The 54,035-nt window shown below is 72.0% G+C and carries 56 protein-coding genes (2 of these 56 cut by a window edge); 28 read left to right on the plus strand and 28 right to left on the minus strand.

Features of this window, described 5'->3' with window-relative positions; all coding sequences use genetic code 11:
* The 6 genes in view from lsrF to V6R91_RS11265 are tightly spaced (at most 57 nt apart) and all read left to right on the plus strand, a layout consistent with a single transcriptional unit that may run on beyond the window.
* Window positions 1-641: the 3' portion of a 3-hydroxy-5-phosphonooxypentane-2,4-dione thiolase gene (lsrF, locus tag V6R91_RS11240; protein ID WP_336395475.1), read on the plus strand. Its footprint begins 250 nt before the window's first position; the window shows 641 of its 891 coding nt (coding positions 251-891); the start codon falls outside the window, past its left edge; it ends in the stop codon at window positions 639-641.
* Window positions 638-1,009 (plus strand): cupin domain-containing protein, encoded by a 372-nt coding sequence (locus V6R91_RS11245; protein ID WP_067242614.1) that lies wholly within the window; start codon window positions 638-640, stop codon window positions 1,007-1,009. Before lsrF ends, V6R91_RS11245 begins: the two co-directional genes overlap by 4 nt.
* Window positions 1,006-2,016, plus strand: coding sequence for an ABC transporter permease (locus V6R91_RS11250; RefSeq protein ID WP_219086718.1), 1,011 nt, complete (start codon window positions 1,006-1,008; stop codon window positions 2,014-2,016). Before V6R91_RS11245 ends, V6R91_RS11250 begins: the two co-directional genes overlap by 4 nt.
* Before the next feature lie 57 nt (window positions 2,017-2,073).
* The gene (locus V6R91_RS11255; RefSeq protein ID WP_271059544.1) at window positions 2,074-3,375 is read left to right on the plus strand and encodes a sugar ABC transporter substrate-binding protein; all 1,302 of its coding nucleotides are present in this window, start codon (window positions 2,074-2,076) and stop codon (window positions 3,373-3,375) included.
* A 10-nt stretch (window positions 3,376-3,385) separates the two neighbouring features.
* Entirely contained in the window at window positions 3,386-4,921 is a 1,536-nt protein-coding gene (locus tag V6R91_RS11260; RefSeq protein WP_336395476.1) for a sugar ABC transporter ATP-binding protein, read from the plus strand.
* A 50-nt stretch (window positions 4,922-4,971) separates the two neighbouring features.
* Complete coding sequence (locus V6R91_RS11265; protein WP_271059542.1) at window positions 4,972-5,466, plus strand: VOC family protein; 495 nt, start codon at window positions 4,972-4,974, stop codon at window positions 5,464-5,466.
* Between the two features lie 211 nt (window positions 5,467-5,677).
* Here the strand turns inward: V6R91_RS11265 and V6R91_RS11270 are convergent, their stop codons facing one another.
* The 3 genes from V6R91_RS11270 to V6R91_RS11280 all read right to left on the minus strand — a co-directional run bounded on the left by V6R91_RS11270 (window position 5,678) and on the right by V6R91_RS11280 (window position 8,297).
* A complete protein-coding gene (locus V6R91_RS11270; protein WP_271059541.1) occupies window positions 5,678-6,187 on the minus strand; it encodes a glycine cleavage system protein R in 510 nt (169 codons plus the stop codon).
* Window positions 6,188-6,258: 71 nt separating this feature from the next.
* A complete protein-coding gene (locus V6R91_RS11275) occupies window positions 6,259-7,323 on the minus strand; it encodes a PLP-dependent cysteine synthase family protein (RefSeq protein ID WP_271059540.1) in 1,065 nt (354 codons plus the stop codon).
* Window positions 7,324-7,397: 74 nt separating this feature from the next.
* Window positions 7,398-8,297: an amidohydrolase family protein gene (locus tag V6R91_RS11280; RefSeq protein WP_336395477.1), complete on the minus strand. Its 900-nt coding sequence runs from the start codon at window positions 8,295-8,297 to the stop codon at window positions 7,398-7,400.
* Window positions 8,298-8,366: 69 nt separating this feature from the next.
* Here V6R91_RS11280 and V6R91_RS11285 point away from each other — a divergent pair, with 69 nt between their 5' ends.
* On the plus strand, window positions 8,367-9,044 hold the full coding sequence (locus V6R91_RS11285; protein ID WP_231819762.1) for a FadR/GntR family transcriptional regulator: 678 nt from the start codon (window positions 8,367-8,369) through the stop codon (window positions 9,042-9,044).
* Window positions 9,045-9,169: 125 nt separating this feature from the next.
* On the opposite strand, the gene V6R91_RS11290 is transcribed toward V6R91_RS11285, so the two are convergent.
* Window positions 9,170-9,937 (minus strand): SDR family NAD(P)-dependent oxidoreductase, encoded by a 768-nt coding sequence (locus tag V6R91_RS11290; protein ID WP_336395478.1) that lies wholly within the window; start codon window positions 9,935-9,937, stop codon window positions 9,170-9,172.
* Window positions 9,919-10,779 (minus strand): fumarylacetoacetate hydrolase family protein, encoded by an 861-nt coding sequence (locus tag V6R91_RS11295; protein ID WP_336395479.1) that lies wholly within the window; start codon window positions 10,777-10,779, stop codon window positions 9,919-9,921. Before V6R91_RS11295 ends, V6R91_RS11290 begins: the two co-directional genes overlap by 19 nt.
* Before the next feature lie 141 nt (window positions 10,780-10,920).
* On the opposite strand from V6R91_RS11295, the gene V6R91_RS11300 reads away from it, so the two are divergent.
* The 4 genes from V6R91_RS11300 to V6R91_RS11315 all read left to right on the plus strand — a co-directional run bounded on the left by V6R91_RS11300 (window position 10,921) and on the right by V6R91_RS11315 (window position 14,103).
* Complete coding sequence (locus tag V6R91_RS11300) at window positions 10,921-12,249, plus strand: L-fuconate dehydratase (RefSeq protein WP_336395480.1); 1,329 nt, start codon at window positions 10,921-10,923, stop codon at window positions 12,247-12,249.
* Window positions 12,236-13,216, plus strand: a complete 981-nt coding sequence (locus tag V6R91_RS11305; RefSeq protein WP_336395481.1) for an aldo/keto reductase — start codon at window positions 12,236-12,238, stop codon at window positions 13,214-13,216. Before V6R91_RS11300 ends, V6R91_RS11305 begins: the two co-directional genes overlap by 14 nt.
* A gap of 25 nt (window positions 13,217-13,241) precedes the next feature.
* A complete protein-coding gene (locus V6R91_RS11310) occupies window positions 13,242-13,661 on the plus strand; it encodes an RbsD/FucU family protein (RefSeq protein ID WP_271059534.1) in 420 nt (139 codons plus the stop codon).
* A gap of 79 nt (window positions 13,662-13,740) precedes the next feature.
* On the plus strand, window positions 13,741-14,103 hold the full coding sequence (locus tag V6R91_RS11315) for a VOC family protein (protein WP_219086734.1): 363 nt from the start codon (window positions 13,741-13,743) through the stop codon (window positions 14,101-14,103).
* An 18-nt stretch (window positions 14,104-14,121) separates the two neighbouring features.
* On the opposite strand, the gene V6R91_RS11320 is transcribed toward V6R91_RS11315, so the two are convergent.
* Complete coding sequence (locus V6R91_RS11320; protein ID WP_336395482.1) at window positions 14,122-14,658, minus strand: CGNR zinc finger domain-containing protein; 537 nt, start codon at window positions 14,656-14,658, stop codon at window positions 14,122-14,124.
* Window positions 14,659-14,697: 39 nt separating this feature from the next.
* Between V6R91_RS11320 and V6R91_RS11325 the strand changes: the two genes are divergently transcribed.
* Window positions 14,698-15,690 carry an EamA family transporter gene (locus V6R91_RS11325; RefSeq protein ID WP_336395483.1) on the plus strand — a complete coding sequence of 331 codons (993 nt, stop codon included), beginning with the start codon at window positions 14,698-14,700 and terminating at the stop codon, window positions 15,688-15,690.
* A gap of 3 nt (window positions 15,691-15,693) precedes the next feature.
* Here the strand turns inward: V6R91_RS11325 and V6R91_RS11330 are convergent, their stop codons facing one another.
* Both V6R91_RS11330 and V6R91_RS11335 read right to left on the minus strand, forming a co-directional pair.
* On the minus strand, window positions 15,694-16,701 hold the full coding sequence (locus V6R91_RS11330) for an acetylesterase (RefSeq protein WP_336395484.1): 1,008 nt from the start codon (window positions 16,699-16,701) through the stop codon (window positions 15,694-15,696).
* 47 nt (window positions 16,702-16,748) lie between these two features.
* Complete coding sequence (locus tag V6R91_RS11335; RefSeq protein WP_336395485.1) at window positions 16,749-17,324, minus strand: hypothetical protein; 576 nt, start codon at window positions 17,322-17,324, stop codon at window positions 16,749-16,751.
* Between the two features lie 526 nt (window positions 17,325-17,850).
* On the opposite strand from V6R91_RS11335, the gene V6R91_RS11340 reads away from it, so the two are divergent.
* From V6R91_RS11340 to V6R91_RS11355, 4 genes are all read left to right on the plus strand, one after another.
* Entirely contained in the window at window positions 17,851-18,576 is a 726-nt protein-coding gene (locus V6R91_RS11340) for a GntR family transcriptional regulator (protein WP_336395486.1), read from the plus strand.
* Window positions 18,577-18,578: 2 nt separating this feature from the next.
* A complete protein-coding gene (locus V6R91_RS11345) occupies window positions 18,579-20,105 on the plus strand; it encodes an MmgE/PrpD family protein (RefSeq protein ID WP_336395487.1) in 1,527 nt (508 codons plus the stop codon).
* Window positions 20,105-21,010, plus strand: coding sequence for a methylisocitrate lyase (gene prpB, locus V6R91_RS11350; RefSeq protein WP_336395488.1), 906 nt, complete (start codon window positions 20,105-20,107; stop codon window positions 21,008-21,010). The genes V6R91_RS11345 and prpB overlap by 1 nt, the downstream gene beginning before the upstream one ends.
* 94 nt (window positions 21,011-21,104) lie before the next feature.
* The gene (locus tag V6R91_RS11355) at window positions 21,105-22,244 is read left to right on the plus strand and encodes a bifunctional 2-methylcitrate synthase/citrate synthase (protein ID WP_271059526.1); all 1,140 of its coding nucleotides are present in this window, start codon (window positions 21,105-21,107) and stop codon (window positions 22,242-22,244) included.
* 466 nt (window positions 22,245-22,710) lie between these two features.
* Here the strand turns inward: V6R91_RS11355 and V6R91_RS11360 are convergent, their stop codons facing one another.
* A complete protein-coding gene (locus V6R91_RS11360; protein ID WP_067242527.1) occupies window positions 22,711-23,301 on the minus strand; it encodes an antibiotic biosynthesis monooxygenase in 591 nt (196 codons plus the stop codon).
* A gap of 108 nt (window positions 23,302-23,409) precedes the next feature.
* On the opposite strand from V6R91_RS11360, the gene V6R91_RS11365 reads away from it, so the two are divergent.
* The 6 genes from V6R91_RS11365 (at window position 23,410) to V6R91_RS11390 (ending at window position 30,505) form a co-directional block, all read left to right on the plus strand.
* The gene (locus V6R91_RS11365) at window positions 23,410-24,588 is read left to right on the plus strand and encodes a thiolase family protein (protein WP_336395489.1); all 1,179 of its coding nucleotides are present in this window, start codon (window positions 23,410-23,412) and stop codon (window positions 24,586-24,588) included.
* Window positions 24,589-25,110: 522 nt separating this feature from the next.
* Window positions 25,111-26,613, plus strand: coding sequence for a CoA-acylating methylmalonate-semialdehyde dehydrogenase (locus V6R91_RS11370; protein ID WP_336395490.1), 1,503 nt, complete (start codon window positions 25,111-25,113; stop codon window positions 26,611-26,613).
* A gap of 45 nt (window positions 26,614-26,658) precedes the next feature.
* Window positions 26,659-27,810: an acyl-CoA dehydrogenase family protein gene (locus V6R91_RS11375; protein ID WP_336395491.1), complete on the plus strand. Its 1,152-nt coding sequence runs from the start codon at window positions 26,659-26,661 to the stop codon at window positions 27,808-27,810.
* Window positions 27,807-28,745, plus strand: coding sequence for a 3-hydroxyisobutyrate dehydrogenase (gene mmsB, locus V6R91_RS11380; protein WP_378820599.1), 939 nt, complete (start codon window positions 27,807-27,809; stop codon window positions 28,743-28,745). The genes V6R91_RS11375 and mmsB overlap by 4 nt, the downstream gene beginning before the upstream one ends.
* Before the next feature lie 477 nt (window positions 28,746-29,222).
* Window positions 29,223-29,999: an enoyl-CoA hydratase-related protein gene (locus V6R91_RS11385; protein ID WP_271059520.1), complete on the plus strand. Its 777-nt coding sequence runs from the start codon at window positions 29,223-29,225 to the stop codon at window positions 29,997-29,999.
* The gene (locus tag V6R91_RS11390) at window positions 29,996-30,505 is read left to right on the plus strand and encodes a putative immunity protein (RefSeq protein ID WP_067242513.1); all 510 of its coding nucleotides are present in this window, start codon (window positions 29,996-29,998) and stop codon (window positions 30,503-30,505) included. The genes V6R91_RS11385 and V6R91_RS11390 overlap by 4 nt, the downstream gene beginning before the upstream one ends.
* A 46-nt stretch (window positions 30,506-30,551) precedes the next feature.
* Here V6R91_RS11390 and V6R91_RS11395 read toward each other — a convergent pair whose 3' ends face one another.
* From V6R91_RS11395 to V6R91_RS11410, 4 genes are read right to left on the minus strand one after another with little or no spacing between them, the layout of a single operon-like run.
* Window positions 30,552-30,995, minus strand: coding sequence for a YdeI/OmpD-associated family protein (locus V6R91_RS11395; protein ID WP_067242509.1), 444 nt, complete (start codon window positions 30,993-30,995; stop codon window positions 30,552-30,554).
* Between the two features lie 10 nt (window positions 30,996-31,005).
* The gene (locus V6R91_RS11400) at window positions 31,006-31,479 is read right to left on the minus strand and encodes an SRPBCC family protein (protein WP_067242506.1); all 474 of its coding nucleotides are present in this window, start codon (window positions 31,477-31,479) and stop codon (window positions 31,006-31,008) included.
* On the minus strand, window positions 31,479-32,012 hold the full coding sequence (locus tag V6R91_RS11405) for a MarR family winged helix-turn-helix transcriptional regulator (RefSeq protein ID WP_336395493.1): 534 nt from the start codon (window positions 32,010-32,012) through the stop codon (window positions 31,479-31,481). Before V6R91_RS11405 ends, V6R91_RS11400 begins: the two co-directional genes overlap by 1 nt.
* A gap of 10 nt (window positions 32,013-32,022) precedes the next feature.
* Window positions 32,023-33,426, minus strand: a complete 1,404-nt coding sequence (locus V6R91_RS11410) for an MFS transporter (protein WP_336395494.1) — start codon at window positions 33,424-33,426, stop codon at window positions 32,023-32,025.
* A 73-nt stretch (window positions 33,427-33,499) separates the two neighbouring features.
* Between V6R91_RS11410 and V6R91_RS11415 the strand changes: the two genes are divergently transcribed.
* Window positions 33,500-34,564 carry an MBL fold metallo-hydrolase gene (locus V6R91_RS11415; RefSeq protein WP_336395495.1) on the plus strand — a complete coding sequence of 355 codons (1,065 nt, stop codon included), beginning with the start codon at window positions 33,500-33,502 and terminating at the stop codon, window positions 34,562-34,564.
* Here the strand turns inward: V6R91_RS11415 and V6R91_RS11420 are convergent.
* From V6R91_RS11420 to V6R91_RS11440, 5 genes are all read right to left on the minus strand, one after another.
* Window positions 34,548-34,991: a nuclear transport factor 2 family protein gene (locus tag V6R91_RS11420; protein WP_157517845.1), complete on the minus strand. Its 444-nt coding sequence runs from the start codon at window positions 34,989-34,991 to the stop codon at window positions 34,548-34,550. The two genes, V6R91_RS11415 and V6R91_RS11420, sit on opposite strands and share 17 nt — an antisense overlap.
* Window positions 34,988-35,452 carry an acyl-CoA thioesterase gene (locus tag V6R91_RS11425; protein WP_336395496.1) on the minus strand — a complete coding sequence of 155 codons (465 nt, stop codon included), beginning with the start codon at window positions 35,450-35,452 and terminating at the stop codon, window positions 34,988-34,990. The genes V6R91_RS11420 and V6R91_RS11425 overlap by 4 nt, the downstream gene beginning before the upstream one ends.
* The gene (locus V6R91_RS11430) at window positions 35,449-36,198 is read right to left on the minus strand and encodes an SDR family NAD(P)-dependent oxidoreductase (RefSeq protein ID WP_067242486.1); all 750 of its coding nucleotides are present in this window, start codon (window positions 36,196-36,198) and stop codon (window positions 35,449-35,451) included. Before V6R91_RS11430 ends, V6R91_RS11425 begins: the two co-directional genes overlap by 4 nt.
* Window positions 36,199-36,279: 81 nt before the next feature.
* Window positions 36,280-37,878, minus strand: a complete 1,599-nt coding sequence (locus V6R91_RS11435) for a flavin-containing monooxygenase (protein WP_231819801.1) — start codon at window positions 37,876-37,878, stop codon at window positions 36,280-36,282.
* The gene (locus tag V6R91_RS11440; RefSeq protein WP_336395497.1) at window positions 37,875-38,828 is read right to left on the minus strand and encodes an alpha/beta hydrolase; all 954 of its coding nucleotides are present in this window, start codon (window positions 38,826-38,828) and stop codon (window positions 37,875-37,877) included. Before V6R91_RS11440 ends, V6R91_RS11435 begins: the two co-directional genes overlap by 4 nt.
* A 98-nt stretch (window positions 38,829-38,926) precedes the next feature.
* On the opposite strand from V6R91_RS11440, the gene V6R91_RS11445 reads away from it, so the two are divergent.
* Window positions 38,927-39,490, plus strand: a complete 564-nt coding sequence (locus tag V6R91_RS11445; RefSeq protein WP_219086952.1) for a PadR family transcriptional regulator — start codon at window positions 38,927-38,929, stop codon at window positions 39,488-39,490.
* Between the two features lie 137 nt (window positions 39,491-39,627).
* Here V6R91_RS11445 and V6R91_RS11450 read toward each other — a convergent pair whose 3' ends face one another.
* Window positions 39,628-40,404 (minus strand): SDR family NAD(P)-dependent oxidoreductase, encoded by a 777-nt coding sequence (locus V6R91_RS11450; RefSeq protein ID WP_336395498.1) that lies wholly within the window; start codon window positions 40,402-40,404, stop codon window positions 39,628-39,630.
* A gap of 137 nt (window positions 40,405-40,541) precedes the next feature.
* On the opposite strand from V6R91_RS11450, the gene V6R91_RS11455 reads away from it, so the two are divergent.
* The 4 genes from V6R91_RS11455 to V6R91_RS11470 all read left to right on the plus strand — a co-directional run bounded on the left by V6R91_RS11455 (window position 40,542) and on the right by V6R91_RS11470 (window position 45,244).
* Window positions 40,542-41,756 carry an ABC transporter substrate-binding protein gene (locus V6R91_RS11455; protein WP_336395499.1) on the plus strand — a complete coding sequence of 405 codons (1,215 nt, stop codon included), beginning with the start codon at window positions 40,542-40,544 and terminating at the stop codon, window positions 41,754-41,756.
* Between the two features lie 90 nt (window positions 41,757-41,846).
* The gene (locus V6R91_RS11460; RefSeq protein ID WP_336395500.1) at window positions 41,847-42,704 is read left to right on the plus strand and encodes a branched-chain amino acid ABC transporter permease; all 858 of its coding nucleotides are present in this window, start codon (window positions 41,847-41,849) and stop codon (window positions 42,702-42,704) included.
* A 1-nt stretch (window position 42,705) separates the two neighbouring features.
* A complete protein-coding gene (locus V6R91_RS11465; protein WP_336395501.1) occupies window positions 42,706-44,529 on the plus strand; it encodes a branched-chain amino acid ABC transporter ATP-binding protein/permease in 1,824 nt (607 codons plus the stop codon).
* Window positions 44,522-45,244 carry an ABC transporter ATP-binding protein gene (locus V6R91_RS11470; RefSeq protein WP_271059503.1) on the plus strand — a complete coding sequence of 241 codons (723 nt, stop codon included), beginning with the start codon at window positions 44,522-44,524 and terminating at the stop codon, window positions 45,242-45,244. The genes V6R91_RS11465 and V6R91_RS11470 overlap by 8 nt, the downstream gene beginning before the upstream one ends.
* A 407-nt stretch (window positions 45,245-45,651) precedes the next feature.
* Here the strand turns inward: V6R91_RS11470 and V6R91_RS11475 are convergent, their stop codons facing one another.
* The 9 genes from V6R91_RS11475 to V6R91_RS11515 form a co-directional block, all read right to left on the minus strand.
* Window positions 45,652-46,515 carry an SMP-30/gluconolactonase/LRE family protein gene (locus V6R91_RS11475; RefSeq protein ID WP_219086406.1) on the minus strand — a complete coding sequence of 288 codons (864 nt, stop codon included), beginning with the start codon at window positions 46,513-46,515 and terminating at the stop codon, window positions 45,652-45,654.
* Window positions 46,512-48,173, minus strand: a complete 1,662-nt coding sequence (locus V6R91_RS11480) for a class I adenylate-forming enzyme family protein (RefSeq protein ID WP_336395502.1) — start codon at window positions 48,171-48,173, stop codon at window positions 46,512-46,514. The genes V6R91_RS11475 and V6R91_RS11480 overlap by 4 nt, the downstream gene beginning before the upstream one ends.
* A complete protein-coding gene (locus V6R91_RS11485; RefSeq protein ID WP_336395503.1) occupies window positions 48,170-48,889 on the minus strand; it encodes an ATP-binding cassette domain-containing protein in 720 nt (239 codons plus the stop codon). Before V6R91_RS11485 ends, V6R91_RS11480 begins: the two co-directional genes overlap by 4 nt.
* Entirely contained in the window at window positions 48,886-49,665 is a 780-nt protein-coding gene (locus V6R91_RS11490; protein WP_231819808.1) for an ABC transporter ATP-binding protein, read from the minus strand. The genes V6R91_RS11485 and V6R91_RS11490 overlap by 4 nt, the downstream gene beginning before the upstream one ends.
* The gene (locus tag V6R91_RS11495; RefSeq protein WP_219086398.1) at window positions 49,655-50,686 is read right to left on the minus strand and encodes a branched-chain amino acid ABC transporter permease; all 1,032 of its coding nucleotides are present in this window, start codon (window positions 50,684-50,686) and stop codon (window positions 49,655-49,657) included. The genes V6R91_RS11490 and V6R91_RS11495 overlap by 11 nt, the downstream gene beginning before the upstream one ends.
* The gene (locus tag V6R91_RS11500; RefSeq protein ID WP_336395504.1) at window positions 50,683-51,558 is read right to left on the minus strand and encodes a branched-chain amino acid ABC transporter permease; all 876 of its coding nucleotides are present in this window, start codon (window positions 51,556-51,558) and stop codon (window positions 50,683-50,685) included. The genes V6R91_RS11495 and V6R91_RS11500 overlap by 4 nt, the downstream gene beginning before the upstream one ends.
* Window positions 51,559-51,568: 10 nt before the next feature.
* Window positions 51,569-52,798, minus strand: a complete 1,230-nt coding sequence (locus V6R91_RS11505; protein WP_219086397.1) for an ABC transporter substrate-binding protein — start codon at window positions 52,796-52,798, stop codon at window positions 51,569-51,571.
* Between the two features lie 98 nt (window positions 52,799-52,896).
* Window positions 52,897-53,439 carry a nuclear transport factor 2 family protein gene (locus V6R91_RS11510; protein WP_336395505.1) on the minus strand — a complete coding sequence of 181 codons (543 nt, stop codon included), beginning with the start codon at window positions 53,437-53,439 and terminating at the stop codon, window positions 52,897-52,899.
* Window positions 53,439-54,035, minus strand: partial view of an SDR family NAD(P)-dependent oxidoreductase gene (locus V6R91_RS11515; RefSeq protein WP_336395506.1) — the 3' portion only. It continues 225 nt past the right edge of the window; the window shows 597 of its 822 coding nt (coding positions 226-822); the start codon falls outside the window, past its right edge; its stop codon occupies window positions 53,439-53,441. The genes V6R91_RS11510 and V6R91_RS11515 overlap by 1 nt, the downstream gene beginning before the upstream one ends.

Raw genomic sequence — 54,035 nt, forward strand, 5'->3', positions numbered from 1 at the left:
CGCTCATGGGAACCCGCGGCGCCTTCCGGACCTCGATCCCCGCCGGCACCTCGGCCGGACTGGTCGTCCGCGCCTCCGGCGGGCCTTCCATCCTCAAGGACCTCTCGGACGAGCACGTCGCCCTCGCGATGGACGACGCCGTGCGCCTGAACGCCTCCGCGGTCGCGGTGCAGGTGTTCGTCGGCGGCGAGCACGAGTCGCGCAGCATCCGGAACCTGACGACGCTCGTGGACGACGGCTACCGGGCCGGGATCCCGGTGCTCGGCGTCACCGCCGTCGGCAAGGAGCTGACCCGTGACGCCCGGTACCTCGGGCTCGCGGTGCGCATCATCGCCGAGCTGGGGGCGCAGATGGTGAAGACCTACTACTGCGAGGACGGATTCGAGGACGTCGTGGCGGCCTGCCCGGTCCCGGTGATCATGGCCGGCGGCAAGAAGCTCAGCGAGCTGGACGCGCTGCGGATGGCCTCGGCGGCCGTGCGCGCCGGGGCGGCCGGCGTCGACATGGGTCGCAACATCTTCCAGAGCGAGGCCCCCGAGGCGATGATCGCGGCGGTGCGTGCCGTCGTCCACAGCGACCTCGATCCCGTCGACGCGCACGAGCTGTACCGGGAGCGTGCCCAGGGCGGTGCGTCCGCATGACCGACGCGCGCATCCTGTCCGTCGAGGACGCGGATCTCCGTTTCGGGGACTGGGGACCGGGCTACCTGTCCACGGACGACGACGCCGCGTTCGGTGTGGTCGTGCTGCGGCCGGGAGACGTCTTCGCCAACCACCTCCACGAGCACCACACCGAGAGCTTCCTGGCGCTGGAGGGCGCCGCGGAGATCTGGCTGGACCGCACCGAGCGCATCGTGCTGTCGGCGGGCCAGCTCCTGCACGCCCGGCCGGGCGTCGAGCATCTCGTCCGGAACCCGTTCGACGCGCCGTTCCGCGCGGTGTTCGTGAAGACCCCCTGGGCGGACGGCGACAAGATCGACCGTCCCTGGGAGCCGGGAGCGACGGGATGAGCGCCGCGTCGGGCTCCACCCTCACCGAGACGGTGACGGCCCAGCGCCGCGGGGCGGCCTTCCGCAACGGTTCGCTGCGGTCCCGGCTCATCCTCTTCGCCCCTCTCATCGCGCTGCTGGTGCTCGTCGTGTTCTTCGCGATCGTGAGCCCCGTCTTCCTCACCGGCAGCAACCTCGTCAACCTCGTGCGGCAGATGGCGGTGCTGCTGGTCGTGGCCCTCGGATCCACCTTCGTGGTGCTGATCGGCAGCATCGACCTGTCCATCGGATCCATCGTCACGCTGACCGGGGTGTCGTCCGCGATGCTCGTCGGCGTCATCGGTCCCGGCGGCGCGCTCGTCGGCTTCGCGGTCGGGGTCGCGTGCGGCCTCGTCAACGGCCTCGTGCACGTCTACCTCAAGGTGCCGAGCTTCATCGTCACCCTGGGCACGATGTTCGTCTTCGCCGGGATCGCGCTCATCATCACGGGAGGCAGGCCCCAGGGGCTGCGCTCGCCGGAGCTGTCCGCGCTGTTCGGCGGAACGGTGCTGTTCGGCATCCCGACGATCTCCCTGTGGGCGCTGCTGGCGCTCGTCGTGGCGGTGCTCGTCGAGCGCAAGCTCGTCTTCGGGTACCGCGCGAAGGCGGTCGGCGACGCGGAGACCGTCGCCAAGCTCTCCGGGATCGACGTGGACCGGGTCAAGGTGCTCGCGTTCGTCCTCTCGGGGGTCTTCGCCGCGTTCGCGGGCCTGCTCCTCATGACGAGGACCAACTCCGCGTCCGGCGCGATGGGGGAGCCCTTCCTCATGGAGGCGCTCGCCGCGATCCTGCTCGGCGGGACGTCGCTCATGGGCGGCGTCGGCGGCCCGACGCGGACGATCCTCGGCGTGCTGGTCATCTCGGTGCTCAGCAACGGGATGAACCTCGCCAGCGTCGACCCGTTCACCCAGCAGACCGTCAAGGGCGTCGTGCTGATCGCCGCGGTCGCCCTCACGCTCAACCGCAAGGAGCTCTCCAGCGTCAAATGACCGGCGGCCGCGCCGCCACCACCCCGCAATCGAACCGAACACGAAGGAGTGTGCACGATGAACACCTCGAAGAGAAGGTGGCCGGCCCGCGCCGCCGCCCTCGCCAGCGCCGTGGGCCTGGCGGCCGTCGTCTCCGGATGCGCGAGCCCGCAGGGCGATGCCGCCGAAGCCGCCGATCCCGATGCGCCGATCGTCATGGTCCAGGTCCCGACCATGGACAACTCGTACTGGGCCGACGTCATCAAGGGCGCCGAGCAGGCCGGCGCGGCTCTCGGGCTGACCGTGGACGTGCAGGTCTACGGAGACTCGACCGACACCCAGCTCAGTCAGGTGCAGCAGGCTGGATCCAAGGGCGTCGACATGGCGCTGCTGTTCGCGCAGGATCAGGCCTCCTCCCCGACGCTCATCTCGGCGGCGACGGAGCAGGGCATCTACGTCACGAACATCTTCTCCAACCAGGCCTGGTCCACGCCGGCCGACGCCGAGTTCGACGACCACTACGTCGGCTACTTCCTGCCGGACAACGTGCAGGACTCGTACAACATGGCCACGTCCGTGCTCACCCAGATCGGGGGCAAGGGCAAGGTGCTCCACATCACCGGGCTTCCGGGCAACACCACGGCGGAAGAGCGGCGCCTCGGGGTCGAGAACGCGCTGAAGGACTTCCCCGACGTCGAGCTCGTCGGGCAGGAGAGCGGGGGCGAGAACCGCGTGGCCACCCAGCCGGTCATCGAGGACCTGCTGACCGCGCACCCGGACGTCGCCGCCGTCATCTGCCACAACGACGACGAGGCGATCGCCGTCATCAACGCCCTGCGCGACCGAGGGATGACCGACGTCAAGGTGGGCGGCATCGACGCCATCGACGAGTTCCTGGACGACATGAAGAGCGGGGGCAACGCCGCCGCCACCGTCGCGATCCACGGCTCGTGGTTCGGCGGATACAACGTCGTGCGGCTGTACGACGCGTTCAAGGGCGAGGAGTACACGCCGGCGGAGTCGATGATGTTCCAGGACTCCCTGACGGTCGACACGGCCGAGGCCGCCGAGGAGTACCAGAAGGTCGTCTACCAGGCCGACCCGCTGCCGTTCGACTGGAAGGCCATGTCGCGGGCCGAGGCCGGCGAGGACTGGGACACCCAGGTGCCGCTGCGCCCGATCGACCCGGACGACTACTGGGGCCGCATCGGCGAGGCCGCACCGAGCGGGTACTCGCTGCCGGAGGCCTTCCGGAAGGACCTCGACGGCGGTGCCGTGCAGAGCGTCGCCGAGCTGTACCTGTCCCACGCGGTCTCGAACCCGTTGGGCGGAGTGATCGAGCTGACCCGTTCCGGCTCGTCCTCGTTCGGGCAGAAGTAGGAGGGCGACGATGACGATCGAACCGGGGAGCACATCCGTCGCTGCGGCACGCATCGAGGCGTCGGGGGTCGGGATGGTCTTCGACACCAACCGCGTGCTCGACGACGTCTCCCTGCGCGTGCTCCCCGGTGAGATCGTGGGTCTCATCGGGGAGAACGGGGCGGGCAAGTCGACGGTCATGGACATCCTGTGCGGCACGCTGCGACCCACCGAGGGCGAGGTGCGGATCGGCGGGGAGCCCGTCGTCCTGTCCTCCCTGATGGAGGGGGCCGGGCACGGTGTGTTCCGGGTGTTCCAGGAGCAGAGCCTCGTGGCGAGGCTGCCTGTGTACGTCAACCTCTGCCTCGGCGCCGAGCAGCGTTTCAGCCGGGCCGGCGTCTTCCAGCAGCGCCGCGCGCGGGAGCACGCCCGCCGTGTCCTGGTCGACCTGGGACTCGACATCGACGTGGACCGCACGGTCGCCTCGTACACGTTCGGCGAACGGCAGCTGCTCGAGATCGCGCGCGCGGTCTCGCTGTCGCGGATCTTCGGCGCGTCGTCGCCGGTGATCCTGCTGGACGAGCCGACCGCCGCGCTCGCGGGGCATGAGCTGGAGCTGTTCTTCCGTCTCCTGACCGCCCTCCGCGACGCCGGGACGTCCTTCGTCTTCGTCTCGCACCGGCTTCCCGAGCTGCTGCGCTTCTCGGACCGCCTCTACGTCCTGAAGGACGGCGCCGTGGTGGCGGAGGTGGGCCCGGAGACGTCGGAGGCGGAGCTGCACCGGCTGATGGTGGGCCGGGAGCGCGCCGACGACATGTATCGGAAGGACCGCCAGTGCGGCCCGGGTGGCGACGTGCGCCTGTCAGCGCGTCGCCTGTCCGCGGCGGGGCTGGAGCCGATCGACCTCGACATCCGGGCCGGGGAGATCGTCGGCGTCGGCGGGCTGCTCGGATCCGGGAAGAGCCAGCTGGCGGCCGCCCTCTTCGGAGCGACCGCCGCCTCCGGCGAGGTGGAGGTCGACGGCCGCCCGCTCCGCCGCGGCGTGCGCGCGCGGGTCCGGGCGGGATTGGCGTACATTCCGCTGCACCGGCACGCCGAGGGCGCGAGCCTCGGGATGTCGATCGTCGAGAACATCAACGAGGTCGACCTCGGGCGCGGTCCCGTGCTCCGGGTGCGACGTGCGGGGGAGGAGCGAGCGGCCGCGCAGACGTGGTCCGAGCGGCTCCGCATCCGGCGGCGGGGACTCGACCAGCCCGTCCGCACCCTGTCGGGCGGGAACCAGCAGAAGGTCGTCTTCGCGAAGTGGCTGCGGGAGGGGGCGGACGTCATCATCGCGGACAACCCGACCCGCGGCGTGGACGCGGGCGCCAAGGAGGAGATCTACGAGCTCCTCCGGGACCTGACCGATCAGGGCGCCGCGGTGCTTCTGGTCAGCGACGATCTGCTGGAGCTGATCGGGCTTTCGGATCGCATCCTGGTCCTCCACGACGGCGAGGTCGTCGGCGAGGTGGACTCCACGCCGGAGTCTCCGGCGCGCGAGGAGGAGGTCGTGGCATTGATGGTGTGACGGACGGACCAGCGGCAGGAATCAGCGAGAACGTGAGAGAGAAGGAAGAGATGACCGAGAACACGGGCACCGCCCCGAAGCACGAGATCACCCAGATCTGCATCGTGGTCCGCGACATCGAGCGGTCCATGAAGGAGTACACCGAGCGCCTCGGGTGGGGGCCGTGGAAGGTGTTCGAGTACGGCCCGCCGCTGCTGCACGACACGCACCTGCGCGGCGAGCCGGCCGAGTTCACCATGATCGGCGCCGAGACGATGGTGGGCGGGATCGGCTTCGAGCTGATCCAGCCGACGGGCGGGGACAGCATCTACCAGGAGTTCCTCGACCGGCACGGCGAGGGCGTTCAGCACATCGCGATCATGAAGCACTCCAAGGAGGAGTCGGACGAGCTCATCGCCGACGTCGGCGCCGCGTCGATCATGGGTGGGAGCACCGGCGCGGACATCGAGTTCTACTACCTCGACACGCAGGACACGCTCGGGGTGACGATCGAGAGCGGCACCGGCCACGCGATCGACATCCAGCCCACGAGGGTCGTGGGCTGACCGCGGCGCGAGCCGGCGGCGTCTCGTCTCGTCGCTGCGCTCCTCGCTCAACGACCGGGGGTGGTCCCTTTCGGTCGTTGAGCGAGCGGAGCGAGTCGAAACGCGGTGACCCGGGGCTGGCGCCGTTTCGTCTCGGTGCTGCGCTCCTCGCTCAACGACCGGGTGTGTTCGCTCGCTCAGTGCGGGTCTCCGCGAGTCGAGACGCGGTGGGTCAGTCGAGGGCGATGTCGACCTGGATCTCGCTCGCGAGCCGCTCCAGGTCCGCGCGCAGGGCGTCCGCATCGGCGTCGGCCGGCACCGTCGCCTCGACCGTGGCCTCGAACAGCCGGCCGCCGGCCATGGCGGCGTCCCGCGTCTGGCTCGTCATGCTCTCGATGCTCAGGGCGTGTACGGACAGCACCCCGGAGACCTCGCGCACGATCCCCGGGCGGTCGTTCCCGAGCACCTGGATCGAGATGCGCCGCTCGCCGCCGGCCGCGGTCGGAGCGGCGCCGTCGTGCACCGTGACCGTCAGCATCCCGTCCAGCTCTCCGAGGGCGTGGCGCAGCTCTCCTGCCCGCTCGGTGGCGACGGACACCTCGATGACGCCGGCGAAGGTGCCGGCGAGGTCGGCCAGGCGGCTGTTCTCCCAGTTGCCGCCGTGCGCGTCGACGACGTCGGCGACGGCGGCGACGAGGCCCGGGCGATCGGTTCCGACGACAGTGAGGATGAGCGTGGTCATGCCGCCAGCGTAGGCGAGGCCCGCCTCCGCGTCATCCGCGGATCCGCGCCCGTGTCCGACGCCGTGCCGGCCTACGCGGCGGACCACCGCCCGGTGGCGAGGAACTCCTCCAGCCGCGCACGGTGCGGTGCGAGGTCCCAGCCCTTGGCCGCGACCCATTCGTCGGAATAGTAGGTGTCGACGTAGCGGGCGCCGCCGTCGCAGATGAGCGTCACCACGCTTCCCTGCACCCCCTCGCTGCGCATCCGGGCGATCAGCTCGAACGCGCCGACGAGGTTCGTCCCGGTCGATCCGCCGGCCCAGTGCAGCGTGCGCTCCTTGAGCAGTCGGATCGCTGCGATCGAGGCGGCGTCCGGCACCTGGATCATCTCGTCGATCACGCTCGGCACGAACGACGGCTCCACGCGCGGTCGGCCGATCCCCTCGATACGGCTCGGCGTGCCGGTGGTGTAGTCCGCGGCGCCGGTGCTCCAGCCGCCGTAGAAAGCCGAGCCCTCAGGGTCCACCACGGCGATCCTGGTCTCGTGGCGGCGGTATCGGACGTACCGGCCGAACGTGGCGCTGGTGCCTCCGGTCCCCGCGCCGACGACGATCCAGGCGGGGATCGGGTGACGCTCGTGCGAGAGCTGGCCGAAGACGCTCTCGGCGATGTTGTTGTTCCCGCGCCAGTCCGTGGCGCGCTCGGCGTACGTGAACTGGTCGAGGTAATAGCCGCCGCACTCGGACGCCAGGCGCTCCGCCTCCGGGTACATGTCGGGGGCGCGGTCGACGAAGTGGCACCGCCCGCCGTAGAACTCGATGAGGTCGATCTTCTCCTGGCTCGTCGAGCGCGGGACGACCGTGACGAACGGCAGGCCGAGCATCCGTGCGAAGTACGCCTCGGACACGGCGGTGGAGCCGCTGGACGCCTCCACGAGCGTGGTGTCCTCGTGGATCCGCCCGTTGACCAGGCCGTAGAGCAGGAGCGAGCGCGCCAGCCGGTGCTTCAGGGATCCGGTGGGGTGCACCGACTCGTCCTTGAGGTACAGGTCGATGCCCCAGTCGGCGGGCAGGGGGAACAGATGCAGGTGCGTGTCGGCGCTCCGGTTGGAGTCCGCTTCGAGCTTCCGGATCGCCTCGCCCGCCCAATCGGTCATGCGATCGAGGCTACCGGGTGCCCGGCCGGCGCCCGCGGGGTCCCGTGCGCGTGCTCGGGAGTCGAGTGCGCGGCTCAGCCGAGACCGTAGAGGCGTTCGGCGTTGCGCCAGAGGACGGCGTCGACGTCGAGGCCGCGGTCGCCGGCCCACGTCGCCACGGTCCGCGCCCACGCCTCCCGCGCGCCCGCAGCCACGATCGCATCCGTGTCATCCCGCCCTGCGGCTCCGGCGGGCACGGGCCGAACGGCGGACACGGGCCAGTCGCTTCCCCACATCAGCCGGTCCGGTCCGAAGGCCTCCAGCGCGGCGTCGAGGAACGGGACGACTTGGGCGGCATCCCATCGGCCGCCCGCCTCCGCCGGCAGTCCGGACAGCTTGCAGCTCACCCGCGGGTGGGCGGCGAGCGCGTCCAGGTCGCGGAGCCAGGCGGCCCCCGGCGATCGCGGGGCGTCGGCGGTGCCCACCTCGGGCTTGCCGAGGTGGTCCAGCACGATCAGCAGCTCCGGGACGGCTGCCGCGAGTCCGGCCACGTCCGGGAGCTGGGAGGCGCGCACGCACGCGTCGAACGTCCAGCCCCGCTCGGCGACGAGCGCGGCGCCGTCGAGGAAAGCGGGGGAGGTCGCCAGGCCGTCGGGCTCGCCCTGGAGCAGATGCCGGACGCCGACGACCAGGGGGACGTCGGCGAGCACCGCCAGCTGCGTGGCCGTCTCGTCGCCCCGGTCCAGGCGAGCCGCGGCGACGATCCCGCGGACTCCGGTCTCCGCGGCGATCCCCGCGACCCACCACGCCTCATCGACCCACTGCGTGGGCGCGCACTCGGCCTGGACGAACACCGCCGCCTGCTCCTCGAAGCCCCGGATCGCGGAGGCGCGCAGCTCGTGGACGGCGAAGCGCGCGCGCAGCGGCCCCTCCAGCCACGCGTAGTCGAACCGGTCCGGATCCCAGAGGTGCAGGTGCGAGTCGAGGAGGCGCATCCGCCCATCCTGCCCCATCGGCCCGGCGAACCGAGGGCAGACATCCGATCACTGGCTATGCTGGGCCGCATGGCTGTCACCGACGAGGCGATCGAGAAGATCAAGGCGATGATCGTGTCCGGGGAGCTCGGGCCCGGCGACCGCCTTCCTCCGGAGAAGGAGCTGGCGGAGCGGCTGGGGCTGTCCCGCAACTCGATGCGGGAGGCGGTCAAGGCGCTGGAGGTCATCCGCGTCCTCGATGTCCGTCGCGGCGACGGCACGTACGTGACGAGCCTGGAGCCGGACCTGCTCCTGGAGGCCATCGGGTTCGTCGTGGACATGCACGACGACGACTCGCTGCTCGAGCTGTTCGCGGTCCGCCGGATGCTGGAGTCGCAGGCGACGGGCCTCGCCGCGTCACACGGCGAGGACGCGGCGATCGACGCGCTGCAGGAGGAGGTCGACGCCGTCGACGCCGGCGTCTCGATCGACGACCTCGTCGAGCACGACCTGCGCTTCCACCGCGAGATCGTGCGGATGGCGGGGAACGGCTACCTCTCCAGCCTCGTGGAGGGGCTGTCCAGCCAGACGATCCGGGCCCGGGTGTGGCGCGGTCTCACCGAGCAGGGGGCGGTGGAGCGGACCCTCGCCGAGCACCGGGCGATTGCCGATGCGATCGCCCAGCGCGACCCGGGGCTGGCCACGGCCCTCGCGACCGCGCACATCGCGGGCGTCGAGCGCTGGCTCCGCCAGGCCGCCCACGGCTGACCCCTCCGGCGGCCGCTCCCGGTCCCGATCTGCACATCCTGTCCCGATCCGCACACCCCGTCCCGAACGTGTGCGGATCGGGCGGATGTGTGCAGATCGGGACAGGGGCGGCGAGGCGAGGAGGGCTACTCGGAGCGGAGGCGGAGCTGCGCCATGCCGCCGTCGACCTCGAGGAAGGTCCCGGTCGTCGAGCCGGATGCCGGACTGACCAGGTACAGGACGGCGCCGGCGACCTCGTCGGGCGAGACGAGGCGGCCGTGCGGCTGGCGGGCGTTGAGCGCGGCCCGCTCGGCCTCGGGGTCCGGCGCCGCGTCGAGCAGCCGGCCGACCCAGGGGGTGTCCGCCGTGCCCGGGTTGACGGCGTTCACGCGGATGCCCTCGCGGAGGTGATCGGCGGCCATCGCGCGGGTGAGCGCGGACACGGCGCCCTTGGACGCGCTGTACAGCGCGCGCTGCGGCAAGCCCGTCGTCGAGGCGATGGACGCGGTGTTGCAGATCGCCGCGGCGGGGGAGCGGCGCAGCCACGGGAGGGCGGCGGCGGTCACGCGGGCGATCCCGGTGACGTTGATCGAGAGCACCCGGGCCCATTCGTCGTCGTCGTTGGCGGCGACGTCGCCCTGCGCACCGATGCCGGCGTTGTTCACCACGATGTCGATGCGGCCGAACCGCTCGCCGACCGCGGCGATGGCCGCGTCGACGCTGTGACGATCCGACACGTCCGCCGTGAAGGCGGCGTGCCGGGGATCCGCGTTCGCCGTGTCGCGATCGAGCACGGCGACCTGGGCGCCCCGGTCGTGCAGCAGCGCCGCGACGGCCGCGCCGATCCCGGACGCCCCGCCGGTCACGACGGCGACGAGCCCTTCGACCTGCCCGCTCACTTCTGCGTCTCCCATGCCACGAACTCCTGTCGCTGTCCGCCGAGTCCCTCGATGTCCACCTCGACCACGTCGCCGGGCCTCAGGTAGGGGAACCGTCCGCCGAAGGCGACCCCCTGCGGCGTCCCGGTCAGGATCAGGTCGCCGGGCTCGAGCGCGACGTACTGGGACAGGTGATGCACGATCGTCGCGACGTCGAAGATCATGTCGTTCGTGTTCGAGTCCTGCCGCGGCTCGCCGTTGACGAAGCTGCGCAGGCGGAGGTTCTGCACGTCGACCTCGTCCGGTGTGACGAGCCAGGGTCCGGTCGGGTTGAAGCCGGGGGCGATCTTGCCCTTGGACCACTGCCCGCCGGACACCTCCATCTGGAAGGCGCGCTCGGAGACGTCGTTGGCGACGACGTATCCGGCGATGTGCGCCGCGGCCTCGTCGGGGGAGTCGAGGTACGCCGCCCGGGTGCCGATGACGACGCCGAGCTCGACCTCCCAGTCCGTCTTGTCGCTCCCGCGGGGGATGGTCACGGCGTCGTTCGGGCCGACGACCGTGTTCGGCGTCTTCAGGAAGAGGATGGGCACGGTCGGCGGCTCGGCGCCGGACTCGCGGGCGTGCGCGGCGTAGTTCTGCCCGATGCAGATGACCGCGCTGGGGCGTGCGATCGGGGCGCCGATGCGCAGGCCGTCCGCGTCCGTGAGCTCGGGCAGCAGCCCGGCCTCGAGGGCGGCGCGGGTCCGGGCCACGGGATCGTCGGCGAGGAACGCGCCGTTCACATCCGATGTCAGCGGCCGGAGGTCCCGATAACGGCCCTCTTCGAGGACGACCGGGATCTCGGATCCCGGCGCGCCCAGGCGTGCGAACTTCATGGTTCTCCCTTCGGCACGGACGGCGGGTGTGCGCGACCCCCTGGATCGGCTCCCGCGTTGACAGTATAGACATCGGATGTTTACACTCCAACTGTCTGTTGGGACCCGCTCCTCCGCGTGGTCCGCCGAGTGAGGAGCCCCGTGAGCCGTATCGTCGCGCTGGAGACCAGCGACATCCGCTTCCCCACGTCGCTGAGCCTCGACGGCTCGGACGCGATGAACCCCGACCCCGACTACTCCGCGGCGTACGTCGTCATTCGCACGGACGCCGAGGACGGGATCGAGGGCCACGCGTTCGTCTTCACGATCGGTCGCGGCAACGACGTCCAGGTCGCGGCGATCGACGCCCTGGCCGGGCACCTCGTGGGACGTGAGATCGAGCCGCTCCTGGATGACATGGGCGCGACGTTCCGCGAGATCGTCGGCGACTCGCAGCTGCGCTGGCTGGGCCCGGAGAAGGGCGTCATGCACATGGCGATCGGCGCCGTGATCAACGCGCTGTGGGACGTCAAGGCCAAGCGGGCGGGGCTGCCGCTGTGGCAGCTGCTGAGCCGGATGACGCCGGAGGAGCTCGTCGGTCTCGTCGACTTCCGCTACCTCACGAACGCGCTGACGCCGGCGGAGGCGCTGGAGATCCTCCGCACCGCCGAGCCGGGGCGCGCCGCGCGCGAGGCGGAGCTGCTCGCCACCGGTTATCCCGGCTACACCACGAGTCCCGGCTGGCTCGGCTACTCGGACGAGAAGCTGGAGCGGCTGGCGCGCGAGGCTCTCGCCGACGGGTTCACGCAGATCAAGCTCAAGGTCGGCGCCGACCTGGAGGACGACATCCGGCGGTTCCGGAAGGCGCGCGAGGTGTGCGGACCCGACTTCCCGATCGCGATCGATGCGAACCAGCGCTGGGAGGTCTCGGAGGCGATCGACTGGGTGACGGCGCTCGCCGAGTTCCGTCCGGCCTGGGTCGAGGAGCCGACCAGTCCGGACGACATCCTGGGACACGCCGAGATCGCCCGCGGGATCGCCCCGATCCGTGTCGCCACCGGGGAGCACGCCCAGAACCGGATGATCTTCAAGCAGCTCCTCCAGGCCGAGGCGATCCAGGTCATGCAGATCGACGCCGTGCGCGTGGCCGGGGTGAACGAGAACATCGCCAACCTCCTGCTCGCGGCGAAGTTCGGCGTGCCCGTGTGCCCCCATGCCGGCGGCGTGGGCTTGTGCGAAGCCGTCCAGCACCTGTCGATGTTCGACTTCGTCGCGGTCTCGGGAACCCGGGAGGGCCGCATGATCGAGTACGTGGACCACCTGCACGAGCACTTCGTGGTGCCGACCGACATCCGCGGCGGCTCCTACACGGCGCCCACCGCCCCCGGCGCGGGGATGGAGATGAAGGCCGCCAGCCGTGCCGCCCACCTCTGGGCCGGTGGATCCGGGGCCGAGCTCGCGGCGACGGGGGAGCGACGTGTCGACGCCTGATCCTCGGACCGATCCGCTCGTCCCCCTGCCGACCCTGGGATACGGGGCGGCGAACGTCGGCAACCTGTTCCGCCCGTTGACGGACGCCGAGGCGTGGGCGGTGCTCGACGCGGCGTGGGAGAGCGGGATCCGCCACTACGACACCGCCCCGCATTACGGGCTGGGCCTGTCGGAGCGCCGGCTCGGGGCGTTCCTGGCGACCAAGCCCCGAGACGAGTTCGTGCTGTCCACGAAGGTCGGGCGGCTGCTGCGCCCGAACCCCGACCATTCGGGCGGGCTGGACACGGACAACGACTTCCACGTGCCCGACGACCTGAGGCGTGTGTGGGACTTCTCCGAGGCGGGGATCCGGGCGAGCCTGGACGAGTCCCGGGAGCGACTGGGGATCGACCGGATCGACATCGCGTACCTCCACGACCCGGAGCGCCACGACCTCGACCTCGCGCTCGCCGAGGCGCTGCCCGCGCTGGAGGCGGTGCGCGCCGCCGGCGGGGTGAGGCGGGTCGGCGTCGGCTCGATGGTGTCCGAGGCGCTCGCCGCCGCGGTCCGCTCGGCGGATCTCGACCTCGTCATGGTCGCGGGCCGGTACACGCTGCTGGAGCAGCCCGCGGCGGCCGACGTGCTGCCGGCGTGCGCGGAGCGGGGCACCGGGATCGTCGCCGCGTCCGTGTTCAACTCCGGCCTGCTCGCGCAGAGCGAGCCGACGCGGGACGGGCGATACGAGTACGGGGCGCTGCCCGACGCGCTCTGGGAGCGCCTCCTCCGGATCGCGGCGGTGTGCCGGGCCCACCAGGTGCCCCTCCCGGCCGCGGCGATCCAGTTCCCCCTGCGGTCGGGTGTCGTCCGCAGCGTCGTCGTGGGCGGCAGTCGCCCCGCCCAGCTCCGGCAGAACGCCGAGCTCGCCGGACTCGACATCCCCGACGCGCTCTGGGCGGAGCTGGCGTCGGAGGGATTGATCCCCGCCTGAGGGCGGACCGACCGAAGGAGGAGCCGTGCTCGAAGGAATCCATCCCCTGCTCACCGGGGAGCTGCTGCTGCACCTGGACCGGATGGGCCATTCGGACGCGGTCGTCGTCGCGGACGCGCATTTCCCGGCCTGGGCGCTGGGGGCGCGGGTCGTGGATCTCCCCGGGACGAGCACGCCGGCCGTCGTCGCGGCCGTCCGCTCCGTCCTCCCCCTGGACGACGCGCCCGGGATGGACCTGATGGCGTCCGCGGACGGGGCGGTGCTGCCCGTCCAGGGCGAGCTGATGACCGCCGCCGGGACGGACGAGGCGACGACGGCGTTCGTGGAGCGCTTCGCCTACTACGACGTCGCACGGGCGGCGTATCTCATCGTGCGCACCGGCGAGACGCGGAAGTACGGCAACGCCCTGCTGCGCAAGGGCGTGGTCGGTCACCCGTCGTCCTGAGCCGGGGTCTTGTGGCGCGTGTCGGCGGGGACGAGACTGTCCGCGTCGAGCCATCGGGGCCCGAGGAGAGGATGCGGACATGGCACACGGCGACATCACGCACATCGACATCCCGGTGTCGGACCTGGTGAGGGCGACGGCCTTCTACTCGGGCCTGTTCGGCTGGGACATCTCGGAGATGCCCGGGTTCGAGGGCTATCCGATGTGGCAGGCGCCGAACGGCATCTCCGGCGGCGGGCTCGCCCCGCGCGGCGACGGGTTCACCCAGCCGCGCTCGTACGTCGAGGTGGACTCGATCGAGGAGACGATCGCGGCGGCGAAGGAGGCCGGCGGCTCGGTCGCGATGGAGCGGCAGCCGATCACCGACACGAGCGCGTGGGCCGTGATCGTGGATCCGGACGGGAACCACATCGGGCTGTTCGAGGGGGTCGTGAACGGCTGAGCCGCAGCACACGACCGGTCACGAGGCGCGCCGGCGCGCGCGGTACGCGGCGACCGCGTTGCGGTTGGCGCAGGTCGTCGAGCAGTAGCGCTTGGAGCGGTTGCGGGACAGGTCCAGCGCGAGCGCGGCGCAGTCGGCGTCCGCGCAGACCGTGATCCGGTCGCCCTCGTGCGCCCGGATCACGTCGACGAGGGCCATGGCGGTCTCGATGAGGATGCGTTCGTCGAGGGGGCGGTCGTCGCCGACCGCGTGCAGGTGCCAGTCCGCGTCGCCGTGCCGGGTCAGGCGGGGTGCGAGGGCGACGTCCGCGAGCGCGGCGTTGACCGCGTCGGCCATCGCGTCGCGCGGCGCCAGCAGCATCGTGCGCAGCCGCGGGCGGAGGCTGCGGAGCGCGCGGAGCTCGGCCGCGTCACGGTCGATCCGCCCCGTGTAGGGGTGTGCGGCCAGGAAGGCCTCGACCCGTGCGGGCGTGTCCAGCGTGTCCGGGGGCTCGGCGGTGTTCACCAGGTGGACGGCAGCGCGGAGGGATTCCGTCGTGTCATCGGTGAAGAGCATGTTGACAGCTTACGCGGCGCGGGCCTAGCGTCACATCCCATGGAGGCATACGCCGATGACATGACCCGCCGGCGCACGACCGGCACCGGTCTGCTCGTCGCGGTCGCGGCCGCGGTGTCGTTCGGGATGTCGGGGGCGTGGGCGCGCGGCCTGATCGACGCCGGGTGGACGCCCGGGGCCGCCGTGACGGCGCGCGTGTGGGTGGCCGCGCTCGTGCTCCTGATCCCCACCGTCCTGGCGCTGCGCGGGAAGGCGCCCGTCGTGCGGCGCAACCTCGGCATGATCGCCGCCTACGGCCTGCTCGCCGTCGCCGCGACCCAGCTCTGCTACTTCCAGGCCGTGGCCGTGATGGACGTCGGGGTGGCTCTGCTCGTCGAGTACACCGCGCCGGTGGCGGTGGTCCTCTGGCTGTGGATCCGGCGCGGGGAGCGCCCGACCGCGCGCAGCGCCCTCGGTGCCGCCGTCGCGTTCGCGGGGCTCGTCCTGATGCTGGACGTGCTCACCGGCGCCCGGATCGACCCCGTCGGGATCCTGTGGGCGCTCGGCGCGATGACCGGCGCGGCGGCGTACTTCCTGCTCTCCGGCCGGGCGGACACCGGGCTGCCGCCGATCGCGCTCGCGGGATCCGGTCTGCTCGTCGGCGCCCTCGGCCTGACCGCGGCGGGGGCGGTCGGGATCCTGCCGATGGCATGGACCACGGCCGACGTCGCGTACCGGTTCGGCACGGTGCCCTGGTTCGTCCCCGTGCTCGCCGTGGGGATCCTGGCCACGGCGCTGGCCTACGTCCTCGGCATCGCGTCCACGCGCATGCTGGGCTCGCGCGTGGCCTCCTTCGTCGCCCTGGCGGAGGTCGTCGCCGCGCTGCTGTTCGGATGGCTCCTGCTCGGCCAGCTTCCGGGACCGTGGCAGCTCGCCGGCGGAGCGCTGGTGCTGGCGGGCGTCGTCGTGGTCAAGCTCGGCGAGCCGAAGCCCCCGCCGCTCGTCGAGCCGGTGTCCGGGCGGGGTTCCGGCTCGTCCGGCGGGGAACGGTAGCGCTCAGAGGCGAGGGGAGCGGCGCTCCCCGGGGACGACGCGGTCGAGGTGCGCGCGCCCGCCGGCGATCGCGTCCCGGACGACCCGGCCGAGGCCGGGATGCTCGGCATGCCCCGCCGGCAGCACGACGAGGTCGAGGTCGCCGCCCGCGCGCTCGATCGCGTTCGCGACCGCGAACTGTCCCTGCGGCGGGACGTACTGGTCCCAGAGGGCGGCCTCGACACGTACGGGGATGCGCAGGAAGGTCGCCGCGGTCGAGGCGTCGAGCCAGCGCAGATCCTCGCGGAGCCCGGGGCGTCGGGCCACGGCGCGCCGCACGGCCTCTCCGCTGCCGAGACAGGGGACGGCGAGGCGCTCGTCGTACTGCCCGAAGCTCGGCACCACGAGCGTCGCGCCGACGAAGCGCTCGTCCCAGGGGAGCGCGAGCGCGCCGATCCCTCCGCCGAAGCTCTCGCCGACGTAGTACAGCGGCAGGTCGCCGGCGATATCCTGCAGCGCGGACGCCGCCGTCCACAGGTCCCGCGCGGACAGGCCCAGCACGGCCCGGTCCGGGTCGTCCAGGTCTGCGATGACGTGCTCCTCCGCCGCCTCGGGCCCTCCGACGCCGCGGTTCAGCGCGCCGAGCCCCCGGGCGACGGGGAAGATCGCCCACGCGTCGTCCGGGATACGGTGGAACTCCGGTGCCTCCCGGCCGCCGTAGCCATGGCCGTGCACGACGCCGACGCGCGCCGGCGTCCGTCGAGGCTCGGCCACCCAGGCGCGCAGGCGGGTGCCGTCGGCGGTGGTGTGCGCGATCACGGACACGCGTCGGCCGTGTCCGTGCGCCTCGGTCAGGGCCTCGGGGGCCGGGGGGATCGCCCGCGCCTCTCGGTGCCAGCCCCGCCAGCGCTCGGCGAACCCCTCCGGGGGCGGGACCGGTGAGACGGCGCGCAACGCCGGAAGGTCGAACCCGTAGCTGCCGTCGAAGGCCGCGTCCGGGAACCACGTGTCGTAGGGGGTGCGGAAGGTCATGGGATCCTCGGGGACGAAGAGCGGGCGGTCGACGTCGGGTGCCGCCGCTACCCTTCCGGCTCGGTGTACCCGCCCTCGCCGGTCTCGCCGTCGTAGCGGAAGACGCGCCCGTCCTCGAACGTGATCTCCACCGAGGTGCCGAGCGGCTCCTGCGCGAGCAGGCGCTCCTCGAGGCGCTGCGCGTCCTGCGCATACTGGGCCTGCGTCTCCTTGTCCACGCCCCAGATCGTCGCGATCTTCATGTCGGTGATGAGGTAGAGGAACGCAGAGACGGCCGCACGGTTGCGTTCCGTGTCGGGGATGCGCTCCCAGAGCGTTCCGTCGTCCCTGGCCTGGCGGTACTGCTCCGCGAGCTCCTCCAGTCGGTCGCCCACGGAGCCGGTGCCGGGGATCTCCGGGTCGTCCGTGAGCGTCGGGTCCGGCTCGGCGGCATCGGTGGGCGCGGGCGAGAGCGGCGCGACGGGCGTGAGGGTCGGGATCGGCGGAAGGGTCGGGAACGGGGCGAGCGGCTCGCTGCTCACGTCGCGCGTGACCGTGAGGATCGTGCTGAAGGCGCCGACCCCCACGATGAGCAGGAGGAAGATCGGCACCGCGATCAGCAGGCCCTTGAGCGTCCCGTTCATCCGCGCGGGCGGTGCAGGAACGGGCGGCCCTGCCGGCACCGCGCCGTGGTCGACGGGCGGTGTCCGTGCGTAGGGCGGCAGCGGTGCCGTCGCGGGGGCCTCCGGGGCCGGGCCGGCGGTCGTTCGGGGCGAGTTGGCGGCATACGGGGGCAGAGGCGGAGCGGCCGGTCCGGGCGGGGTGTGCGGTCCGGCCGGCGCGGGCGATCCCAGCGGGTTCGGCGCCGGCGGGGGTGCCGTGGGGCCCAGGGGTGGAGCCAGGGGCGGCACGGGCGGGAAGCCGCCCTCGCCGTCTCGCGGATCCGCGGTCTCGTTCCCGCTCACCGTCACCTCCCTGTCGCATCGGAAGGGGCAGGATGCGTCCCCCTCCGCCTCGGTCACCCTATCGCGCGGTCCGGGCGCCCCCAGCGGGACAGGGGTTGCCGCGGCGGTCTGCGGGTCGTGGCGCGTGCCTCCGGAATGTATACCGGCTGGCGTATTGGCGCCCGGTGACGTGCCCCCTGCCCCTGTTTATGTATACACTGAGGCCATGGTGATCGTGCAGGAGGGGCAGCAGCGCGCAGGCGAGCGCGCGTACGCCGCCCTGCTCGACGGCATCCAGTCCGGGGACCTGCCCGCGGGCACGGTGCTCGGCGAGGTGGAGCAGGCGGCGCGTCTCGGCGTCAGCCGCACCCCCTTGCGTGAAGCCCTGCGTCGGCTCGCCGCCGAAGGACTGGTGGTGCAGCAGTCTCCGCGCGTGACGGTGGTCGCCCCGATCGACGCCTCCGACATTCGGGCGCTCTTCGAGCTGCGCCGGGCGCTGGAGGAGTCCGCGGCGCGGATCGTGGCCGACCGCGGCGACCCTGCCGTCTTCGCGGGTTTCGCGGCCGAGTTCGCCGACGCGGCCGACGCGCTGGCCCTCCCCGAGGGGCGCCGGGCGTACGAGGAGCTCATCGCGCGCTTCGACGCGGCGCTCGACGCCGCGGCCGGGAACGACTACCTCACCGCCGCCCTGCGCACGGTCCGCACGCATCTCGTCCGCGTGCGCCGGCTGGCCAGGGACCGCCCGGCTCGACTGGCCGCCTCGGTGGCCGAGCACCGTCTCATCGCCGAGGCGATCGCCGGCGGCGACGGCGACCTCGCCGCGCACGCGACCCACGTGCACCTGCACAACGCGCTGGCGAGCGTCCTCGACTCCCTGGGGGCGGGCGTTTCGTCTCGCTCCGCTCGCTCAACGACCGACACGGCATCCGCGCCCGAAGGAAAGAAGAACTGATCATGACCGTGAACCACCACCTCCGCGTGCACCGCAGCGACGAGAACCTCCCGCGGGAGGGGCAGCTCGCCTGGCGGATCGCCGAGGTCGCCGCCGACCCGGTCGAGGTCGACCAGGACGTCGTCGACATGATCATCAACCGGATCATCGACAACGCCTCCGTCGCGGCCGCCTCGCTGACCCGGGCGCCGGTCAGCGCCGCGCGCCAGCAGGCGCTGGATCACCCCGTGTCCGTCGGCGGCGCCGGCGCGACGGTGTTCGGCACCCCGCTCGAGCGACGGACGAGCCCGGAGTGGGCGGCCTGGGCGAATGGCGTGGCCGTGCGCGAGCTCGACTACCACGACACGTTCCTCGCGGCGGACTACTCCCACCCCGGCGACAACATCCCTCCGATCCTCGCCGTCGCCCAGCACGTCCGCGCGGACGGGCGCGCCCTCGTCCGCGGCATCGCGACGGGGTACGAGATCCAGATCGACCTCGTCAAGGCGATCTGCTTGCACAAGCACAAGATCGACCACGTCGCCCACCTCGGCCCGTCGGCCGCAGCCGGGATCGGAACCCTTCTCGGCCTCTCGCCCGAGACGATCTACCAGGCCGTCGGCCAGGCGCTGCACACCACCACGGCGACGCGGCAGAGCCGCAAGGGCGAGATCTCCACGTGGAAGGCGCACGCTCCCGCGTTCGCTGGCAAGATGGCGGTCGAGGCCGTGGACCGCGCGATGCGGGGCGAGACCTCTCCGAGCCCGATCTACGAGGGTGAGGACGGAGTGATCGCCTGGATGCTCGACGGACCGGACGCCGCGTACGAGGTGCCGCTGCCGGCTGCCGGCGAGCCCAAGCGGGCGATCCTCGACTCCTACACGAAGGAGCATTCCGCGGAGTACCAGGCGCAGGCCTGGATCGACCTGGCTCGAAAGCTCCACAACGAGCGCCCCGCGCTGGCCGATCCGGCGAACGTCGAGTCGATCGTCATCCACACGAGCCACCACACCCACTACGTGATCGGCTCCGGGGCCAACGACCCGCAGAAGTACGACCCGACGGCCTCGCGCGAGACGCTGGACCACTCGATCCCCTACATCTTCGCCGTCGCGCTGCAGGACGGGGCCTGGCACCACGTCGACTCGTACACGCCGGAGCGCGCCGGCCGTGAGGACACGGTGGCGCTGTGGCACAAGATCACCACCGCCGAGGACGAGGAGTGGACGCGCCGCTACCACTCGACCGATCCGGCGGAGAAGGCGTTCGGCGGCCGGGTCGTCATCCGGCTGACGGACGGCACGGTGATCGAGGACGAGATCGCCGTCGCCGACGCGCATCCGCTCGGCGCCCGACCCTTCGCCCGGGAGGACTACATCCGCAAGTTCCGCCTGCTCGCCGAGCCGGTGCTGGAGCCGCAGGAGATCGAGCGCTTCCTGTCGCTGGTGCAGCGTCTTCCGGAGCTCACCGCGGAGGAGGTCGCCGACCTCTCGATCGTGGCCGCGCCCGGCGTCCTCGCCGCGGCGCCCGCTCCGAAGGGCCTGTTCTGATGCTGTACTCCGCCGTGCCGGCGCACGAGAAGCGCCGGGCGTTCCGCGAGCGGCTGGCGAGCGGCGAGCTGCTGCGCTTCCCAGGAGCCTTCAACCCGCTGTCCGCGCGGCTCATCGCGGACAAGGGCTTCGACGGCGTCTACATCTCCGGCGCCGTGCTCTCCGCGGATCTCGGTCTTCCCGACATCGGGCTGACCACGCTGACCGAGGTGGCGGGTCGGGCCCGGCAGATCGCCCGGATGACCGACCTTCCGGCCATCGTCGACGCGGACACCGGGTTCGGCGAGCCGATGAACGTCGCCCGGACCGTCCAGGAGATGGAGGACGCGGGCCTGGCCGGCCTCCACATCGAGGACCAGGTCAATCCCAAGCGCTGCGGTCACCTCGACGGCAAGAGCGTCGTCGACGAGAGCACCGCGATCAAGCGCATCCGCGCCGCCGCGGACGCTCGTCGGGATCCGGACTTCCTGCTCATGGCACGCACCGACATCCGTGCGGTGGAGGGCATGGATGCGGCGATCGACCGCGCGAAGGCGCTGGTCGACGCCGGGGCGGACGCGATCTTCCCGGAGGCGATGCGCACGCTCGCAGAGTTCGAGGCGATGGCCGAGGCCCTGGACGTGCCGATCCTGGCGAACATGACCGAGTTCGGCAAGAGCGACCTCTTCACGGTCGACCAGCTCCGCGACGCCGGCGTGCGGATCGCGATCTGGCCGGTCTCGCTGCTGCGGATCGCGATGGGCGCCGCGGGCCGTGCGCTCGATACGCTGGCGGAGGACGGTGCGCTCACCGCGAAGCTCGGCGAGATGCAGCATCGGGCCGAGCTCTACGAGCTCATCGACTACGAGGGCTACAACCGCTTCGACACCAGCGTCTTCAACTTCACCATCGACACCGGTCGTTGAGCGAGGAGCGCAGCGACGAGACGAAACCCACCCGGTCGTTGAGCGAGGAGCGCAGCGACGAGACGAAACGCGTCGACCGACACGAAGGAGTGACATGAGCGATCCGGACATCAAGAAGGGCCTCGCAGGCGTCGTCGTCGACACGACGGCGATCTCGAAGGTCAACCCCGAGACCAACAGCCTGCTGTACCGCGGGTACCCCGTGCAGGAGCTCGCGGCCACGCAGCCGTTCGAGGCGGTCGCCCACCTGCTGTGGCACGGCGAGCTGCCGGACCAGGACCAGCTCGACGCGCTCCGGGCGGCCGAGCGCTCGCACCGGGCGCTGGCGGACAACGTCAAGGCGGCGATCGACCTGGTGCCGGTCTCGGCGCACCCGATGGACGAGGTGCGCACGGCGGTCAGCCTGATCGGGGCGTCCGACGCGAACGGATCGGGTTCCGTGCTCGACGCGAGCGGAAGCCGGGAGGAGAACCTCGAGCGCAGCGTCCGCCTGTTCGCCGCGCTTCCGGCCATCGTCGCCTACGGACAGCGCCGCCGTCGCGGACAGGAGATCGTCGCCCCGCGCGACGATCTGGACTACTCGGCGAACTTCCTCTGGATGACCTTCGGCGAGGAGCCGGATCCCGTGGTCGTCGACGCGTTCAACCGCTCGATGATCCTGTACGCGGAGCACTCCTTCAACGCGTCGACCTTCACCGCGCGGGTGATCACGTCGACCCTCAGCGATCTGTACTCCGCGGTCGTGGGGGCCATCGGCGCGCTCAAGGGCCCGCTGCACGGCGGGGCGAACGAGGCCGTGCTGCACATCTTCGACGAGATCGGGAGCGCGGACCGTGTCACCGGCTGGCTGGACGAGGCCCTCGCGGAGAAGCGGAAGATCATGGGCTTCGGGCACCGCGTGTACAAGAACGGCGATTCGCGGGTGCCGACCATGAAGGCGGCGCTCGACACGCTCGTCGCGCACTACGACCGTCCGGAGGTCGCCGAGCTGTACGACGCCCTGGAGCGGGAGTTCGTCTCCCGCAAGGGGATCCACCCGAACCTCGACTACCCGTCGGGTCCGGCGTACAACCTCATCGGGTTCGACACGCTGACCTTCACGCCGCTGTTCGTCGCCTCGCGGGTTACCGGATGGACCGCGCACGTGATGGAGCAGGCGGCGGCGAACGCGCTCATCCGCCCGCTGTCGGCCTACGTCGGCGTCGACGAGCGGCACGTCCCCTCTGCGGGGTGACGGTCCGTCCCCCGGGCCGTGTCTCGACGCGGCGCCCCTCCGGTCGTTGAGCGGGGAGCGCAGCGACGAGTCGAAACGGGGTCGGTTCTCGGTCGTTGAGCGAGGAGCGCAGCGACGAGACGAAACGCACTGACCCGGTCCTCGGCATGGTGCGGTCCGCTGCGCGATGGCCTCGTCCGTCGCGCGGTCCCCCGCCGTCCTTCGGTCGGCTCCCGCCAGGCCCGATGCCGGCGCGTCGGACGAGGCCATCGCTCCGCTCAGCTCCCGGGCGCCCCTTTCCGGTCGTTGAGCGAGGAGCGCAGCGACGAGTCGAAACGTGGTGACCCGGGGCTGGGGGCGTTTCGTCTCGCGGAGACCTGCACTGAGCGAGCGCAGCGAGTGGAATTGTCGCTCAACGACCGAAGCGCCTGCCGGTCGTTGAGCGAGGAGCGCAGCGACGAGACGAAACGCGCTGACCCCGGGCGGATCAGCGGTTCAGCCAGGACCTCAGCATCCGGGTGACCCACGGCAGGACCGCGTAGGTCATGATCGGCGTGAGCACGAGCGTCGTGACGAGCACGCGCAGCCAGATCGGTACCGCGTCCCATCCGGGCACGGGCGTCATCAGGTACGTGAACAACAGGTTCACCGGGAAGAAGCCGAGCCAGATCGACACGGCTTGCTTCCACCGCGGCGGGGTGTGCACGAGCGCGACCGTCGTCGTGCCGGTGCGCGTGGCGTCGGGCACCGTGACCGGTCCGGTCGCGGGCTCGTCGAACCAGCCCTCGATCCCGGTGCGGCGCTGCGTGCGCTCGCTGCGGACGAAGCCCTCGCCCATCGAGAGCCACCACGCGCGCTCGCCGGACGACTCCCAGGCCTCCAGCTCCGCCTCGCTGCCGAAGCGATACAGCATGTGCCAGTGATGGGATCCCTCCCCGTCGCGGACCCAGCCGGATCCGAGAAAGCCGGGGTAGGAGCTGGCGAGGTTCACACCGGTCTGCACCCAGGCGGTGGCTTCGGCGATGCGGGAGGGGTCGACTTCGCGGCGGATGGAGACGGTGACGGGGATGCTGGACATTCTGGGTCCTCGGGTCGTGCGTGCTTGTGGCGTGGTCGAGTGTACGCACCCCGTGTTTCGCGGATGTTGCACGGAGCCGGCCCCCTGCACGAGGGGCAGAATCGGAGCATGAGCAACGAAGCCGTGATCGTCGACGTCGTCCGCACCCCGGTCGGCCGGGGCAAGCCCGGGGGCGCGCTCAGCGGAGTGCACCCGGTCGACCTGGCCGCCGGGGTCCTCACCGCGCTCGTGGAGCGCACCGGCGTCGATCCGGTGCAGGTCGACGACGTGATGCTGGGCTGCGTGAGCCAGGTGGGGGAGCAGGCGATGAACGTCGCCCGGCAGGCGGTGCTCGCCGCCGGGTTCGACGAGGCGGTCCCCGCGACCACGATCGACCGGCAGTGCGGGTCCAGCCAGCAGGCCGTGCACTTCGCCGCGCAGGCGATCGCCGCGGGCGCCGCGGACATCGTGATCGCCGGCGGGGTGGAGTCGATGAGCCGCGTGCCGCTCGGATCCTCGCTCGGCGGCGTCTCGCCCCTCTCGCCCCGGATGCGGGAGCGCTATCCGGAGGGGCTCGTGAACCAGGGGGTGTCGGCCGAGCTCATCGCCTCCCGGTGGGAGCTGTCGCGAGAGGCTCTCGACGCCTATGCCGCCGAGTCCCACCGCCGCGCGGCGCAGGCGTGGGCGGACGACGCGTTCGCTCCGAGCATCGTCCCGGTTCCGGAGGCGCCCGAGGTGCGGGAGGACGAGACGGTGCGTGCCGGCACGACCGCAGACGCGCTCGCCGCCCTCGCTCCCGCCTTCCGCACCGACGCTCTCGCCGAGCGGTTCCCGGAGCTGGACTGGCGGATCACCGCCGGCAACTCGTCGCCGCTGACCGACGGCGCCTCCGCCGCGCTGCTGATGAGCGCGGACCGGGCGGAGCGGCTCGGTCTGCGCCCGCGCGCCCGGATACTCGCCACCGCGGTGGTGGGAGACGATCCCCTGTTCATGCTGACCGGCCCGATCCCGGCGACGAGGCGCGTCCTCGATCGGGCCGGGCTCTCCCTCGACGATCTCGACGCCTACGAGGTCAACGAGGCGTTCGCGTCCGTGCCGCTGGCGTGGGCGGCGGAGCTCGGAGCCGATCCGGCCCGGCTGAACCCCTGGGGCGGCGCGATCGCCCTGGGGCATGCACTGGGGTCTTCCGGGACCCGGCTCCTCGGCACGCTGCTCGACCACCTGGAGGCCACGGGCGGCCGCCGGGGCCTGCAGACGATGTGCGAGGGCGGCGGCATGGCCAACGCCCTGATCCTCGAACTCCTCTGACCCACCCCCACCCCCCCCGGGGCTCCGCGCCATCCGGTTCTGGGGTCGATTCCGGGGTCCCGGGGCCCTCTCCGGTGCCGTTTTCCCCCAGTTCGAACCCCGATCCGGATCCCCACCCCGCTCCCCAAGTCCTGGGTTTGGGGCTCACGGCGGGGGATTGGGGCCCGAATCGGGGCCGATCGACCCCGGGAAGGACCCCGAATCGGACTCGGATCCCGGAGCGCGGGTGGCACGGAGTGCCAAGGAAAGAGGGGACCCCCGCCGACCCGATTCGGCGGGGGTCTCGCGGTGCGGAACCGCGACGGGCGCCCGTGAGAAAGGCGATCCCGGTGGCGCGGAGACGACGGTCACCCGATCCGGTCTGAGTACGTGTCCGCGCACACACTGTTGTACGCGGCCGAGGTGACGAGGAGGTGAACGCGGAGGGAAGCCTCGGGCAAATACTTGGGCACCCTAGTAATTCCCATGGGATCCACGTACCATCGTCATGATGCCAATGGCGGCACGAGAGGATCGAGCACAATGACCCGTGACATCCCGCACTTCATAGGCGGATCGCGTGTAGAGGGCGTCTCCGGACGATTCGGAGACGTCTTCGAGCCGAGCACCGGCGCCGTCCAGGCCCGCGTCCCGCTCGCGGACGCGTCCGAGGTGCGCGCCGCGATCGCGAACGCCGAGGCGGCGCAGCCCGACTGGGCCGCGACCAACCCCCAGAAGCGCGCCCGCGTCTTCATGCGCTTCCTCGAACTGCTCCGCGACGAGACCCCCGCGCTGGCGGAGCTGCTGTCGCGCGAGCACGGCAAGACGCTCGACGACGCGAAGGGCGACATCCAGCGCGGCGTCGAGGTCATCGAGTTCTGCGTCGGCGCCCCGCACCTGCTCAAGGGGGAGTATTCCACCGCGGTCGGCACCGGGATCGATGTCTACTCGCTGCGCCAGCCGCTGGGCGTCGTCGCCGGGATCACCCCGTTCAACTTCCCCGCGATGATCCCGCTGTGGCAGATGGGCCCCGCGATCGCCGCGGGCAACGCCTTCGTCCTCAAGCCCAGCGAGCGCGACCCCTCGGTGCCGGTGCGGATCGCGGAGCTGTTCCTCGAGGCCGGGCTCCCGGCCGGGATCCTCAACGTCGTGCACGGCGACAAGGAGGCCGTCGACACCCTGCTGACCGACCCGCGGATCCGAGCGGTCGGCTTCGTCGGCTCCACCCCGATCGCCGAGTACATCTACACCACCGCCTCCGCCCACGGGAAGCGTGCGCAGTGCTTCGGCGGTGCCAAGAACCACCTCGTCGTCATGCCCGACGCGGATCTCGACCAGGCCGCGGACGCGCTGATCGGCGCGGGATACGGATCGGCCGGCGAACGCTGCATGGCGATCTCGGTCGCGGTGCCGGTGGGCGAGGAGACGGCCGAGGCGCTGTCCGCCAAGCTCGCCGAGCGGGTGGCGGCGCTGAAGGTCGGCCCGTCGCTCGCCGACGGGGTCGACTACGGTCCGCTGGTCAACCGCGCCGCCGTCGAGCGCGTCGAGGGCTACATCCAGCAGGGGATCGACGCCGGCGCCACGCTCGTCGCCGACGGCCGCGGGCTCACGGTCCCGGGGCACGAGGACGGCTTCTATCTCGGGCCGACCCTCTTCGACCACGTGACCACCGACATGTCCATCTACCGCGAGGAGATCTTCGGTCCGGTGCTCGTGATCGTCCGGGCGAAGGACTACGAGGAGGCGCTGCGGATGTGCTCGGATCACGAGTTCGGCAACGGCGTGGGGATCTTCACCCGCGACGGGGATGCCGCCCGCGACTTCGTCGCCAGGGTCGAGGTCGGGATGGTCGGCGTGAACGTCCCCATCCCCGTCCCGATCGCCTACTTCACTTTCGGCGGATGGAAGCGCAGCGGCTTCGGCGACCTCAACCAGCACGGCGCCGACGCGTTCCGCTTCTACACCAAGACCAAGACGGTGACGAGCCGCTGGCCCGCGCACGGCGTGCGCGAGGGCGCCAGCTTCGTCATCCCCACGATGCACTAGCGCCCACCCTCCGCGCCACGAGCACGACCCCACGAGGAGACACCGATGACCATGGTCACCACCACGACCGCCGAGGAGCGCGAGGCGATCCTCGATGCCGTCCGCGACTTCGCCGCCACGGAGCTGGAGCCGTTCGCCGCGGAGCGGGACGAGAAGCACCTCTTCCCGCGCGAGAGCCTGCACCGCGCGGGGGAGCTCGGCCTCGGCGGCATCTACGTCCGTGAGGAGTCCGGCGGCACGGGGCTCTCCCGCGTCGACACCGTGGCGATCTTCGAGGCGCTCGCCGAGGGGGATCCGGCCGTGGCGGCGTACATCTCGATCCACAACATGGTCGTCGGGATGATCGACGGCTACGGCACGGAGGCGCAGCGGGCCCGGTGGCTGCCGTCGCTGACCAGCATGCAGGCGTTCGGCGGCTACTGCCTGACCGAGCCGGGCGCGGGATCCGACGCCGCGGCGATCGCGACGAGCGCCATCCGCGACGGCGACGACTACGTGCTGACCGGGGTGAAGCAGTTCATCTCCGGTGCGGGCGAGGCGGCCGTCTACGTCGTGATGGCGCGCACGGGGGAGCCGGGCGCGAAGGGGATCACCGCCTTCCTCGTGCCGGCCGACGCTCCGCGGCTGAGCTTCGGCGCGCCGGAGAAGAAGATGGGCTGGCATGCGCAGCCGACCCGGCAGGTGATCCTGGACGAGGTGCGGGTCCCGGCACAGAACGTGCTCGGCGAGGAGGGTCGCGGCTTCGCGATCGCGATGTCGGCCCTCAACGGCGGACGGCTGAACATCGCCGCGTGCTCGATCGGCGGCGCGCAGTGGGCCCTGGACCGGGCGACGCGCTACGTGCACGAGCGCTTCACGTTCGGCGAGGCGCTCGCCGAGAAGCAGTCGATCGTCTTCGCCCTCGCCGACATGCGCACGGAGCTGCACGCCGCGCGTCTGATGGTCAGGGACGCGGCCGAGGCGGTGGACGCCGGCGCCCCGGACGCGGCCGCCCGGTGCGCCATGGCGAAGCGCTTCGCGACCGACGCGGGTTTCGACGTGGCCAACCGTGCCCTCCAGCTGCACGGCGGCTACGGCTACCTTCAGGACTACGGGATCGAGAAGGTGGTGCGGGACCTCCGCGTGCACCAGATCCTGGAGGGCACGAACGAGATCATGCGCCTGATCGTCGGGCGCGACGTCCTCAAGGGCGTGTGAGCGCCCGTCGGGGCGCGCGGAAGGAGCGGACGATGAAGATCGCATTCCTGGGCCTCGGGCACATGGGCCTGCCGATGGCGAGGAACCTCGTCGCGGCGGGCCACGACGTGATCGGGTTCGACGTCGTGGCCGCGGCGGTCGAGGCGGCGCGGGCGGCGGGCATCGCGGTCGCGGCGTCCGGCACGGAGGCGGCCTCCGGCGCGGACGTGGTGCTGACGATGTTCCCCAGCGGCCGGCACGTGATCGAGGCGTACGACGGCGGGCTCCTCGCCGCCGCGCCTCCGGGGACGCTGTTCATCGACTCCTCCACGATCGCGGTGGACGAGGCGCAGACCGCTCACGAGAGGGCCGTGGCGGCGGGGCACCGCAACATCGACGCCCCGGTGTCCGGAGGAGTGGTCGGCGCGGAGAACGGCACGCTCGCGTTCATGGTCGGCGGATCCGACGAGGACTTCGCGGCGGCGCTGCCGCTGTTGGAGGCCATGGGGAAGCGGATCGTGCACTGCGGCGGGCCGGGGCTCGGACAGGCCGCGAAGGTGTGCAACAACATGATCCTCGCGGTGTCGCAGATCGTCGTCGGAGAGGCCTTCGTCCTCGCCGAGCGGCTCGGGCTGGAGCACCAGGTGCTCTACGACGTCGTGTCGCAGGCGTCGGGGCAGTGCTGGGCGCTGAGCACGAACTGTCCCGTCCCCGGACCCGTGCCGTCGAGCCCGGCGAACCGCGACTATCAGCCGGGCTTCGCCGGTGCGCTGATGGCCAAGGACCTGGGACTCGCGCTGCAGGCGATCGAGGCGACGGGCACCGACGCGCGGCTGGGCCGTCTGGCGCAGGAGATCTACGCCGCCTTCGCCGCGGGGGAGGGGGCGGGCCGAGACTTCTCCGGCATCATCACCGACATCCGCGACGCCTCGGCCCCTCCCGTCCCGACCCCCTGACCCCCCATCCCCGGCCCCAATCCCCACCCCAATCCCCGTCCCCGGCCCCAATCCCCATCCCGAACCCCCGTCCCCAATCCCCACCCCAATCCCCGTCCCCGGCCCCAATCCCCATCCCGAACCCCCACCCCCACCCGGACCCCAATCCCCCGTCCCGGACCCCCACCCCCACCCGGACCCCAATCCCCCGTCCCGGACCCCAATCCCCGCCCGCGACCCCAACCTCCGTCCCGATCTGCACATCCGAACCCGATCTGCACAGCAATTTCGGCTTTCCCTGTGCAGATCGGGACAAGGTGTGCAGATCGGGAGGGGCGGGACCCGGAGGGGGCGGGACCCGGAGGGGAGGGACGGGAGGGGGTGGGACCCGGACGGGGATGGGACGGGAGGGGGAGGGGAATCCCGTGGGGCGGGAGAGGGTGTCCGGAGCATCGGTGATACTGGAAGGGTTGCAGCGCCGCGACGGAGGGGAGAGACATGACCGAGTACGAGACGATCATCGTCGAACAGCGAGGACGCGTCGGATGGATCACCCTCCATCGCCCCGAGGCGCTCAACGCGCTGAACTCCCGGATCGCCGCGGAGGTCACCGCCGCGGCCGTCGCCTTCGATGAGGACGAGGGGATCGGGGCCATCGTCGTCACGGGCTCCGAGAAGGCGTTCGCCGCCGGCGCCGACATCAAGGAGATGGAGTCGATGTCGGCGGCCGAGATGACGGCCACGGACCACTTCGGCGTCTGGCGCGACTTCGCCGCCGTGCGCACCCCCGTCATCGCCGCGGTCTCCGGCTATGCGCTGGGCGGCGGCTGCGAGCTGGCGATGATGTGCGACATCATCCTCGCGGCCGACACCGCGCGGTTCGGCCAGCCGGAGATCAACCTCGGCGTGATCCCGGGGATGGGCGGCACCCAGCGGCTGATCCGCGCGGTCGGGTACTACAAGGCGGCCGAGCTCGTCCTGTCCGGCCGTCTCATGGACGCCGCGGAGGCTGAGCGGTCCGGCCTCGTCTCCCGAGTGGTTCCGGCCGCCGACCTCGTCGCCGAGGCCGAGAAGCTCGCGACGACGATCGCCTCCAAGTCGCTGCCCTCGGTGTACGCGGCGAAGGCGGCGCTGGATCAGGCGATGGAGACGACCCTCGCGGACGGGCTCGCGTTCGAGAAGCAGGCGTTCGCCGCGCTGTTCGACACCGCGGACCAGAAGGAGGGCATGGCCGCCTTCCGGGAGAAGCGCCCCCCGGAGTTCCAGCACCGATGAACGCGTCGACGCCCTCCGCCTCCCCGTCCGCAGACGAGGAGATCCGCATCGAGACCGGCGGGCTCGGCGCCCTGGCGATCCCGGACGACACCGACCTGACCCTGTCCGAGGACGATCGCCGGGAGCTCGTCGCCTGGACGGTGGCGTGCGCCGAGCGGCTGCTGCCCCTGTTCGTCGCGGAGCGTCCGGACGATCGTCGTCCGCAGGAGGCGCTGGACGCCGCGTGGGCGTTCCTTCGCGGCGAGCTCGACATCGAGGCCGTGCGCGAGCGTGCCTTCGCGTGTCACGCCGCAGCTCGCGAGGCCGAGGATCCGGCGGCCGGGGCCGCCGCCCGGGTGTGCGGGCAGGCCGTGGCGGTGGCGCACATGGCCGGTCACAGCCGCCAGGTCCCGCGGCACACGGCGAAGGCGTTCCCCCACGATCGTGCGCGTCGCGACGAGGAGCTGGCCTGGCAGCGGATGAACATCCCGGCCCGGTTCGACCGTTACGTCTACGAGGGCGACTGACCGGATCCGACGCGGCGCAGGCCGCGGGACCCGCGGGACCGCTCGGTCAGGCGTCGCGGAGCTCGGTGAGGATCTTCGCGATGCGCCGCTCCCTGGTCGCATCCTGCTTGGCCTCGTCCACCGCCCGCGCCATCTCCTTGCGGCGGGTGTAGGAGAGCCCGTCGAAGGACGCCGCCAGACCGGCCTCGGCGAGGGCGTCCGCGAGAGGACCCGGGACGTCGACCGTGCGCTCCGCGGTGTCCTGGACGATCACGGCGTCGAGCTCGTCGCCGAGTTCGACGCCCAGCTCGGCGCGCACCGCCTTGCTGAAGCCGATGAGGTTCTTCCCGCCCATCCGGGCCAGGCGCAGCCGCGCGGTGCGGTCGCCGATCGTCACGGTGACGGGGAACGCCTTGGCGTCGCCCAGCGCCGCCACCTGCTCGTCGGTGAGCACGATCGCGCCGGCAGGGCCCATGGGCTCGAGGACCGTGCGGAGTCGGAGTTCGCTCATGCGCGTCAGCCTACGGCGCGTCGAGCCCGGGCGACAGGGCGAGCGCGCGCCGCTCGAGCACGTCGTTGCGCTCCCGGATCAGCCGCTCGAGGTGGCGGCCCATGAGCGTCGCGTCGACGAGCCGGCCGAGCACTCCGAACGGCGAGCGGAAGCGGATCTCGTCCCGCATGCGGGTTCCCCCGGGGATCGCCGTGAACGCGTGCCGGTGGCGGAACTCGGCGAAGGGGCCGCGCACCTGGTGGTCGATGAAGCCGTGGGGCTCGTCGACGTCGTGGACGAGGGAGGTCATCCGGAAGCGGATCCCGAAGTGCCGCGCGCTCCAGGTGATCTCGTCGCCCTCGCCGAGCTGCTCGGCCGGTGCGGTGCCGACGATCCGCTCCCGGTGGCGGGACATGGACTCGACGTGCACGTCGGCGTCGAGAGACAGCCCGAACACGAGGGCGACGGGCGCCGCGATGTCGCGTTCGAGCACGAAGGAGGGCATCAGAGCGGATCCGGCTGCGGTCGGGGGTCGGCGAAGTCGCCGGCGCCCTTGCGCAGGCGCGCGACGATCGCGACGAGGTCGGCGGCGTCCGCGGCGGACAGCCCCGGCGCGCGGAAGACCTCCGCGTTGAGCGCGGAGGTCGCCTGCTCCACGACGGCCCGCCCCGCCTCGGTGAGGGCGAGCATCGCCGCGCGTCCGTCGTGCGGGTGGGGCTCGCGGCGGATGAGCCCGTCGCGCACCAGGCGATCCGCGGTGCTCGACATGCTCGTCGCGTGCACCTGGAGCCGGGCGACGACGCTCGACAGCGGCAGGTGCCCCTCCCGGCTGAACGCGAGCAGGCGCAGCACCTCGTAGCGCGCGAAGCTCAGTCCGAAGGGGCGCAGGGTCTGGTCGACCCGCGCCTGCAGGAGCTGCTGGGCCCGCATGACCGAGATCACCACCGACATGCCGTCGGCGGCGTCGTGCCACCCGTGCGCCAGCCACTGCCGCTTCGCCTCGGCGAGCGGATCGATGGGCAGCGGGCGACGGCTCACGGGTCCTACGCTACCGTCGCGTCCCGGCCGCTCCGCGCCGCGGCACGACCAGGGCGAGGGCGCCGGCGGCGGCCGAGAAGCCCGCGACCGTGATCAGGGAGGCGGTGAGGCCCGTGTCGGACAGGAAGTCGGGGTCGGCGGTCGCGGGCCAGGACACCAGCGCGAACGCGAACGCCGCGCTGGCCACGGCGCCGGACAGGGCGCGCACGAGCGAGTTCACGCCGTTCGCGGCGGCCACGTCCGCGGCGGGGGACGCCTCGGTGATGAGCGCGGGCATCGCGGCGAACGCGAACGCGATCCCCGCGCCGACGAGACCGGAACCGAGGACGACGAGCACCACGTCGCCGTGCGCGACGGCGCGGAAGAGGAACGCGGCCGCCATCACGGCGCATCCTCCGCACAGCGTCGCTCGCCCCCCGAACCGGGACAGCGCGCGGGCGGCGGCGGGCGCGAGCAGGATCATCAGCACCGCCGACGGCGCGAGCACCGCCCCCGCGACGACCTCCGGCAGGCCGAGCCCCATCCTCGTCTCGACCGGTCCCAGCGCCTCCTGCATGGTGAGCAGATGGTTCGCGAACATGCCGAACGTGGCGAAGAAGGAGGCGATGTTGATCTGCAGCACCGGGGCGCGCAGGGCGGCGCGCACGTCGACCACGGGGCGGGGATGCCGCCACTCCCAGGGGAACCAGATCGCGAAGCCGAGGACGGCGACGACGGCGCAGACGATTCCGGCGGCGCTCGTCAGGCCCCACGACGTTCCCTTGGAGATGAGCAGGAGGAGAGCGGTGAGCGCGACGGCGAGCAGCGCGGTGCCGAGCACGTCGAAGCGCTGCGGGCCGCCCCGGGGGCTCTCCCGTGTCGTCATGGCGATGAGCCCGCCCACGACCACGCCGGCCACGGCGGAGAACCAGAAGATCGCGGGAAGCCCGCCGGCGGCGGTGAGGACTCCGGACAGCACCAGACCCAGAGCGGACCCGATGCCCAGCGTGCCGCTCATCAGGGCGATCCCCAGCACCGCCCTGGTCCGGTCGAGGAGCGCCGCCATGAGCCCGATCCCGAGGGGGATCGCGGCGTTCGCCGTCCCCTGGAGCGCCCGGCCGATCAGCACGGCCGTGAAACTCGGCACGGAGGCGGCGACGACCGAGCCGACGACGAGCAGGCCGACCGACAGCAGCAGCATCCGGCGGCGGCCGTAGAGGTCCCCGAGCCGGGTGAGGACCGGGGTGCCCAGAGTCCCGGTGAGCAGCGTGATCGTCACCAGCCAGACGGCGTCCTCGGCGGGGACGCCGAGCTCGGCCGGGACGAGCGGCAGCGCCGGCATGAGCAGGGTGAACTGGAGCGAGGCGATCATCCCGGTCAGCGCCAGGACGCCGATGGTCAGCCGCGCGGATCGTCCGTGTGCGGAACCGGCCATGCCCTGCCTCTCGAACAAGCGCTTTGTAGGGTGAGCCTATCGCGCGGCACCAAGCGGTTGCTAGGGTGGGCGCATGTCCGCACCGTCCGCACCCCCGCAGGACCCGATCGTCGTGACGAGCCCCGCGCAGGCGGAGGCCTGGAGGCGGCGGGAGTCCGCCCCGGTCGAGGAGGTCGCGGACGGCGTGTGGGCGATCCCCGTGCCGATCCCCGGGGGCGGGATCCCCGCCACGCTCAGCTATGCGCTGATCGGCGAGGACGGCGTCCACCTGATCGATCCCGGCTGGGGCGGGGAGCGGACGCGGGACACTCTCGAACGGGCCCTCCTCGCGCGCGGTCGGCGCATCGCGGACGTGCGGACGGTCGTCGTGACGCACTTCCATCCGGACCACCTCGGGGCTGCGGACGGCATCCGGCGGGAGAGCGGCGCGGCGCTGGTCCTCTCCGGGAACGAGCGCCGCGTCCTGGCCCGTCAGACGCATCCGTCGGCCTCGGACGAGGTCGAGTACCGGAGTCGCCTGGAGGAATGGGGAGTCCCCGGCGGGCGGCGCGCGGAGCTCCTGGCGGGCTTCGACCGGCCCTCGCTCGTGGAGGACACCGAACCCGACCTGCTCGTGGCGGACGGCGACGAGCTGCGGCTGGCGGGCCGCGTCCTGGAGGTCGTGGCGACGCCCGGGCATACCGGCGGGCACGTCTGTCTGGCGGACCGGGCCGCTCGTCTGCTGTTCACGGGCGATCACGTCCTGCCGCAGATCAACTCCGGGGTCGGCATCGGCTCCCTCCCCGGTGACGAGCCGCTCGGCGATCTGCTGTCCTCGCTGGAGCGGCTCGCCGAGTTCGACGACTTCGAGGTGCTTCCCGGGCACGAGTACCGGTTCACCGGCCTCGGATCGCGTCGCCGCCAGATCGCCGCGCATCATCTCCGGCGCACCGCGGAGGTGGCGGCCGTCGCGGACGAGCTCGGCGACGCGCCGATCTGGCAGTACGCCCGGCGTCTGACCTGGACCGCGGGGTGGGACGCGCTGACCGACTTCTCCCTGCACTCGGCCCTGCAGCAGACCCAGATGCACCGCGACCTCGTGCGGAGCGGACGAGCCGACGAGCTGTTCGCCCGGTACGGGATCACTCCCGGCGGATGACCCGCCGACGGACCCGCCAGCCCGCGGGCGTCCGGACGAGCTCGTCGTCGTAGCCGCCCATCGCCGTCAGCACGGGCGTCGCGTCCGTCTCCCGGTAGTAGCGGAAGTAGGCGCGACTGCGGGCGGTGTCGCCGGAGACCTCGACGGTGATCGTCGAGACGTCGTGTCGCGTGGCGCTCCCCGGTCCCTGGATCCCCGCGGCACGGCGCTCCCGGACGCCCTCGCGCAGCGCCTCGCGTCCGGAGATGGGTCCCGCCTCCAGCGGCAGCCCCGTGGCGTGGACGAGGTCCCACACCGCGTCCGCCGTGAAGCAGTCGAGGTAGTCCTCCACATCGCCGTGATCGGCGAGCTGGGCGATCCGCCCGAGGAGCAGCATGATCTCCTGTCGGTCGGCGACCGTGCGCAGGAGCGCGGGGTCCGTGCTCATGCGGGCCCCGCGGCCCACGCCGTGAGGCGCTCGCGGAGCAGGTCCGGGATGCGGATGGTGCTCTGGTCGGGCGAGACGGTCACGAGGGTGTTCGACGCCCTCGCCACGACGACGCCGTCGTCCACACGGGTCATCTCGTGGGTGAAGCGGAAGGAGGACGTTCCGACGTCGCCCACCCGCAGATCGATGCGGATCCGGTCGAGCAGCCGCGCTGCGGCCAGGTACTCGCACTGCGTGGCGCGGGAGACGGTCCACCACCCGTAGCGCTCCTTCAGCTCGTCCTGACGGAGCCCCTGCAGGAAGAGGAACTCCGTCTGCACGGCCTCCATCTTCGGGAACCAGGCCGCGTAGTAGAGGATGCCGGCGGGGTCGGTGTCCGCGTAGCTGAGGCGCACCACGTGGCTGTGCAGCGCGGGGCGGGCGGGCGGTGCCGGGGCGTCGGTGCGCGCCGGAGTCGTCATTGGGTCACGGTCCAGCCGCCGTCGACGGGCAGGAGGACGCCGTTGACGTATCCCGCGAGCGGCGAGAGCAGGAACAGCGTCGCCCACGCGATGTCGGACGGGGAGGCCATCCGGTGCAGCGGGATCCGCTCCAGCACCTGCCGGCCCAGCGGGCTTGCGGCGAACCCGGCGAGACGCGGCGTGTCCGTCATCCCGGGCGCGACGCCGTTGGCGCGGAACGCGTCGGCGCGATGCGCCGCGAGATGACGCACGTAGCCCATGATCCCTGCCTTCGACGCGGAGTACCAGGCGTTGTCGGTGCCGACGAGATTCCCGGCGACCGAGGTGGTGGCCACCATCGCGGGGAGCGCGTCCCCGGCCGGGAGATCGTCGGCCCAGGCGTCGGTCATCCGGCGCACGCTGCCGATGCACACCGCGAGCGCCTGGTCGAAGGGCAGAGCGCTGCTGGAGGCGGGGCCGGCGTTGTTGTGCAGGTACCGGATCCCGCCGAGCGCGGCGCGCGCGTCGGCGAAGCCGGCCCGTACCGCCTCGTCGTCGCCCACGTCGGCGACCCAGGTGTGCACGGTGCCGCCGGCATCGCGCACTGTGGCCGCGGTCTCCTCCAGGCCCGCGGGGACCAGGTCCCACAGGCTCACGGACAGCCCGAGCCGGGCCGCGTGCAGGGCCGTGGCGCGGCCGATGCCGCTTCCGGCGCCGGTGATCAGCAGGACGTCGCCGGGGGTGAACCCGAGATCGGGCGTGCTCATGATGATCCTCCTCGACCAAGCATTTGTTTGCTCTGCACCCTAGCCCCATCCGTCCGGAGGCGCCATACCGGAACGCCGCGGTCAGCGCCGGGACAGCACGAAGCCGCGGTAGCCCTCGGCGGCGACCTCCTCGGCGTGCTCGATGTAGCGGCGGAATCCGCCGATGTACGGGAGGAAGCCGCGCGCCTTGCCCTCGATGTTCGCGCCGGTGTACCACGAGTCCGCGCCGGCGAACAGCGTGCCGGCCGCGACCCGGGCGGTCTCCTCCGTCCACGCCTGCGCCGCGTCCTCGCGCGCCTCGGCCGACGTGTAACCGTGCGCGAGGCAATGGTCGATGAGTCGCAGCGCGTACTCGCCCTGCTGCTCCGAGGTCAGAGCCATGTTGGCCAGGACGCTGGGCGTGCCCGGCCCGTTCAGGGGGAACAGGTTCGGGTAGCCGGGCAGCCCGATGCCGAGATGGGTCACCGGGAACCGGGTCCAATCCTCCCGCAGGACGCGTCCCTCCCGCCCGCGGATGTCGATCGCCGTGAGGGCGCCTGTCATCGCGTCGAATCCCGTCGCGAAGACGATGACGTCCAGCTCGCGCAGGCCCGACGCGGTCCGGATGCCGCTCGGCTCGATCCCCGTGATCGGATCCCTGCGGAGGTTCACGAGGTCGACGTGCGGCAGCGCGAAGGTCTCGTAGTAGCCGCTGTCCGTGCAGATGCGTTTGGTGCCGAGGGGGTGACCGGTCGGCGTGAGGTCGGCGAGGACGTCGGGATCGGACACCGTGGCGGCGAGCTTGCGCTCGAAGAAGTCCCGGGCCGCGTCGTTGACGACGGGGTCCGTCGTCACTCCGGCGAAGGCCTTGGCGAAGAGCACGCCGCCGCGCGTCCAGCTCTCCTCGAACACCTGCTCGCGCTCATCCTCGGAGGCGTCCGCGAACGGCACGGGGTGCGACGACCAGGGGGACCCTGCCGGGCTGTGCCACGAGACCGCGCGGCGATGGGCGAGCCCCTCCTGCTGACGTGCCCATTCGTCGTCGTCGATCGGTCGGTTGAACGCCGGCACGCTGTAGTTGGCCGTCCGCTGGTAGACGACGAGCTCGACGGCCTGTTCGGCGATGATCGGCACCGCCTGGATGCCCGAGGAGCCGGTTCCGATCACGCCGACGCGGAGGCCCCGGAGATCGACCGGTTCCGTCGGCCAGGACGATGTCTGGAGCACACGCCCAGCGAAGGTGTCCCGTCCCGGGATGTCCGGCAGCAGGGGCTGCGACAGGCAGCCGCTCGCCATCACCACCCACCGCGCCCGCACCTCGAGCCCGGAGCCGGTGCGCAGGGTCCAGCGCTGGTCCGGGTCGTCCCAGACGGCCTCGATGACACGCTCCCCGAAGCGGTAGTGCCGCCGGATGTCGAACCGGTCGGCGACGTGGTTCAGGTAGCGGAGGATCTCGGGCTGCGTCGCATAGCGCTCGCTCCAGCGCCAGTCGCGCTGGAGGTCGTCGTCGAATGAGTAGGAGTAGTCGATGCTCTCGACGTCGCAGCGCGCGCCCGGGTAGCGGTTCCAGAACCACGTGCCGCCGACGTCGTCCGCCGCTTCGAGGCCGATCACGTCGAGTCCGCGGCGGCGAGCGTGCACCGTCGTGTAGAGACCGGCGAACCCGGCCCCGACGACGACGAGGTCGTGCGTGGAGATCATGCGTGCTCCTGTCGGTGCGGGGCGAAGAGGGAGCGGATGTCGGCCCACAGCATGTCCGCGGCGGCGCGAGCCGGGCCGTATCCGGGGATCGTGAGGAAGCCGTGGAACTGGTCGGGATGGTGCCGGTGGAGCACCACGCCGCCGGCCCCGCGTAGCTGCTCGGCGTAGGCGGCGCCCTCGCCGTGCAGGGGGTCGAGCCCGGCCGTGACCACGATCGCGGGTGCGACCCCTCGGAGATCCGCGGCGCCGGGGGCGATGCGCGGGTCGGCGGCGGCGCGGTCCCGCGTCGCACGATCGGCCGGATCCGCCCCGAGGTAGTGCCGCCAGTACGCGGCCAGGATCGCCGCCGTGACGAAGTACCCGTCTGCGCGGGTCCGGTACGTCTCGGAGGACATCGTCGGGTCCAGGAACGGATACAGCAGCACCTGCCCGCGCACGCGCACCGCAGCATCTCCGCGGAGGGCGACCGCCGCGCCGGCGGCGAGGTTCCCGCCCGAGCTGTCGCCGGCCACCAGGATACCGTGCGCGCCGTGCCCGCGCTGCACGGTCCAGCGCACGGCGGCGACCATGTCCTCCCACGCGGCGGGCGCCCGATGCTCGGGGGCCTTGCGGTATCCGACGGAGACGACGGGGCCGCCCGTGCGTCGCGCCCAGGTGCGGCACCAGCCGTCGTGTCCTTCGATGGATCCGTGCAGGAAGCCGCCGCCGTGGGCGTAGACGGTGGTCGGGACCCCCGCGATCGCATCCTCCGGGTGCGGTCGGTACAGGCGCACGGGGAGGCCGTGGCCCCCGACCTCGAGGCGGTGGTCCTCGGCGTCCGCCACGTCGTCCAGGTTGCCGGGTGGACGGATCCGCGCGTCGACCGCGGCGCGCGCCTCGAGCGGCGGAAGGGCGGCCACATCCGGGAACGTCTCGTTCAGCAGGGCGAGCAGCCGTCGCGTCTCGTCCATCCCGATCTCCTTCGATCAGCTGGGCTCATGACGGGGTGTCACGGCAATATGACTAACAGTCATAGTACATTTAGTCATATCTTTCCAGAGGGGCGGCGATGGCGATCGACGAGGACGACACGGACCTCCCGGCGACGACCTGGGCGGTGCTCGGGATCCTGTCGTTCGGGACGGAGCTGTCCGGATACGACGTGAAGCGCTGGGCGGATCAGAGCCTGGCCTTCTTCTACTGGGCGCCGTCGCAGAGCCAGATCTACACCGAGCTGCGCCGACTGGAACGGCTGGGGCTCGCCGTCTCCCGGGTCGAGCAGACGCACGCGGCCAAGTCCCGGCGGCTGTACGAGATCACCGAGGCGGGGCGCGAACGCATCGCGCACTGGGCCGACGCCGTTCCCGCCGACCCCGTGGTGCTCAAGCACTCCCACATCCTCCGCCTGTGGGCCGCCCACAACGGCGACCTCGACGGCCTTCGCCGGGCCCTCGTCGCGTACCGCGACGAGGCGCTGGTGCGGGCGGGCCGCGCGGCGGCGCATGCGGAGGGCGCGCTGCGCGAGCCGTCGTGGCGGTTCTCCTCGCTCGCGCTGGAGTGGTCCGACCGGTTCTACCGTGACGAGGCCGAGCGGATCGACTGGCTGCTGGAGCGCCTGCAGGGCATGGCGTGAGGCCGGGGCGTTTCGTCTCGCGGAGACCTGCACTGAGCGAGCGCAGCGAGTCGACGTGTCGCTCAACGACCGGTGGGTCTCGGTCGTTGAGCGAGGAGCGCAGCGACGAGACGAAACGCGTGCCCGGCGGTGCGGGCTCAGACTCCGAAGCCGCCGTCGACGTCGAGCTTCTGGCCGGTGATGAACCCCGCGGCCGGCGAGGCGAGGAACGCCACCGCCTCGGCGATGTCGGCGGCCGTGCCGAAGCGGCGGAGCGGGATGTTCCCGCGGGCGACCTCGAGGGCGCGTTCGTCGAGATCCCCGGAGGCCATCAGCCGTGCGGACATCCCGTCCCAGAGCATGCCGGGTCCCACGCAGTTCACGCGCACGCCGTACCGCCCCTCCTCCGCGGCGAGTCCGCGGGCGAGCGCCTCGACGCCGCCCTTGGGGGCGGCGGACAGCCCGTCCCGCACGGGGTACCGGCGGGTCGCGGCGCTTGTGACCGCCGTCAGCGATCCGGCCGATGCGCGCAGCGCGGGCAGGAAGGCGCGGGCGATCGAGAAGAACCCGACGAGGTCCTCGTCGACCTGTGTCGCGAACTGCTCCACCGTGACCGTGGAGAGATGCTTCATCGGCACGTGCGGCCCCGCGGCGTGCACGACCGTGTGCACGCCGCCGTGCTCGGCGACGAGGGTCTCGGCGAGCACGGCGGCACCCTCCGCGTCGCGGACGTCCAGGCGGTGCGCGACGGCGCGCGGGCCGAGCTCGTCGAGGAGATCGGTCGGGGCGGCGCTGCGGTGCGTGACGCAGACGGTCAGGCCGTCCGCCGCGAGGCGTCGCGCCACGGCCTGGCCGATGCCGCCGCCGCCCCCGGTGACGACGGCGACGCCGTGTCGTTCGGGGCGGGCAGGGGGATCCGGTTCGGTGGGGGTCATCGCCCGACCGTATCACCGCGCACAAGCAAGTGACCGTTCGGTCTTGCCCGGAATACTGACATGTGTTTGAATCAAGCAAGCGTTTGGTTTGCGTCTGCCCGTTCGCTCCTCCGCTCAATGATGAGAAAGGCACTTCCATGCGTATCACCCGAATCGCAGCAGTGACCGCCGGCGTCCTCGCCGCGTCGCTCACCCTCGCCGGCTGCGGCGGAGGCGGGGCGGCGGAGGGCTCGTCCGAACAGCCCGGCTCCGACGAGCCGATCACCGTCGTCGTCCTCGGCGGCATCGGCGCGGAGGGCGTCCTGGCCGACAACGCCACCACGTCCGTGACCGCCGCGAAGGCCTCCGTCGATGCGATCAACGCCGACGGCGGCATCCTCGGGCGCGAGGTCGAGATCGAGGTCGTCGACGACACCGCGGACCCGACCGTCGCCGTCACCAAGCTCCGCGAGCTGCTGGCCAGCGAGAAGCCCGTCGCGGTGATGAACTCGGGCCCCTCCACGGTCGCCGAGGCCACGATCCCGATCCTCGGTCAGAACCAGATCCTCTCGTTCAACATCGGCCCGACCGCGACGTCCGGCGACCCGTCGGTGAACCCGCTCAACTTCGATCTGTCGGCCTCCGTCCCCGACTACATCGGCTCCTTCGTCCACGAGATCGAGCAGCGCGGCTACGGGAAGGTCGCGATCCTGCACGGGTCCAGCGCGTACGGCGAGCTCTTCGGCAAGCAGTCCAAGGACGCGTACACCGAGGCCGGCATCGAGGTCACCGGGATGCAGGGCTTCGACAACGCGGCCCTCGACATGACCGCTCAGCTCGAGGCGCTGAAGGAGACGAACCCCGAGGCCCTGGTGCTGGACGCGTACGGCGCGCCCCTCGGCTACGTGCTGCAGAGCCTGGAGAAGCTCGGCTGGGACATCCCGGTCCTGGGCAACACCTCGGTGGCCGCCACACAGCTGATCGCGACCGAGCCGCCCTCCGGCGTCCTCGGCACGGACCAGGTCAAGAACCTGACCATGCAGGTCTACACCAGCACGAAGCACGACCCGAGCGATGAGAAGGTGAACGCGGCGGTCGAGACCATGATGGCCGCCGGCGACATCCGTTCCTCGCTGATCCTCGCCTACAACTACGACTCGATGTTCCTGCTCAAGGCGGCGGCGGAGTCGGCGGGCTCGCTGGAGGCAGAGGCGCTCGCCGAGGCACTCGTTGACCCGGAGGTGCAGAAGTCGGCGGGGACCGTGATCCTCTCTCGCTACGGCTTCACCGCCGAGTCGCACACCCCGCACGTCACGCCCGAGGACTTCCTCTTCATCCCGCCGGGCAAGCTCGTCAACGGCCAGTACCAGTAACGGAGCGCGTCCGCCGACCGGCGGCCCCGGATCCTCGACCGACGATCCGGGGCCGCCGCGCAGGAAGCAGTGACGGAAGGACCCCGACCCATGACGATCATCTGGTCCGGTCTCGCCCTCGGCGCGGTCTACGCGCTCGTCGCGATCGGCTACAACATCGTCTTCCTCTCCCAGAAGACGTTCAACTTCGCCCAGGCGGCGCTGATGATGCTCGGCGCGTTCCTCGCGTACCTCGGCATCGCCGTGATGGGTCTGCCGTGGTGGCTGGTCGCGATCGGCGCCGCCGTCATCGTCGGCGGCATCGCGGCGCTCGAGGAGCGCATCGCGATCCGCCCCGTCAAGGACATGCACAACCTGCTCGTCACCACGCTCGGCGCCTCCATCGTCATGGAGGGCGTCGCGCAGGTGATCTGGGGCGGCGAGCCGCGCCGGGTCCCGTTCTTCCTCGGCGATCAGGTGCTCACCGTCGCCGGCGGGCGGATGTACCCGGTGGAGATCGCGCTCGTCGTGCTGGTCGTCGTCATCGTGGTCGGGCTGACCCAGTACGCCAAGCGGAGCATGAACGGCCTGGCCCTCCTCGGTATGAGCGAGGACCGCGAGGCCGCGCAGCTGCGCGGCGTGAACGTGCGCCGGTTCGCGCTCATCGCCTTCGTCTTCACCGGCGTGCTCGCCGGGTTCCTCGGCGTCTTCGTGGGGCCGAAGACCTACGCGGTCGCGACCCTCGGGGCCTCTCTCGCGCTCAAGGGCTTCGTGGTCCTCGCGATCGGCGGCTTCGGATCGCTGTGGGGGACCCTCGCCGGCGGGGTCATCGTGGGTCTCACCGAGGCCCTGGCCAGCCGGTACATCGGATCGGACTTCGCGAACCTCAGCGTCTTCCTGATCCTCATCCTCATCCTCATGGTCAAGCCGACGGGGCTGTTCACCCGTCGCAGGGAACGGGCGGTGTGACATGGCGACGTTCTGGCTGAGACTCCGGGCGGTCCCGGGATGGATCTGGCCCCTCGCGATCGGGGCCGTGCTGCTCGTGCTGCCGTTCCTCGGCACCGGCTACGCGGTCACGCGGCAGATCGAGCTGACGCTGCTGCTCGCCCTCATCGTGTCCGGACTGAACCTCTCGCTGGGCTATGCCGGGGAGCTGGCCATGGGCCAGGTCGCGATGTACGCCGCCGGCGCCTACACGGCGGGGCTGATGAGCAAGGCGGGGATCACCGACCTGCTCCTGCAGCTCGTCGCCGGTGCACTGGTGGCCCTCGTCGTCGGCCTGATCTCCGGCATCCCGGGGCTGCGGATGGGGAGCTGGTCGCTGGCGATGACCTCGTTCTTCCTCATCCTCCTCGTCCCCGACCTGCTGTCGATGTTCAAGGACGTCACCGGCGGACGCAACGGGCTGGCGGGGATCAAGCCGCCGACGCTGTTCGGCGAGATGGTCGATCCGCGGACCTACTACCTCGTGATCGCGGTCATCGCGATCCTCTGGTTCGCCGTGATGCGCAATCTCGTCGTCTCCCGGCACGGCACGGCGCTGCGCGTGCTCAAGCAGAGCCCGGTGCTCGCGTCCTCGATGGGCATCTCGGTGTTCCGGACCAAGCTCACCGCGTACGCGCTCGGCGCCGTGCCGGCCGGTCTCGCCGGCGTGCTCTTCGCCAACCTGGACCTGTTCATCTCCCCGGAGGCCTTCGCCTTCTCGTTCGCGATGACGGTGCTCGCCGCGTCGATCTTCGGCGGGTCCGCGAGCGTCTACGGGGCCCTGGCCGGGGCGGCCGTGCTGCAGTTCGGGATGAACCAGGCCACGAACTTCCAGCAGTTCGGCCTGATCATCTCGGGCGCCTTCCTCCTGATCGGAGGGGTCGCCTTCACCGGCGGACTGTCGGGGCTGCTGCGAGGGCTCGTCCGCCGGGCGGATCGCGCGGCGAAGGCGGCGGCGGGCGTCACGGCGGCGCCCCTCGCCGCGGGGGAGATCCCCGCCATGGCCGGAGCCGTGCTCGAGACCGAGCGGGTCTCGAAGGCGTTCGGCGGGAACCGGGCCCTCGCGGAGGTGAGCGTCGTGGCTCGACCGGGGGCCGTCACCGCGGTCATCGGGCCCAACGGCTCCGGCAAGACCACCCTGCTCAACATGATCTCGGGCTTCTACCGGACCGACGCCGGGACGATCCTGCTCGACGGCGAGCAGATCCAGGGGCTGCCCAGCTACCGCGTCGCCCGCAGCGGCGTGTCCCGCACGTTCCAGACCCCGAACATCCCGGAGAAGCTGACCGTCTTCGAAGCCGTGCTCGCCGGGCGCTACGCCGGCGACCGGGTGAGCGTGCTCTCCTCGGTCCTGCGTCTGCCGCGCTATCGCCGGGTGGACCGTGCGGACCGCGACGGCGCCGAGCGCGCCCTGGCCCTCGTGGGACTGGACGGGCAGCGTGACGAACTGGCCGACTCGCTCCCGCTCGGCCAGCGCCGGCTGCTCGAGGTGGCACGGAGCCTGGCCGCCTCCCCGAAGGTGCTGCTGCTGGACGAGGTGGCGTCGGGCCTGGACGAGGACGAGCTGGAGGTCCTGGAGGGCCTGATCGTCCGGCTCCGCGCGGCGGGCATGACCGTCGTGCTCGTGGAGCACAACTTCCAACTGGTGCTGCGCCTGGCCGACGACATCTACGTGCTCGCGCAGGGCACGGTGATGGCGCACGGCTCCCCGGAGCAGATCGAGAGCAACCCGCGCGTGATGGAGGAGTACCTCGGGGTCTCCGTCGAGCACGATGCGGCCGTCACGGCAGGAGAGGGCGATGACTGACGACGTGCTGCTGGAGGTCTCGAACCTGCAGACGGGATACGGCGATCTGCGGGTGGTCCGTGACGTGTCGCTGACCGTCCGCGCGGGCCAGATCACCGTGCTGCTCGGCCGCAACGGAGCGGGCAAGACCACGACGCTGCGCGCGATCTCCGGCCTCAACCGCACCGCCGGCGGCACGGTCCGCTACCTCGGCGCGCCGCTGGAGGACGCTCCGCACAAGCGTGTCGCACGGGGGATCTCCTACGTGCAGGAGGGCAAGCGCGTCTTCCACGAGCTCACCGTGGAGCAGAACCTCCTCCTCGGCGGGTTCTCCCGGCGCGTCGGGAAGCGTGCGCTGATCGACACCCTGCCGGAGATCTACGACCTGTTCCCGATCCTCGCCGCCAAACGGGCGCTCCCCGCCGCCAGCATGTCCGGAGGGCAGCAGCAGATGCTCGCGATCGGGCAGGCGCTGATGGCCCGCCCGAAGCTGCTGATCCTGGACGAGCCCAGCCAGGGGCTCGCGCCCGTCATCGTCAAGGAGGTGATGGAGCGCGTGCACGCCCTGAAGCAGACCGGTCTCGGGATCCTCCTCGTCGAGCAGGCGGTCCAGGACTCCGTCGCCATCGCCGACGAGGTGAGCGTCATCGAGATGGGTCGGACGGTGCTGTCCGGGGCGGCCTCGACGGTCACGCTGGAGGAGCTGCAGAAGGCCTACTTCGGCGCCGCGGCCTGACCGCCGGTCGTCGACCGAGCGAGACGGGGCCTGTCCAGATCCTGCCCCAGGGCTCGCGCCCTCCCGCGGCATCCGCACCCTCCCTCGGCATCCGCACCCTCCCTCCGCATTCGCACCCTCCCTCCGCATTCGCACCCTCCCGCGGTGATCGCGCGTTCGCGCGGTGATCCTTGTCGAGTCCGTCCGTTTGAGCGGTGGATCTCCGGTGGAGGCGCTCGCCACGCTCCTACGGAGAACGCGCGCTGCTGCGGGGTTTGCGCACGCGTACGGAGTTCGCGCGCTGCTACGGAGAACGCGTGCTTGCGCGGAGGGCCCAGGCGGATCCGTCCGCGTGGGCAGGGGATCTCCGCAGGTGCGGGCGAGGCACGGGCGAGGCACGGGCGAGGCGCGGGGGAGGGGCGGGCCGCCTAGCGAGGGGCGTCGGCGGCGACGCCCCGGAACACCAGGATCCGCCCCGAACGGACGACTGCGGCCTCCTCCGGAACCCACGTGTCCGCCGTCGCCACGAACAGGTCCGTGCCGTCGTCCCCGCCGATCGCGACGGCGTAGGGATCCGGCACCGCCACGCGTCCGACGATCCGGCCGTCCGCGGAGACCCGCAGCACCTCGGCGTCGAACGGGCAGGCCACCCACAGCGTCCCGTGCCGGTCCGCCGCGATGCCGTCCGGCCACTGTCCCGTGAACGCGATGAGCGTCCGTCGGCCGCGGAGCGAACCGTCCGCCGAGACGTCGAAGGCCGTCAGCCGCCCCGGCTCGCTCCGGGTCTCGGCGACGACGAGCGTGCGCCCCTCGTCGAGCAGGGCCATGCCGTTGGGGAAGAACAGCTCGTCGGCCACGGCGCGCACGGATCCGTCGACGTCCACGAGGGCGAGGGCGGCGGGAGCGATCGGCTCACCAGGCGGAGCGCCGTCGCCGTAGTTGCCGACGTAGGCGCGCCCGCGGGCGTCGGTGAGCAGGTCGTTCAGGTGCCAGGTCGCGACGCGGCCGAGATCGGCGTGGACCACCGGCGGCGCCCCCGGTGTGCGGAGGTCGACACGGTGGACGCGACGATCCTCCTGGGACGAGACGAGGAGCGTCTCCTCGTCGAGGAATCCCAGCCCGGACGGGCGGCCCGGCACGTGCGCGACGACCTCCAGCGTCCCCGCCCGCCAGCGCAGCACCTGGTGGGAGTGGACGTCCGAGAAGTACAGGGCGTCGCGATGCCAGCGCGGCCCCTCCGGGAAGGCGAGCCCCGAGACGACGACCTCTCCGGGAACGCGGGCCGCGGTCATGCCGCACCCCGGTCGCGCAGATCGGTCTCGGCGGACTCGCACCCCGCGACGATCTCCCGGACGCGTCCCTTCGCGACCTTGCCGCCCGCCGCGCGGGGGAGCTCGTCGAGGACCACGAGACGCTCCGGGAACAGGTGCTTCGACACGCCGCGCGCGGTCAGCGCGTCGACGAGCCCGGGGAGCGTGAGCGGTGCACGCAGCGTGACGGCCACACCGATGCGCTCGCCGAAGAGAGGATCCGGGACCGGCACCGCCGAGGCCATGACGACCGACGGGTGGGCCTCGACGACCTCCTCCACCTCGATCGCCGAGATGTTCTTCCCTCCGCGGATGATGAGATCCGTCGTGCGGCCGACCACGCGGAGGTACCCCTCCTCGTCCACCTCGACGAGGTCCGGCATCATCAGATGGCCGTCATGGAACAGCTCTGCGTCGGCCGCGGGGTCGCCGTAGTATCCGAGGCAGATCGTCGGTCCGGTCACCCCGGGCCGCCCCGGTCCTCCGGTGTCGGTGATGTCGCGCCCTGCGTCGTCGTACAGCCGCATGTCCACGTGCGGGAACACCCGGCCGGCCGTGCGCAGCCGCCGCTCCTGCGAGTCCCGCAGGGTGGTGGCGCTGATGGCGCCGGACTCGTTGGAGCCGTAGAACTGGAGGACGGCCGCCCCCACACGATCCTCGAACTGGGCGGCCCGTTCCGCGGACACCGCCTCGCCACCGGTGAACATGGCGCGCAGCGCCAGCGGTCCCACGCGGTCGAGCGAGGGCGCATCGAGCATCATCTTGAACTGGGTGGCCACGCAGGCGAGGATCGTGACCCGGTGCCGATCGAGCAGGCGGATCATCTCGTCCGCGTCGAAGCGCTCCATGAGCACCGTGGTCATCCCGAGCATGGCCGGGGCGTAGTGAGCCGTCCACAGCCCGAACCCGAACGGCCCGGGCACGGCGCCGAGCATCACGTCGTCCTCCGAGAAGTCGGCGGCGGCGAACGCGAGCTCGCTGAAGTGCAGCCAGCGGTTCGCGAACTGCGTGACGAGCTTGGGCCGGCCCGTCGTCCCGGACGTCGAGTTGAGCATGGACAGGTCGTTCGGGCCGAGAGCGCGGGCGCGCGTCTCGGCGAGGTCCGCTCGGATCGGCTCCTCCTCGCGGTAGCCGTCCGCCTCCACGCGCACGACGCGCACGGGCCCGGCGGCGTCCACCTCCACGAGCAGGTCCACCGCCGCGCCGTCCGCACGGAGCTCCTCCAGGTGCTTCCGCGCGCTTCGTCCGCGGTGCGAGGGGCGCATCACCAGGACGCGGGCGCCGGACGCCGTCATCAGGTGATGGATCTCGGACCGGCCGGATCGGGCGCCCATGCCCACGGCGACGGTGCCGCTGCGCTCGGCGGCGCAGAGCGCGACGTGGAACTCCGTGCCGTCGGGCAGGAGCATCCCGAACCGGGCGCCCCGGGGGAGCAGGGCGGTCAGCACGCGGGCGAGGTCGTCGACCTGTGCGTCGTACTCCGCCCACGTCAGCGCGACGTCCCCGACGAGGTACGCGATCCGGTCCGGGACGCGCGCCGCCTGTGCGGCCACGTGGTCGGCGACGCTCCGGTCGCCCCACCACCCCCGGCGGGTGAACTCGGCGACGGTCTCGGCGTCGACGGTCGTCACGGCGGTCATTCCGACTCCATTTCCTCGTGGATGACGCCCATGGCCTGGCGGTAGCCGGCGTCCAGCGCGTCGACGTCTTCAAAGGGCGCGCCCAGCTGGGCGCGCAGCAGCACGTGCCCGCGGTCGATCGCGCGGCCCAGGGCGCCGATGGCGGGGTCGAACAGCACCACGGCCGCGCCCTGCGCGGCGATGGCCCGGACGGTGTCCACGAGCTGACCGACGATCTGCGGGGCCAGCCCCGTGGTCATCTCGTCCAGGATCAGGCAGCGCGGCTCCCCCATGAGGGCCCGGCTGACCACGAGCATCTGCTGCTCGCCGCCGGACAGGACCCCCGCGAGGCGCCCCTGGCGCTCACGGAGCACCGGGAAGCGGTCGAGGGCGGCGTCCACCGCGGCGCGGCCGAGGCCGAGAATCTCCGCGGACACGAGCAGGTTGTCCCGCACGGTGAGCTTGGGGAAGAGCTGGCGCCCCTGCGGGACGATCGCGAGACCGGCCCTGGCCCGCTGGATGGGGCTTCGCCCGGAGAGGTCCTCGTCGCCGAGCCGGATCCCGCCGGTCGCGGCCACCGAGCCGTACAGCCCCAGGGCGAGGCTCGACTTGCCCGCGCCGTTCGGCCCCACCACCGCCGTGACCGTGCCCGCCGGGGCGTGCAGCGACGCGTTCTCGACCGCGGTCGCCTTCCCGTAGGAGACGTGCAGTCCGTCGACCACGAGATCCGCGCTCATGCGGCCTCCTCCCCACCCGTGCCGAAGTACACCCGCTGCATCTCCGCGCTCGCCAGGCATTCGGCCGGCGTGCCGGAGAAGACCCGTCGTCCCTGGGCCAGCAGCATCACCCGGTCGGCCAGGGACGTGAGCAGATCCACGTTGTGATCGACCAGGATCACCGCGTGGCCGCGCTGCTGCACCTGCCGGATGGCGTCGATGATGCCGGCCACGGAGCCGGCGTCGGCCCCCGCGAACGGCTCGTCCAGCAGCATCACCAGGGGGTCCTGCGCCAGGGCCCTGGCCACCTCCACGAGGCGCTGCTCGCCGAGGGAGAGGTTCGCGCACATCTGGTCCAGGTGGGGCACGCCCAGCTCCTCGGCGACCGCGAGCGTGCGATCCGTCTCCTCGCGCCGGTGGCGGACGCCGTCGGTCACCACGCCCCAGACCATGCGCCAGGTCGAGGCGAACCGGTGCGCGGCCGCGCCGACGAGGAGGTTCTCCTGGACGGTGAGGTCGAGGGCGAGGTGCGGATGCTGGAACGTGCGGGCCAGTCCGCGGCGGGCGCGGGAGGCGGGCGGACCGCCCAGACGCGCGCCGTCGAGCGTGAGCGTCCCGCGATCGGCGCCCTGGATCCCGGTGATGAGGTCCACGAGGGTCGTCTTGCCCGCGCCGTTGGGGCCGACCAGCCCCAGGATCTCGCCGCGTGCGACGGAGAAGGACACGTCCTCGAGAGCGACGAGCCCGCCGTAGGCCTTGGACAGGCCGTCTCCGGACAGGATCGGATCAGGCGACATCGGAGCCTCCTCGTGCGCGTCGGGAGCGGATCCCCGCGAGGAGCCGCCGGGCGTAGCCGAGCAGGCCCGCCGGGGCGACGAGCAGGATCAGCAGCACGCCGATCGCGAGCACGAGCTGCCCCGACCCCTCGAACCCCGGCATGTTCAGGGTCAGCTGGACCACGATGATCGCGCCGACCGCACAGCCCCAGGCGCTTCCCTGCCCGCCGATCAGGGGGATGAAGATCGCCATGAACACGATCGACAGGGTGAAGGTCTCCGGGGTGATGCTGAGCACGAAGCTCGCGAAGAGGGCGCCGGCGAGCGAGGCGACGGCGGCGCCGACGGCGAGCGCGACGGTCGTCAGCGTGGTGGTGCGGACCCCGGCGGCCTCGACGGCGGACGGGACGTCGCGCATCGTGCGGACGATCACGCCCCAGGACCCGGTGCGCACGCGCTCGACGAGGACGGTGACGACGATCACCAGGAGGAGCGCGCCGGCCACCAGCAGCGGGCGCGGCGGCTCCCAGCCGAACAGGACCGGTGCCGGGATCCCGCCGATCCCGCCGGATCCGCCGGTGAGCTCCTTCGCCTCGATGAGCCACGGCTCGAACGCGAGGCTGAACAGCAGGGTGACCGCCGCGAGGTAGAAGCCGCTGAGGCGCCGGGTGAGCAGGCTCAGGATCGTGGCCACGAGCGCGGACACCGCCGGGCCCAGCACCCATCCGAGGATGACCGGCAGGTCCGTCTTCGTGGCGATGATCGCCACGGCGTAGCCGCCGATCGCGGCGTACGCGGCGTACGCCATGGACAGCGACCCGGCCAGCACGAACGGGATGTACATCCCGAGCGCGATGAGCGCGTAGACCGCCACGAGCACGAGGAGGTCCTGTTTGAACCCGCTCCCACCGGCCCAGGCGAGCAGGAGACCGGCACCGAGCACGGCGAGCGCGGGAGGCAGCAGTCGCCGCCAGCGTGCACCGCCGTCGTGGGCGGTGCGGGGAGAGGCGGTCTCGCGGACGGCGAGCGAACGGTCGGTCATAGCCTCACCTTCGTCGCGAACATGCCCTGCGGTCGCAGGGCGAAGAACAGCAGCGCGATGACGAGCACCATCGTCGTCGGGCCGAGGCTCCCGAAGTAGAACGGCGCGAAGACCTGGATCGCCCCGAGCAGGAGGCCGCCCACCAGCGGCGCCCAGGTGCGTCCCGTCCCGCCGAGGACCAGGGCGAGGAATCCCACCAGCGTCCAGGACAGACCGCTGGTGAACCCGACGCCGCTCTTGGGCGCGTACAGGATCCCGGCGATCCCGGCGATGAGGCCGGCCAGCAGGAACGCGATCAGGCGGATGCGTCCGACCGGGAGGCCCAGCAGTCGCGCGGCGTCCCGGTTGTCGCCGACGGCGCGCAGCAGGCGGCCGGTCCGGCTCTGGCGCATCCGGATCGAGACGAGGACGAAGACGGCCGCGGTGACGGCGATCAGCAGCACGCTGCTGCCGGGGACGTGCACGGGGCCGAGCTGCCACGGCCCGAACGGTGCGATGTTCTGCCCGGGGAGAGCGCGGCGCCCGAAGACCGTGCCGGCGCCCTGCTGGACGATGAAGAGCACCGCGGTGACGGCGACCAGGGCGGGGAGCTCGCCCCGCCCCGACCGCCGCTGCACGGGGCGCACGACGAGGAGCTCCGTCAGGGCGCTCAGCGCCATCGCCGCCAGGAGCCCCACGAGCACGCCCAGCCACACCGGCAGGTCCACCTCGATGACGAACCAGGAGGCGCCCAGCGCCGCCGTCATCGCGTACGGGCCGATCGCGAAGTTGAAGAAGCCGGCGCCGATCAGGGTGAGCTGGTAGGCGAGGGCGATCAGCCCGAAGAAGCTGCCGATCTCCAGGACGGAGAGCCAGAGCTGTGGATCGGTCATCGACGGATCCTCAGCACGTCACCTGGTACTCGGGCCAGGCGCCGGAGGGCTGGTTGTCCTCGTCGAAGCCGGAGAGCACCAGGCCGCACAGGCTGTCGGCGCCGATGTGCTTGTCCGGGGAGAACGACAGGGTGAACCCGTCCTGTCCGAAGGCGGCGGGGTAGGCGCTGATCGCGTCGAACGCGTCACGGATCGCGGTCAGGTCCTCGGTGCCGCCGGCCTCCTCGATCGCCGCCTTCAGCAGGTGCACGGTGTCGTAGGCCTGCGCGTCGTAGGCGGTCAGCCGGTAGTCGTCGCCGTTCGCCTTCTTCAGCTTCTCCTCCAAGGCTGCGGTCGCCGCGTTCTTGGTGTCGATCGATCCCATGTAGACGACCTCCGCGAGCGCACCGGGGTTGGCGCGGTCCCACGCGTCGGGCTGGTTCCCGATGGAGGCTAGCGAGAAGCGGAGCACGTCCGGAAGCTGCGGGTCGAGGGTGTTGTGCGCGAGCACCTCGAAGTTCCCGCCCACGCTCATCACGAGCACGACGTCGGGATCGGCCTGCTTGATGCGCGCGGTCTGGGCGCCGAGGTCGGCGGCGTCCACGGGCGCGGACTCCTCCGCGACGATGTCGATGCACTCCTCCAGCCCGGGCACGAGCAGGCCCGCGATGTTGTCGATGGCGGGGGTGGTGTCGGCGAGGATCGCCAGCTTCTCGTAGCCCATCTCCTCGAACGCCCCGCAGTAGACGGAGGCGTAGTCGTCCAGGCCGTTGGCGAGCATGTAGGTGAACTCGTTGTCCGGGGGAAGGCCGACCGAGGTCGTGATCGCGACTGGAGCGACGGCGGTGATCCCGGCCTGCTTCGCCACGGCCTTCGCCTGCAGCACGGAGCCGCCGCCGGTGGCGAGGATGATCGCGTGCGCGCCGTCGTCCACGAGCTTGCGGACGATCGAGGGCGTCTTCGTGGGGTCGGACTCGTCGTTGCCGACGACGATCCTGACCTCGCGACCGAGGATGCCGCCGTCCGCGTTGATCTCGTCCACGGCCATCCGGACGGTGTCCCCGGCGATCGTGGCGTAGGACGCGCCGGGGCCGGTGCTGTCCTCGTCGAGGCCGATGATGATCGGGTCGCCGCCGTCGGCGGTGCTCCCCGAGGAGGAGGCGCCGGCGTCGTCGCCGGCGCAGGCGGTCAGGGCGAGCGCGGCGACGGTCGCGGCCGCCACGCCGAGGATGCGGTGTCGGGACATGCTGCGTCGGAACATGAGGAACCTCCATTGGTTCGTCGTCGGGTCACGCGGCGTCGGGGGGAGACGCACAAGCAAGTGCTTGGTTGCCAAGGTAGCCCGGCCGGGTTCGGTGGTCAACCGGATTTCTCGGGGGTGTGCGCGCCGACGGCGCGGAGCACCCGGGCGCGGACCTCCGCGAGCGGGTCCGCCGGCCATCGACGCCCGCGCGGGCCCGGCCCCTCGGGCGGGATCAGCCGCCCGGCGTCCGACCGCGTCCATTCGCGCACAGCCGTCCGCTCGACGATCCGCCACCCCTCGGCGTCCCGCCGCACGTGATCGAGATAGCGGAACCCGCTGGTGAAGTTCCGACGCGGATCGTCCGGCGGGGTGCCCCAGTGCACCGCCGTGCCGTAGGTCTCGGCGAAGGCGTGATCGCCGTGGAGCTCGACGAGGTGGTTGCCGACGAGATGCATCGTGCCGTCGAACACCGCGGTGCGCTCGGCCAGCCAGGCGACGAAGTCCGCCGCGGGGCCCTCGAAGCCGGTGTGCCGATCGACCCCGTCGGAGGCGTACACCGCGAGGACCGCCGGGTAGTCGGCGCGGTCCACCGCTCGGCAGTACCGCAGGATCAGATCATGGATCTCCTGGCGGTCGCGGGCGGCGTCCGGCGCGGGCATCAGGCGTGGTCCGGGAGGTTCGTCCAGCCGCGGCGACCGGCGCGGCCGTACCAGCCCGACGCGGCCAGGGTCCCGCCGTCGACCGGGATCGTATGCCCGGTGACGAAGCGCGCCGCGTCGGAGGCGAGGAACGCGACCACCTCCGCGTAGTCGTCCGGGACGCCGAAGCGGCCGAGCGGCAGCCATGAGCGCAGGAGCGCCGGATCCCGTCCCGCGAGCATCGCCTCCGCCGGGGTCTGCGGAGTGTCGGCCAGGTCGGGGGCGATCGCGTTGACGCGGATCCCCGAGGGGCCGAGCTCCACCGCCAGGCTCTTCGTGAACGCCGAGACCCCCGCGTTGTACGCGGAGTAGACGGCGTGTCCCGGGATCCCCCGGAACGCCTCGACCGTCGAGACGTTCACGATCGCGCCGGACCCGCGCTCGATCATCGCCGGGAGGAGGCGGTGCGTGACCGCGAACACGTGCCAGAGGTTGAGCTCGTGGAGGCGCTGCCACTGGGCGGGCTCGCTCTTGACGAAGACCGCCTTCGCCGGACGGAAGTCGCCGACGTTGTTGACGATGACGTCGGCGCCGCCGGCGTCGTCCGCCGCCGCCCC

This window comes from Microbacterium sp. CCNWLW41 (assembly GCF_037083505.1).

What these genes read in the sequence shown, in the direction of transcription:
- V6R91_RS11330 (WP_336395484.1), bottom strand. Translation starts at nt 16,701, where the DNA reads ATGACCTTCCGCACCCCCTACGACACGTGGTTCCCGGACGCGGCCTTC.
- V6R91_RS11470 (WP_271059503.1), top strand. Translation starts at nt 44,522, where the DNA reads ATGACTGACGACGTGCTGCTGGAGGTCTCGAACCTGCAGACGGGATAC.
- V6R91_RS11445 (WP_219086952.1), top strand. Translation starts at nt 38,927, where the DNA reads ATGGCGATCGACGAGGACGACACGGACCTCCCGGCGACGACCTGGGCG.
- V6R91_RS11400 (WP_067242506.1), bottom strand. Translation starts at nt 31,479, where the DNA reads ATGCCCTCCTTCGTGCTCGAACGCGACATCGCGGCGCCCGTCGCCCTC.
- V6R91_RS11340 (WP_336395486.1), top strand. Translation starts at nt 17,851, where the DNA reads ATGGTGATCGTGCAGGAGGGGCAGCAGCGCGCAGGCGAGCGCGCGTAC.
- V6R91_RS11280 (WP_336395477.1), bottom strand. Translation starts at nt 8,297, where the DNA reads ATGCGCCTCCTCGACTCGCACCTGCACCTCTGGGATCCGGACCGGTTC.
- V6R91_RS11360 (WP_067242527.1), bottom strand. Translation starts at nt 23,301, where the DNA reads ATGTCCAGCATCCCCGTCACCGTCTCCATCCGCCGCGAAGTCGACCCC.
- V6R91_RS11315 (WP_219086734.1), top strand. Translation starts at nt 13,741, where the DNA reads ATGGCACACGGCGACATCACGCACATCGACATCCCGGTGTCGGACCTG.
- V6R91_RS11345 (WP_336395487.1), top strand. Translation starts at nt 18,579, where the DNA reads ATGACCGTGAACCACCACCTCCGCGTGCACCGCAGCGACGAGAACCTC.
- V6R91_RS11420 (WP_157517845.1), bottom strand. Translation starts at nt 34,991, where the DNA reads ATGAGCACGGACCCCGCGCTCCTGCGCACGGTCGCCGACCGACAGGAG.
- V6R91_RS11255 (WP_271059544.1), top strand. Translation starts at nt 2,074, where the DNA reads ATGAACACCTCGAAGAGAAGGTGGCCGGCCCGCGCCGCCGCCCTCGCC.
- V6R91_RS11250 (WP_219086718.1), top strand. Translation starts at nt 1,006, where the DNA reads ATGAGCGCCGCGTCGGGCTCCACCCTCACCGAGACGGTGACGGCCCAG.
- V6R91_RS11290 (WP_336395478.1), bottom strand. Translation starts at nt 9,937, where the DNA reads ATGGGAGACGCAGAAGTGAGCGGGCAGGTCGAAGGGCTCGTCGCCGTC.
- V6R91_RS11365 (WP_336395489.1), top strand. Translation starts at nt 23,410, where the DNA reads ATGAGCAACGAAGCCGTGATCGTCGACGTCGTCCGCACCCCGGTCGGC.
- V6R91_RS11270 (WP_271059541.1), bottom strand. Translation starts at nt 6,187, where the DNA reads ATGACCACGCTCATCCTCACTGTCGTCGGAACCGATCGCCCGGGCCTC.
- V6R91_RS11335 (WP_336395485.1), bottom strand. Translation starts at nt 17,324, where the DNA reads ATGAACGGGACGCTCAAGGGCCTGCTGATCGCGGTGCCGATCTTCCTC.
- V6R91_RS11260 (WP_336395476.1), top strand. Translation starts at nt 3,386, where the DNA reads ATGACGATCGAACCGGGGAGCACATCCGTCGCTGCGGCACGCATCGAG.
- V6R91_RS11320 (WP_336395482.1), bottom strand. Translation starts at nt 14,658, where the DNA reads ATGCTCTTCACCGATGACACGACGGAATCCCTCCGCGCTGCCGTCCAC.
- V6R91_RS11265 (WP_271059542.1), top strand. Translation starts at nt 4,972, where the DNA reads ATGACCGAGAACACGGGCACCGCCCCGAAGCACGAGATCACCCAGATC.
- V6R91_RS11355 (WP_271059526.1), top strand. Translation starts at nt 21,105, where the DNA reads ATGAGCGATCCGGACATCAAGAAGGGCCTCGCAGGCGTCGTCGTCGAC.
- V6R91_RS11295 (WP_336395479.1), bottom strand. Translation starts at nt 10,779, where the DNA reads ATGAAGTTCGCACGCCTGGGCGCGCCGGGATCCGAGATCCCGGTCGTC.
- V6R91_RS11245 (WP_067242614.1), top strand. Translation starts at nt 638, where the DNA reads ATGACCGACGCGCGCATCCTGTCCGTCGAGGACGCGGATCTCCGTTTC.
- V6R91_RS11325 (WP_336395483.1), top strand. Translation starts at nt 14,698, where the DNA reads ATGGAGGCATACGCCGATGACATGACCCGCCGGCGCACGACCGGCACC.
- V6R91_RS11275 (WP_271059540.1), bottom strand. Translation starts at nt 7,323, where the DNA reads ATGACCGATTGGGCGGGCGAGGCGATCCGGAAGCTCGAAGCGGACTCC.
- V6R91_RS11505 (WP_219086397.1), bottom strand. Translation starts at nt 52,798, where the DNA reads ATGTTCCGACGCAGCATGTCCCGACACCGCATCCTCGGCGTGGCGGCC.
- V6R91_RS11460 (WP_336395500.1), top strand. Translation starts at nt 41,847, where the DNA reads ATGACGATCATCTGGTCCGGTCTCGCCCTCGGCGCGGTCTACGCGCTC.
- V6R91_RS11395 (WP_067242509.1), bottom strand. Translation starts at nt 30,995, where the DNA reads ATGAGCGAACTCCGACTCCGCACGGTCCTCGAGCCCATGGGCCCTGCC.
- V6R91_RS11285 (WP_231819762.1), top strand. Translation starts at nt 8,367, where the DNA reads ATGGCTGTCACCGACGAGGCGATCGAGAAGATCAAGGCGATGATCGTG.
- V6R91_RS11450 (WP_336395498.1), bottom strand. Translation starts at nt 40,404, where the DNA reads ATGACCCCCACCGAACCGGATCCCCCTGCCCGCCCCGAACGACACGGC.
- V6R91_RS11465 (WP_336395501.1), top strand. Translation starts at nt 42,706, where the DNA reads ATGGCGACGTTCTGGCTGAGACTCCGGGCGGTCCCGGGATGGATCTGG.
- V6R91_RS11510 (WP_336395505.1), bottom strand. Translation starts at nt 53,439, where the DNA reads ATGCCCGCGCCGGACGCCGCCCGCGACCGCCAGGAGATCCATGATCTG.
- V6R91_RS11390 (WP_067242513.1), top strand. Translation starts at nt 29,996, where the DNA reads ATGAACGCGTCGACGCCCTCCGCCTCCCCGTCCGCAGACGAGGAGATC.
- prpB (WP_336395488.1), top strand. Translation starts at nt 20,105, where the DNA reads ATGCTGTACTCCGCCGTGCCGGCGCACGAGAAGCGCCGGGCGTTCCGC.
- V6R91_RS11370 (WP_336395490.1), top strand. Translation starts at nt 25,111, where the DNA reads ATGACCCGTGACATCCCGCACTTCATAGGCGGATCGCGTGTAGAGGGC.
- V6R91_RS11375 (WP_336395491.1), top strand. Translation starts at nt 26,659, where the DNA reads ATGACCATGGTCACCACCACGACCGCCGAGGAGCGCGAGGCGATCCTC.
- V6R91_RS11500 (WP_336395504.1), bottom strand. Translation starts at nt 51,558, where the DNA reads ATGACCGATCCACAGCTCTGGCTCTCCGTCCTGGAGATCGGCAGCTTC.
- V6R91_RS11410 (WP_336395494.1), bottom strand. Translation starts at nt 33,426, where the DNA reads ATGGCCGGTTCCGCACACGGACGATCCGCGCGGCTGACCATCGGCGTC.
- V6R91_RS11485 (WP_336395503.1), bottom strand. Translation starts at nt 48,889, where the DNA reads ATGAGCGCGGATCTCGTGGTCGACGGACTGCACGTCTCCTACGGGAAG.
- V6R91_RS11440 (WP_336395497.1), bottom strand. Translation starts at nt 38,828, where the DNA reads ATGGACGAGACGCGACGGCTGCTCGCCCTGCTGAACGAGACGTTCCCG.
- V6R91_RS11455 (WP_336395499.1), top strand. Translation starts at nt 40,542, where the DNA reads ATGCGTATCACCCGAATCGCAGCAGTGACCGCCGGCGTCCTCGCCGCG.
- V6R91_RS11435 (WP_231819801.1), bottom strand. Translation starts at nt 37,878, where the DNA reads ATGATCTCCACGCACGACCTCGTCGTCGTCGGGGCCGGGTTCGCCGGT.
- V6R91_RS11495 (WP_219086398.1), bottom strand. Translation starts at nt 50,686, where the DNA reads ATGACCGACCGTTCGCTCGCCGTCCGCGAGACCGCCTCTCCCCGCACC.
- V6R91_RS11385 (WP_271059520.1), top strand. Translation starts at nt 29,223, where the DNA reads ATGACCGAGTACGAGACGATCATCGTCGAACAGCGAGGACGCGTCGGA.
- V6R91_RS11480 (WP_336395502.1), bottom strand. Translation starts at nt 48,173, where the DNA reads ATGACCGCCGTGACGACCGTCGACGCCGAGACCGTCGCCGAGTTCACC.
- V6R91_RS11475 (WP_219086406.1), bottom strand. Translation starts at nt 46,515, where the DNA reads ATGACCGCGGCCCGCGTTCCCGGAGAGGTCGTCGTCTCGGGGCTCGCC.
- V6R91_RS11425 (WP_336395496.1), bottom strand. Translation starts at nt 35,452, where the DNA reads ATGACGACTCCGGCGCGCACCGACGCCCCGGCACCGCCCGCCCGCCCC.
- V6R91_RS11415 (WP_336395495.1), top strand. Translation starts at nt 33,500, where the DNA reads ATGTCCGCACCGTCCGCACCCCCGCAGGACCCGATCGTCGTGACGAGC.
- V6R91_RS11430 (WP_067242486.1), bottom strand. Translation starts at nt 36,198, where the DNA reads ATGAGCACGCCCGATCTCGGGTTCACCCCCGGCGACGTCCTGCTGATC.
- V6R91_RS11490 (WP_231819808.1), bottom strand. Translation starts at nt 49,665, where the DNA reads ATGTCGCCTGATCCGATCCTGTCCGGAGACGGCCTGTCCAAGGCCTAC.